General features: G+C 37.1%; 46 protein-coding genes, 2 tRNA genes and 4 pseudogenes. 27 read left to right on the top strand and 25 right to left on the bottom strand.

Going from position 1 to position 53,867, the window contains the following annotated elements; translation table 11 throughout:
• Positions 1–65: 65 nt before the first annotated feature.
• The 3 genes from CEV08_RS04000 to CEV08_RS03990 all read right to left on the bottom strand — a co-directional run bounded on the left by CEV08_RS04000 (position 66) and on the right by CEV08_RS03990 (position 2,145).
• Positions 66–839 (bottom strand): alpha/beta fold hydrolase, encoded by a 774-nt coding sequence (locus tag CEV08_RS04000; RefSeq protein WP_100130473.1) that lies wholly within the window; start codon positions 837–839, stop codon positions 66–68.
• The gene (locus CEV08_RS03995; RefSeq protein WP_100130472.1) at positions 829–1,347 is read right to left on the bottom strand and encodes a DUF192 domain-containing protein; all 519 of its coding nucleotides are present in this window, start codon (positions 1,345–1,347) and stop codon (positions 829–831) included. Before CEV08_RS03995 ends, CEV08_RS04000 begins: the two co-directional genes overlap by 11 nt.
• Before the next feature lie 222 nt (positions 1,348–1,569).
• Positions 1,570–2,145 carry a cold-shock protein gene (locus tag CEV08_RS03990; protein WP_100130471.1) on the bottom strand — a complete coding sequence of 192 codons (576 nt, stop codon included), beginning with the start codon at positions 2,143–2,145 and terminating at the stop codon, positions 1,570–1,572.
• Between the two features lie 275 nt (positions 2,146–2,420).
• Here CEV08_RS03990 and CEV08_RS03985 point away from each other — a divergent pair, with 275 nt between their 5' ends.
• From CEV08_RS03985 to CEV08_RS03965, 5 genes are all read left to right on the top strand, one after another.
• Positions 2,421–3,554 carry an ABC transporter substrate-binding protein gene (locus CEV08_RS03985; RefSeq protein WP_100130470.1) on the top strand — a complete coding sequence of 378 codons (1,134 nt, stop codon included), beginning with the start codon at positions 2,421–2,423 and terminating at the stop codon, positions 3,552–3,554.
• A gap of 116 nt (positions 3,555–3,670) precedes the next feature.
• A complete protein-coding gene (locus CEV08_RS03980; RefSeq protein WP_100130469.1) occupies positions 3,671–4,747 on the top strand; it encodes a branched-chain amino acid ABC transporter permease in 1,077 nt (358 codons plus the stop codon).
• Positions 4,747–5,805: a branched-chain amino acid ABC transporter permease gene (locus CEV08_RS03975; protein WP_100130468.1), complete on the top strand. Its 1,059-nt coding sequence runs from the start codon at positions 4,747–4,749 to the stop codon at positions 5,803–5,805. The genes CEV08_RS03980 and CEV08_RS03975 overlap by 1 nt, the downstream gene beginning before the upstream one ends.
• Positions 5,802–6,584: an ABC transporter ATP-binding protein gene (locus CEV08_RS03970; RefSeq protein WP_100130467.1), complete on the top strand. Its 783-nt coding sequence runs from the start codon at positions 5,802–5,804 to the stop codon at positions 6,582–6,584. The genes CEV08_RS03975 and CEV08_RS03970 overlap by 4 nt, the downstream gene beginning before the upstream one ends.
• Positions 6,571–7,281 carry an ABC transporter ATP-binding protein gene (locus CEV08_RS03965; protein WP_100130466.1) on the top strand — a complete coding sequence of 237 codons (711 nt, stop codon included), beginning with the start codon at positions 6,571–6,573 and terminating at the stop codon, positions 7,279–7,281. Before CEV08_RS03970 ends, CEV08_RS03965 begins: the two co-directional genes overlap by 14 nt.
• A gap of 94 nt (positions 7,282–7,375) precedes the next feature.
• On the opposite strand, the gene gatA is transcribed toward CEV08_RS03965, so the two are convergent.
• On the bottom strand, positions 7,376–8,860 hold the full coding sequence (gatA, locus tag CEV08_RS03960) for an Asp-tRNA(Asn)/Glu-tRNA(Gln) amidotransferase subunit GatA (protein WP_100130465.1): 1,485 nt from the start codon (positions 8,858–8,860) through the stop codon (positions 7,376–7,378).
• Between the two features lie 31 nt (positions 8,861–8,891).
• Complete coding sequence (gatC, locus tag CEV08_RS03955) at positions 8,892–9,179, bottom strand: Asp-tRNA(Asn)/Glu-tRNA(Gln) amidotransferase subunit GatC (RefSeq protein ID WP_100130464.1); 288 nt, start codon at positions 9,177–9,179, stop codon at positions 8,892–8,894.
• Positions 9,180–9,326: 147 nt separating this feature from the next.
• On the opposite strand from gatC, the gene ruvX reads away from it, so the two are divergent.
• Entirely contained in the window at positions 9,327–9,806 is a 480-nt protein-coding gene (ruvX, locus tag CEV08_RS03950; RefSeq protein WP_100130463.1) for a Holliday junction resolvase RuvX, read from the top strand.
• On the opposite strand, the gene CEV08_RS03945 is transcribed toward ruvX, so the two are convergent.
• Positions 9,791–11,410, bottom strand: a complete 1,620-nt coding sequence (locus CEV08_RS03945; protein ID WP_100130462.1) for an acyl-CoA dehydrogenase family protein — start codon at positions 11,408–11,410, stop codon at positions 9,791–9,793. The genes ruvX and CEV08_RS03945 overlap by 16 nt on opposite strands.
• Positions 11,411–11,535: 125 nt before the next feature.
• Here CEV08_RS03945 and CEV08_RS03940 point away from each other — a divergent pair, with 125 nt between their 5' ends.
• From CEV08_RS03940 to dprA, 4 genes are read left to right on the top strand one after another with little or no spacing between them, the layout of a single operon-like run.
• Positions 11,536–12,501, top strand: coding sequence for an aspartate carbamoyltransferase catalytic subunit (locus CEV08_RS03940; RefSeq protein WP_100130461.1), 966 nt, complete (start codon positions 11,536–11,538; stop codon positions 12,499–12,501).
• Positions 12,498–13,799 (top strand): dihydroorotase, encoded by a 1,302-nt coding sequence (locus CEV08_RS03935; protein WP_100130460.1) that lies wholly within the window; start codon positions 12,498–12,500, stop codon positions 13,797–13,799. Before CEV08_RS03940 ends, CEV08_RS03935 begins: the two co-directional genes overlap by 4 nt.
• Before the next feature lie 11 nt (positions 13,800–13,810).
• Positions 13,811–14,443 (top strand): glycerol-3-phosphate 1-O-acyltransferase PlsY, encoded by a 633-nt coding sequence (plsY, locus tag CEV08_RS03930; protein WP_100130459.1) that lies wholly within the window; start codon positions 13,811–13,813, stop codon positions 14,441–14,443.
• On the top strand, positions 14,418–15,632 hold the full coding sequence (gene dprA / locus CEV08_RS03925; RefSeq protein ID WP_180753546.1) for a DNA-processing protein DprA: 1,215 nt from the start codon (positions 14,418–14,420) through the stop codon (positions 15,630–15,632). Before plsY ends, dprA begins: the two co-directional genes overlap by 26 nt.
• On the opposite strand, the gene CEV08_RS09870 is transcribed toward dprA, so the two are convergent.
• Positions 15,562–15,768, bottom strand: a complete 207-nt coding sequence (locus CEV08_RS09870) for a hypothetical protein (RefSeq protein ID WP_100130457.1) — start codon at positions 15,766–15,768, stop codon at positions 15,562–15,564. The genes dprA and CEV08_RS09870 overlap by 71 nt on opposite strands.
• A 265-nt stretch (positions 15,769–16,033) precedes the next feature.
• On the opposite strand from CEV08_RS09870, the gene topA reads away from it, so the two are divergent.
• From topA to CEV08_RS03885, 7 genes are all read left to right on the top strand, one after another.
• Positions 16,034–18,607 (top strand): type I DNA topoisomerase, encoded by a 2,574-nt coding sequence (gene topA / locus CEV08_RS03915; RefSeq protein ID WP_100130456.1) that lies wholly within the window; start codon positions 16,034–16,036, stop codon positions 18,605–18,607.
• Positions 18,608–18,610: 3 nt separating this feature from the next.
• Complete coding sequence (gene rnr / locus CEV08_RS03910) at positions 18,611–20,881, top strand: ribonuclease R (RefSeq protein ID WP_100130455.1); 2,271 nt, start codon at positions 18,611–18,613, stop codon at positions 20,879–20,881.
• Positions 20,882–21,241: 360 nt separating this feature from the next.
• Positions 21,242–22,414 (top strand): MFS transporter, encoded by a 1,173-nt coding sequence (locus CEV08_RS03905; protein ID WP_100130454.1) that lies wholly within the window; start codon positions 21,242–21,244, stop codon positions 22,412–22,414.
• 102 nt (positions 22,415–22,516) lie between these two features.
• Positions 22,517–22,684: a 50S ribosomal protein L33 gene (rpmG, locus tag CEV08_RS03900; RefSeq protein ID WP_004864083.1), complete on the top strand. Its 168-nt coding sequence runs from the start codon at positions 22,517–22,519 to the stop codon at positions 22,682–22,684.
• Positions 22,685–23,025: 341 nt separating this feature from the next.
• Entirely contained in the window at positions 23,026–23,586 is a 561-nt protein-coding gene (locus CEV08_RS03895) for a thermonuclease family protein (RefSeq protein WP_100130453.1), read from the top strand.
• A gap of 28 nt (positions 23,587–23,614) precedes the next feature.
• Positions 23,615–24,244: a uracil-DNA glycosylase family protein gene (locus CEV08_RS03890; RefSeq protein ID WP_100130452.1), complete on the top strand. Its 630-nt coding sequence runs from the start codon at positions 23,615–23,617 to the stop codon at positions 24,242–24,244.
• 21 nt (positions 24,245–24,265) lie between these two features.
• Positions 24,266–24,757 (top strand): Lrp/AsnC family transcriptional regulator, encoded by a 492-nt coding sequence (locus CEV08_RS03885; RefSeq protein WP_100130451.1) that lies wholly within the window; start codon positions 24,266–24,268, stop codon positions 24,755–24,757.
• Between the two features lie 28 nt (positions 24,758–24,785).
• Here CEV08_RS03885 and cobT read toward each other — a convergent pair whose 3' ends face one another.
• The 3 genes from cobT to glpD form a co-directional block, all read right to left on the bottom strand.
• Positions 24,786–25,793 carry a nicotinate-nucleotide--dimethylbenzimidazole phosphoribosyltransferase gene (gene cobT / locus CEV08_RS03880; protein WP_100130450.1) on the bottom strand — a complete coding sequence of 336 codons (1,008 nt, stop codon included), beginning with the start codon at positions 25,791–25,793 and terminating at the stop codon, positions 24,786–24,788.
• A gap of 377 nt (positions 25,794–26,170) precedes the next feature.
• The gene (gene dusA / locus CEV08_RS03875; protein ID WP_100130449.1) at positions 26,171–27,154 is read right to left on the bottom strand and encodes a tRNA dihydrouridine(20/20a) synthase DusA; all 984 of its coding nucleotides are present in this window, start codon (positions 27,152–27,154) and stop codon (positions 26,171–26,173) included.
• A gap of 699 nt (positions 27,155–27,853) precedes the next feature.
• The gene (gene glpD, locus CEV08_RS03870) at positions 27,854–29,386 is read right to left on the bottom strand and encodes a glycerol-3-phosphate dehydrogenase (RefSeq protein ID WP_100130448.1); all 1,533 of its coding nucleotides are present in this window, start codon (positions 29,384–29,386) and stop codon (positions 27,854–27,856) included.
• Positions 29,387–29,702: 316 nt separating this feature from the next.
• Here glpD and CEV08_RS03865 point away from each other — a divergent pair, with 316 nt between their 5' ends.
• The 4 genes from CEV08_RS03865 (at position 29,703) to CEV08_RS03850 (ending at position 32,970) form a co-directional block, all read left to right on the top strand.
• Positions 29,703–30,575, top strand: coding sequence for a DsbA family protein (locus CEV08_RS03865; protein ID WP_100130447.1), 873 nt, complete (start codon positions 29,703–29,705; stop codon positions 30,573–30,575).
• Between the two features lie 253 nt (positions 30,576–30,828).
• Complete coding sequence (gene accB, locus CEV08_RS03860; RefSeq protein ID WP_100130446.1) at positions 30,829–31,329, top strand: acetyl-CoA carboxylase biotin carboxyl carrier protein; 501 nt, start codon at positions 30,829–30,831, stop codon at positions 31,327–31,329.
• Between the two features lie 14 nt (positions 31,330–31,343).
• Positions 31,344–32,681 (top strand): acetyl-CoA carboxylase biotin carboxylase subunit, encoded by a 1,338-nt coding sequence (accC, locus tag CEV08_RS03855; protein WP_100130445.1) that lies wholly within the window; start codon positions 31,344–31,346, stop codon positions 32,679–32,681.
• A gap of 213 nt (positions 32,682–32,894) precedes the next feature.
• A tRNA-Thr gene (locus CEV08_RS03850) sits at positions 32,895–32,970 on the top strand.
• An 87-nt stretch (positions 32,971–33,057) separates the two neighbouring features.
• Here CEV08_RS03850 and CEV08_RS09865 read toward each other — a convergent pair.
• The 3 genes and pseudogenes from CEV08_RS09865 to CEV08_RS03835 form a co-directional block, all read right to left on the bottom strand.
• Positions 33,058–33,261: a helix-turn-helix transcriptional regulator gene (locus tag CEV08_RS09865; protein WP_100130444.1), complete on the bottom strand. Its 204-nt coding sequence runs from the start codon at positions 33,259–33,261 to the stop codon at positions 33,058–33,060.
• A pseudogene (locus CEV08_RS10260) lies at positions 33,258–33,982 on the bottom strand (ERF family protein). Before CEV08_RS10260 ends, CEV08_RS09865 begins: the two are co-directional and overlap by 4 nt.
• Positions 33,983–34,133: 151 nt before the next feature.
• Positions 34,134–34,210, bottom strand: a tRNA-Arg gene (locus CEV08_RS03835).
• Between the two features lie 269 nt (positions 34,211–34,479).
• Between CEV08_RS03835 and CEV08_RS03830 the strand changes: the two genes are divergently transcribed.
• A complete protein-coding gene (locus CEV08_RS03830) occupies positions 34,480–35,253 on the top strand; it encodes an NAD kinase (RefSeq protein WP_100130443.1) in 774 nt (257 codons plus the stop codon).
• Between the two features lie 148 nt (positions 35,254–35,401).
• Positions 35,402–36,808, top strand: a complete 1,407-nt coding sequence (locus CEV08_RS03825; RefSeq protein ID WP_100130442.1) for a DEAD/DEAH box helicase — start codon at positions 35,402–35,404, stop codon at positions 36,806–36,808.
• 62 nt (positions 36,809–36,870) lie between these two features.
• Here CEV08_RS03825 and gltX (CEV08_RS03820) read toward each other — a convergent pair whose 3' ends face one another.
• From gltX (CEV08_RS03820) to CEV08_RS03790, 7 genes are all read right to left on the bottom strand, one after another.
• A complete protein-coding gene (gltX, locus tag CEV08_RS03820; RefSeq protein WP_100130441.1) occupies positions 36,871–38,244 on the bottom strand; it encodes a glutamate--tRNA ligase in 1,374 nt (457 codons plus the stop codon).
• An 11-nt stretch (positions 38,245–38,255) separates the two neighbouring features.
• Positions 38,256–39,917 carry an NAD+ synthase gene (locus CEV08_RS03815; RefSeq protein ID WP_100130440.1) on the bottom strand — a complete coding sequence of 554 codons (1,662 nt, stop codon included), beginning with the start codon at positions 39,915–39,917 and terminating at the stop codon, positions 38,256–38,258.
• 128 nt (positions 39,918–40,045) lie between these two features.
• A complete protein-coding gene (locus CEV08_RS03810) occupies positions 40,046–41,437 on the bottom strand; it encodes a class II 3-deoxy-7-phosphoheptulonate synthase (protein ID WP_100130439.1) in 1,392 nt (463 codons plus the stop codon).
• A 71-nt stretch (positions 41,438–41,508) separates the two neighbouring features.
• Complete coding sequence (gor, locus tag CEV08_RS03805; protein ID WP_100130438.1) at positions 41,509–42,900, bottom strand: glutathione-disulfide reductase; 1,392 nt, start codon at positions 42,898–42,900, stop codon at positions 41,509–41,511.
• A 204-nt stretch (positions 42,901–43,104) separates the two neighbouring features.
• Entirely contained in the window at positions 43,105–43,662 is a 558-nt protein-coding gene (locus CEV08_RS03800) for a DUF2059 domain-containing protein (RefSeq protein ID WP_100130437.1), read from the bottom strand.
• Positions 43,663–43,759: 97 nt separating this feature from the next.
• Positions 43,760–44,464 (bottom strand): ribose-5-phosphate isomerase RpiA, encoded by a 705-nt coding sequence (rpiA, locus tag CEV08_RS03795; protein WP_100130436.1) that lies wholly within the window; start codon positions 44,462–44,464, stop codon positions 43,760–43,762.
• 333 nt (positions 44,465–44,797) lie between these two features.
• Positions 44,798–47,074 (bottom strand): ComEC/Rec2 family competence protein, encoded by a 2,277-nt coding sequence (locus CEV08_RS03790; protein WP_100130474.1) that lies wholly within the window; start codon positions 47,072–47,074, stop codon positions 44,798–44,800.
• Between the two features lie 112 nt (positions 47,075–47,186).
• Here CEV08_RS03790 and gltX (CEV08_RS03785) point away from each other — a divergent pair, with 112 nt between their 5' ends.
• Together gltX (CEV08_RS03785) and gltA are read left to right on the top strand one after the other, a co-directional pair.
• Complete coding sequence (gltX, locus tag CEV08_RS03785) at positions 47,187–48,617, top strand: glutamate--tRNA ligase (protein WP_100130435.1); 1,431 nt, start codon at positions 47,187–47,189, stop codon at positions 48,615–48,617.
• Between the two features lie 267 nt (positions 48,618–48,884).
• A complete protein-coding gene (gene gltA / locus CEV08_RS03780; RefSeq protein WP_100130434.1) occupies positions 48,885–50,180 on the top strand; it encodes a citrate synthase in 1,296 nt (431 codons plus the stop codon).
• A gap of 604 nt (positions 50,181–50,784) precedes the next feature.
• On the opposite strand, the gene CEV08_RS03775 is transcribed toward gltA, so the two are convergent.
• Together CEV08_RS03775 and CEV08_RS09500 are read right to left on the bottom strand one after the other, a co-directional pair.
• The gene (locus CEV08_RS03775; protein ID WP_100130433.1) at positions 50,785–51,009 is read right to left on the bottom strand and encodes a hypothetical protein; all 225 of its coding nucleotides are present in this window, start codon (positions 51,007–51,009) and stop codon (positions 50,785–50,787) included.
• Positions 50,994–51,134 carry a hypothetical protein gene (locus CEV08_RS09500; RefSeq protein ID WP_180753545.1) on the bottom strand — a complete coding sequence of 47 codons (141 nt, stop codon included), beginning with the start codon at positions 51,132–51,134 and terminating at the stop codon, positions 50,994–50,996. Before CEV08_RS09500 ends, CEV08_RS03775 begins: the two co-directional genes overlap by 16 nt.
• A 588-nt stretch (positions 51,135–51,722) precedes the next feature.
• Here CEV08_RS09500 and CEV08_RS03770 point away from each other — a divergent pair.
• Positions 51,723–52,646 (top strand): YopJ/AvrA family T3SS effector serine/threonine acetyltransferase, encoded by a 924-nt coding sequence (locus CEV08_RS03770; RefSeq protein WP_100130432.1) that lies wholly within the window; start codon positions 51,723–51,725, stop codon positions 52,644–52,646.
• A 9-nt stretch (positions 52,647–52,655) separates the two neighbouring features.
• Here the strand turns inward: CEV08_RS03770 and CEV08_RS03765 are convergent, their stop codons facing one another.
• The 3 genes and pseudogenes from CEV08_RS03765 to CEV08_RS03755 form a co-directional block, all read right to left on the bottom strand.
• Positions 52,656–52,979, bottom strand: coding sequence for a HigA family addiction module antitoxin (locus tag CEV08_RS03765; RefSeq protein WP_100130431.1), 324 nt, complete (start codon positions 52,977–52,979; stop codon positions 52,656–52,658).
• Between the two features lie 33 nt (positions 52,980–53,012).
• Positions 53,013–53,144 (bottom strand): annotated as a pseudogene (locus tag CEV08_RS09860) (CopG family antitoxin); the annotation flags it as partial.
• Between the two features lie 191 nt (positions 53,145–53,335).
• Positions 53,336–53,656, bottom strand: a pseudogene (locus CEV08_RS03755) (ParB N-terminal domain-containing protein); the annotation flags it as partial.
• Between CEV08_RS03755 and CEV08_RS09855 the strand changes: the two are divergent.
• Positions 53,646–53,867: pseudogene (locus CEV08_RS09855) on the top strand (helix-turn-helix domain-containing protein); the annotation flags it as partial. The pseudogenes CEV08_RS03755 and CEV08_RS09855 sit on opposite strands and share 11 nt — an antisense overlap.

Here is a 53,867-nt window from a genome sequence, read left to right as displayed (position 1 = left end):
GTTTTTCAATTTATACGCAAAAATTTTTGGAGCTTTTTGTGAAGGATAAAACCTATAAAAAATTTTTATTTTATAGGATAATGGGAAAGAAAATCGATAACACCTTTTTTATAAACTTTATCGCCTACAGCAAGCATATGATCTCGACCAGGAATTGATAAAGCTTTACCACAAGGCAACAAAGCCGCTAATGGCTCTGCAGCACCACCAATCTCATCTAATGAACCAACGGCAACAAGTGCAGGTTGTTCAATTTTAGAAATTTCAGACGCCGTTAATTCCTGTTTTGAGGTGATAATACAAGCAGCCAGAGCACGTCTATCACTTTTCGTTTGATCAGCAAATTTACGGAACATTAAACCACGCATATTGGTAATGGTAGAGGGATCTTCCGCTAAAAGAGCCTCAGCAACAGGCTCCCAATTTCCTGCTCCCGTTACCATACCAATACCTAAACCACCAAAAATAACGCTGTTCACATATGTCGGATGTAAAAGAGCCATAAAAGCACTAATACGAGCTCCCATAGAATATCCCATAACATGGGCTTTAGATAACTCTAAATGTTGTAATAGTCTTACTGCATCGCCCGCCATAGCTTGAGGTGTATAAAAGCTAGGATCATAACTTTTAACTGAATCTCCATGCCCCCGATTATCAAGAGCAATAACACGATATCCTGCTTCAATGAGAACGCGAAACCAACCCGTTGCATACCAATTTACGCGTGCAGAAGAGGCAAAACCATGAATCAACAAAATAGGCGTGCCTTCTCCTTCTTCTCGATAAGCAAATCGCAAACCATCATATTCAAAAAAACGAACGTCTTCAGCTGTCATTTTTAGTGCACTTTCCACAAATTACAGGATGAATAACACGTTGCCCTTTTTGTATCTGTTTCTCATAAACTTCACCAGCGTTAATCTCAAGTGCAAAAGCTGCAGGAACGCCTGATGAAATGGTCTTTGTTGAAAAGGGAGAAGTATTCTCAACAATCGATACAATAATCCCTTCAGAGTTTAAAAAAATCATATCTAAAGGCAAAGGTGTATTGGCCATCCACATAAAAAATTTTTGTTCATTTTCCGATTGATTGCTTTGGGGCTGCTTAAAAAGCATTGCACGATCGCGTGGAAAATCTGTCCGATACATTAAACCAGCCGCGGCTTGAGAGGGTGTAAAAGCAATCTCTACCTTATAAGAAACCGTCCCCCCCTTTGTCTGTATTTCTAAAGGAATGGGATGAACAGGGATCTCTATGGGCTTCTTTGCTCCAACAACAGACACTTTTAACATAAAAAGCATCGCTAATGAAAAAATACCCCCTTTTTTTAAAGGCTTTAACATCTTAAGTCTCTACCACATAAGCGTTTTATTTTTTTAATAAAAATATCAGAGTTTAAAAATAAAAAAACAAGAAAATTATTTCTTTTTTTCAATGGAATACGCAATTTTTCTCATTTAGTTTCTAGATTTACGAGAGCCATAACAAAGACGCCCTATAACCATTTATATAATAACACCCTTTAAAAACACTGATTTCACGCGTAAAATTCAATGAGCAGTGATTTAATGTGTCGCAAAAGGAAACCCTATATCTGGATAAATTTCTGCTGTCATCAAACCTTTTTCGCCTTTACCAAAACGGACAAGAACAACTTGTCCCGAACGAAGCTCTGCTAAACCAAAACGGCGCAACGTTTCCATATGAATAAAAATATCTTCTGTCCCCTGCCCACGGCTAAGAAAACCGAAACCTTTGTCACGATTGAACCATTTAACAATTGCACGTTCTAGACCACTTTCTGGAGTAACAACAACATGAGTACGGGCTGGCACTTCTGATGGATGAACCGCTGAAGAACAATCGATGGATTTCACCTGAACGCACTTTAATCCTCGTTCCGTTTTTTCCACAGCACAAATAACTTTAGCGCCCTCCAAAGCTGTTTGGAAACCATCCCTTCGCATGACTGTAACATGCAATAATATATCGGGGAAATGAGGCAAATCAGGTACAATAAACCCGTAGCCCTTACTACTATCAAACCACTTAATGACACCACTGATTTCGATAATCTCCCCGCAAACACCTATACTATCCTCAGATAGGGAACAATCTTTTAATGCATCCTTACTCGTCATAATAACGTGATCCCATAGCTTATAAATTGCACGATATTGATTCTATAGGTCTAAGTAAACATTGCTCTTATATCAACACGCAAGCCCCAAGATAAGATTTCCCCATATTGTCGTATCTCTTAATGTTAATATCAAATTGTATGTTTTACATACCTTACCAAAGATGCCCTAAAAAAGGTGATATAAAAAGTTTTTTATATAAATGTGTAACTTGCATGATGAAGAAGTTCAATATAAGGTGCAAAAATGACAATACAATTCAAGGAAAATGCGCAATGCGACTGAAGAAAGTCCTTACGACAATCACAGCTTTCATGGCACTTACAGCAAGTGTTTATGCGAGTGAGCCCATCAAAATTGGTGTTTATCTCCCATTAAGTGGCCAAAATGCCTTTGGAGGTCAACTTGAAATTCGAGGTATCGAATTAGCCCATAAACAAGTTCCAGAAATTTTGAGACGTAAAGTGGAACTTGTTATTATTGATAATAAATCTGATAAAGTAGAAGCGGCTAATGCTGTGATGCGTTTAACAGCAAGTGAAAAGGTAAATGGAATCATTGGTAGCTATGGTTCTTCGCTCTCACTAGCGGGTGGTGAAATATCTGAAAAAGCAAAAACTCCAACCATTGCAACTTCTTCAACGAATCCCCTTGTTACACAGGGTAAAAAATATTATTTTCGCGCTTGCTTTATTGATTCCTATCAAGGGGTAGGTGTCGCAACTTATGTAAGCCAAACTTTACATGCAAAAAAAGCTGCTGTTCTCAAAGATATTTCAAGCGATTATGCTATTGGTCTTGCAAGTTACTTTACGCGTGCTTTCAAGAAATTAGGGGGTAAAGTTATCTCAAATTTAAACTATAATTCCGGAGATCAGGACTTTTCTGCTGTTCTCACGCAAATTATCGCGCAAAAACCTGATATCTTATTTATCCCATCTTATTTTTCTGAAGGTGCCATCATTATGAAACAAGCACGTGAATTAGGAGCAAAGTTTCAAATTATAGGGGGGGATGCTATGGATAATCCAGAAACCATTACAATTGCAGGAAATGCTGCAGAAGGTTTTTTACATACGACACTTCCCTATAGTGAAGACATGCCCAATATGTCAGAAGCTGCACAAGAATTCACAAAAGAATGGAAAAAAACCTATCCTGACAAAAAGCCAAATATCAATGCAGTTTTGGGATACACAAGTTATATGATGTTCATGAAGGCTATTGAAAATGCTGGTAGCGCTGATCGTGAAAAAATTACGATTGCACTGAGCAAATTAAAAGATTTTCCAACGCCTTTTGGCGATATGTCAATTGATGAAAATCATAACCCTAAGATTCCCATTGGTATCATTAAAATACAGAATGGAAAACGTGTTTATTTAGAAGAAGTTAAGCCAGCACTTTAATGTAATGATTGTACTTATTAAAATGTTAAGAGTTGGTTGAGAATCTTTTTCTCAACCAAGAATTTGAGATTTTTTTTATTATCCTGTGTAAATTAACAAATGTGGAAGGATGAGAGATGAGCACTGAAATGTTCATCCAGTACTTTTTTAATGCACTGGCATTGGGATCTCTTTATGGGCTTATTGCTATTGGTTATACCATGGTCTACGGTATATTGAGATTGATTAATTTTGCTCACGGTGATATCTTTATGCTGGGAGCCTATTTTGTTTTCTTCTCCACGATTAGCTTTATGCCTGCGTGGGCAGCACTTCTTCTTTTATTCCTTGCTGCCCTTATTTATTATTCAGTCTTTATAGGATTTAAAAGGCGCCCTCCAGTCTATTGGATCGCTATTTTTTTAATTCTTTCGTTAGGGTTTGTTTATTATTTTAAAATTTCCCCACAAGATTTCACACCGATTTGGGTTTTAGCTCTTTGTTTTTCCATTTTTATTACAAGTGCAGTGGGAATTATCGTCGATCAACTTGCTTATAAACCACTACGCCATGCGCCGCGTATTTCGGCACTTATCGGTGCAATTGGTGTTTCTTTTCTTATTGAAAATCTTTCTACTGTACTCTTTAGTGGTGTTCCTAAAGGTGTAAAACAGCCAGATTTTCTGGTAACACCATTTTTATGGCATCTAGGATCAGAAGCAGAGGGTATCATTAGAATTGCTCCCATGTCTCTGATTGTTCCCATTGTATCATTGATTCTTATTGTTTTATTGTTATGGATTATCCACAAAACAAAACCTGGTCTTGCTATGCGTGCAATCTCCCATGATATTGAAACGACGCGTTTAATGGGGGTTTCTGTTAATAAAGTCATTGCATTTACCTTTGGGATAGGTTCAGCACTTGCTGCTATAGCAGGCATTATGTGGTCTTTACGCTATCCTCAAATTCAGCCTTATATGGGCGTTCTCCCTGGTCTTAAAGCTTTTATTGCTGCCGTTATCGGAGGTATTGGTTCAATACCAGGAGCAATGTTGGGAGGATTGTTATTAGGGTTTATTGAAATTATGATTATCGCATTTTTTCCCGCGTTATCTGGATATCGAGATGCCTTCGCTTTTATTTTATTGATTCTGATTTTATTGGTATTGCCCACGGGATTAATGGGTAAAAAAAGTCAGGAGAAAATCTAATGCCAAAGTCAGCAACAACTTTTTTATCGTGTATCAGTATTTTCGTTCTTATAGGTTTTTTATTCTATGCAGATAACCATTTTAATGACTATACACTCCGTATCATCAATCTGATTGCTATTAATGCGATCTTGGCGATTTCGCTTAATTTAATTTACGGTTTTACAGGTATGTTTTCCCTTGGACATGCCGGCTTTATGGCTATTGGCGCTTATGTCTGCGCAATTTTACTTCTTTCCCCTGAGCAAAAGGAGATGATGTGGATTCTTGATCCTATCGCTGAACCATTGTCCCATCTACAATTTCCTTTTTTTATCGCTGTTGTTGTTAGTGGCTTATCTGCAGCAATTATCGGTTTATTGATTGCTTTGCCAATATTGCGTCTTGGTGGCGATTATCTTGGAATTGCAACATTGGGTTTTGCAGAAATTATTCGCATTGTTATTACGAATGCAACATCGCTCACAAATGGCTCTTTGGGAATCAAAGGAATACCTCAAAATGCAACGTTATGGTGGAACTATGGTTGGTTAACATTTACAGTTCTCTTTATTGTCCTCTTACTGCGAAGCAATACTGGTAACGTACTCCGTGCTATTCGTGATGATGAAATAGCTGCGAAAACCATGGGAGTGAACGCTTTTTTCTACCGTAGTTTTTCTTTTACTGTTGGCGCATTTTTTGCCGGTATAGGTGGAGCCTTAATGGCTGCTCTTATTTCAACCATTGATCCCAAAATGTTTAATTTTTTGCTCACTTTTAATATTTTGATGATTGTTGTTGCTGGTGGTCTGGGTTCAATTACAGGAAGTATTATTGGGAGCATTATTATTACAGTCATGCTTGAATGGCTTCGTATTATTGAAAGTCCATTTGACTTAGGTTTTATACATATTCCAGAAACACCAGGACTTCGCATGGTTGTTTTTTCTCTTTTATTACTGATAATTATTTTATTTTGGAGAAAAGGATTGATGGGACAACGTGAATTCTCATGGAATGGAATTTACAGCTTTTTGACACGCAAAAAGCTTTCTAATACCGAGGGAAAGCTATGAACGGCACTCTTCTTTCACTCAATGATATTGTAATGCGTTTTGGCGGATTAGTTGCTGTCAATAACGTTAATATGGCCATTAAACGAGGAAGCATTACTGGACTAATTGGTCCCAATGGTGCTGGGAAAACAACAGTTTTCAATATGATTTCTGGATTTTATGCCCCTACAAGCGGCACCATTCTTTTTGATAAACAAAAAATCTCTGGAGAACCTCCTTATATTATCTGTAGGCGTCATATTGCTCGGACATTTCAAAATATTCGTCTTTTCTCAGGGTTAACGGTTTTACAAAACGTTATGGTAGGCGCCCATGTTCGTCAAAAATATCCTTGGTTTTTTTCAGCTCTCTTTTTTTCAAAAGCAATGAAAGAAAAAAGAGAAGTTTATAAAAATTCCATGGAGCTTCTTGAACGGCTACAACTTGATCACCTTGCCAATCAATTGGCAACAGCTTTACCCTATGGTGTACAACGACGTTTAGAAATTGCGCGCGCGTTAGCCACAAAACCCAAATTACTTCTTCTTGATGAACCGGTCGCTGGCATGAATCCACAAGAAAGTGAAGATCTTAAAAAATTCATAGCAAAAGTGCAAAAAGACTTTGATCTTACAATTCTTCTTATTGAACACGATATGAAAGTAGTTATGGGGCTTTGCCAACATATTTTGGTCATGGAACATGGCTGTTGCATTGCTAATGGCACACCAGATGAAATTCGTAATAACCCAAAAGTTATTGAAGCTTATCTTGGCGGAGATGTTTATGAATATTCTTAAAATAAAAAATCTTCACGTTCACTATGGCGCCATTAAAGCTGTCCAAAACCTTTCTATGTCCATAAAAAAGGGAAGTATTGTCACTTTAATTGGAGCCAATGGTGCAGGAAAAAGCAGTATTGTACGCTCTATTACAGGACTTAATCGCTCTGTTTACGGAGAGATTACCTATAATGGCGAATCAATTATTAAAAAATCACCAGAAGAGATTTTGCGTTTAGGGATTGCTCTGAGTCCTGAAGGGCGACGCATTATGCCTCATCTCACTGTTTTAGAAAATCTCCATCTGGGTGCTTATATTCGCCATGATAAACAGGGGATTTCTCGTGATATTGAATGGATATTTGATCTTTTCCCGCGCCTGCGTGAAAGATCGAAACAGTTGGGAGGAACAATGTCAGGTGGAGAACAACAAATGGTTGCCGTAGGGCGCGCACTTATGAGCAATCCTGATATGGTCATATTAGATGAACCCTCGTTGGGGTTAGCCCCCCTTCTCGTTCGAGAGATTTTTTCAATTATCCGAAAAATTAATGATATGGGAAAAACTGTTCTTCTTATCGAACAAAATGCATTTGCTGCACTTTCCATAGCTGATTATGCTTATATTTTAGAGGTAGGCCATATTTTATTTCACGGAGAAGGTAAAGCGATGCTTTCTGATCCGCGTGTTAAAGAAGCCTATCTTGGTGGATAAAGGGGTGAATTGAGGCAATAGAGCTTATCCTCTTTCCTTTTAAAAAAGCATTTCTCATCAGTGATGAGAAATGCTTTTTTGTGAAATTTGATGATTATATCCACCATTTTTCTGCACAAAATATCCCTGCTTCTTGTTCAATAATGTGCGCCATTTGAAAAATGATTTCTTCAGCAAAAGGTTTCCCAATCAATTGCAATCCTAGGGGTAAACCATTTGATGACAGACCAGCAGGAACAGATATTCCTGGTAAGCCAGCCATATTAACGGGTACCGTCAAAATATCATTAAGATACATTGCAACAGCATCATTTTTTATTTTTTCATCAGCAATACTAAAGGCAGGTGTTGGTGTTGCAGGTGTAAGAATAGCATCAATGCCTGAATCAAAACATTGATTAAAATCACGTTTTACGAGTGTTCTTACTTTTTGAGCTTTTAGATAACAGGCATCATAATAGCCTGATGAAAGAACATAAGTTCCAACCAAAATACGCCGCTTGACTTCATCACCAAAACCAACTGAACGCGTATTTTCATACATTTCAATGATATCTTTTCCAGGCACGCGCAAACCAAAACGGACACCATCATAACGCGCTAAATTAGAAGAAGCTTCTGCAGGCGCTATAATATAATAAGAAGGAAGAGCGTATTTTGTATGGGGTAAGGAAATATCACGTATTTCAGCGCCTGCTTCTTTTAACCAATTTATTCCCTTTTGCCAAAGTTCAATGATTTCAGAAGACATTCCATCAAGATGATATTCTTTTGGAATACCAATTTTCATTCCTTTAATTGATTGACCAAGATAACTTTCATAATCAGGAACTGGTAAATTCATGGAAGTAGAATCTTTTTCATCAAAAGAGGCCATTGATCTGAGTAAGATAGCACAATCACGAACATCTCTAGCGATAGGTCCAGATTGATCAAGGGATGAAGCAAACGCAACAACCCCCCATCGTGAACAACGTCCATACGTTGGCTTTATTCCTACAGTGCCCGTAAAGGCTGCTGGTTGACGTATTGAGCCCCCTGTATCTGTTGCTGTTGCCCCAGCACAAAGCCCTGCTGCAACAGCGGCAGCAGAACCACCAGAAGAACCACCGGGGACGAGTTTTTCATTCGAGCCTTTTTTCTTCCACGGACTAATAACGGGGCCATAATATGATGTCTCATTAGAGGAACCCATAGCAAACTCGTCCATATTAAGTTTTCCTAACATTACGGCACCATCTTGCCATAAATTAGCCGTAACGGTTGATTCATAGTGCGGTTTAAAACCATCAAGAATATTTGAACAAGCTTGAGTATGAACACCATGAGTTGCAAAAAGATCTTTAATCCCCAAGGGAATTCCTTCCAAAAGCCCTCCCTCTCCTTTTGCTAAGCGAGTGTCTGATTCAGCAGCCATTTTTCTTGCTTGTTCTGCTGTTATTGTTACATAAGCATTCAAAGCCGGATTAGCCAATTCTATTGCTTTTAAATAAGCTTCCGTTAATTCCGTTGCTTTGAGCTTTTTCTTTATCAGAGCATCACGAGCTTGTGCAATTGTGAGGGTTGTTAAATCAGTCATATTGGCTCTCAAATTTCAAAAATATAAAAAGTTACTCAACAATTTTTGAGACAAGAAAAAAATTTTCTTCTGTAACAGGTGCATTAGCGACAATATCTGCTGCTTTATTGCCATCTGTAACATAATCTTCACGCATTCGTAGAGTCATCGGCATCACAGATGTTAATGGTTCAACCTCACTGACATCAACTTCATTCAATTGCTCTACAAAACCTAAAATAGCATTGAATTTTTTTGTCATAGGTTCCACTTCATTATCGTGGATAGCAATCCGCGCTAAACGTGCAACTCGCTTGACGGTTTCTTGATCAACAGACATATTTTTTTACGCCTTTCTATTTTTGTTTATTTATTGATCCTTATTCTGGCTATACAAGGCTCTGCTTACAAGCGCAAGAATATTAGATAACATGAATAAAGAATATAATTATAGATCTAAAACATTAAAAGACGTATTATAATCCCTATGGCTGTTATTAATATAAATGAAGTTATGACACATCTCTTGCCTGGACAAACAATAGCAGGCTTAGATTTAGGGACAAAAACAATTGGAGTTGCGATTTCTGATATGGGATTAACTGTTTCAAATCCGCGTCCTGTACTCCAGCGAAAGAAATTTACAGAAGATGCCCACACACTTATTAAAATGTTTGATTATGAAAATGTTGGCGTTATTATCATTGGCTTACCTCTTAATATGAATGGAAGCAGTGGCTCTCGTGTTCAAGCGACCAGAGCTTTTGTGAGCAATATGAAAAACTATACAAAAATTCCATTTGTTTTTTGGGATGAGCGCTTATCAACAATTGCTGCAGAACGTTCTCTTTTAGAAATGAATGTATCGCGCACTAAAAGAGCAGGCAGAATTGATTCGGCAGCTGCCGCTTTTATATTGCAAGGTGCTCTCAATAGAATTCAAAACTTTCATCATATGGAAGGATAGAGAACATTAAGCAAATGCCCTGCATTATAGCGTGCAATGAGCATCCCGTAGGAAGATCGCCATTGTCCCCCAAGACGGCTTTCCATATAGGCATTTGCAACATGTTCTATATCCGTAGAACGTAATGACGCAGCAGCGGCAGCATAGGCGACTTGTTCAACAAAAAACCTTCCTGCTCCCTCATTTTTTGATGCCATATCACCGGCAGACTTAATAATTTCAATGGCTCGTGGTCCCGCTGGTCCAATATCAAGAGCAATTTTTTCTAACAATTTCTGAAATAATCCCGGCGCTTTTTCAGCGATAAGAATAGCATCCTTTACCAATTGATTAGCAGAGCTATTTCTTACAATTCGTGCAGGTCCATTATGCAACATTTGTGATAATGGATTATTCTCCATAAAACTTTCAATACCAAGTTGTGCAATAATTTCGCCAATAATAGGTACAACCAATTGACTGACGTGATAAGCAATAATAGGTGTCATAATGCGCGCGAAAGCTGCTTCAGAACGGTCATTTGCTGCATTGTCAAACGCTCGCGCTAAACGCAAAACCAATGCTTGTGAAGCAGCAATATCTAATGCAATATCTGCAAAAATACGTTCTGTCAGGGGGGGTAAAGGTTGATTTGGCATTTTTTTCCGGAAAAAATCTATGCCAAATTGAAGAGCAGCGCGCAAAACACCTGCTGATATGACAGATTGATCAAAACGCATCATCGTCTCAATATCTTTAATAACTTTAAGACCTTCTCCAGCATTCCCCAAAAGCCAGCCATAACTTCCTTGAAAATCAACAACGCCCTCTGGTGTTAAAAGTTCTCCAGAGCGCTGAATTAAATGGCGAATCGATATTAATCCATTTAATGCACCATTTTCCTGTATACGTGGAATAAAAAAGCAACTTAAATGACCATTTAAATCTGTACTAACCAGATATCCATCCGCTGTAGGATTAATAACATTGGTTTTTACAACATTTAAACGATATAGATCTCGTTGCATATTTTCATCGAAAGAAATTTTTTTAACACCTGGAAAATTGAAAGCGTATTGTTCAATGTCTTCAAAAGCACACGTCAGAGAAGCAGATTTTTTATGATGAATAGGCCTTGATGAGGAATCATATTGGCGTGACAAAAGGACATTTTGCCATTTTTTGAAGAGTTCACTATCACTAATTAAGACAGCAATTGCTGCACTCGTTGTAATAACCTCATTCAAATGCCCTGTTTCTAAACCAGCAGATAAAGCCAAACGAATCGCACGCGCTTGATAACGTACCCCATTTTCTGAGCTTGTATTTTCCCAAAGCGAGGTAACCAACCCCGCACGTCTAGAATATCGTTGAAGGTCTTGATAGGAAGGATGTATTTCTAATTTTTCTGCCTGTTTCCCCCATTCATCGTTATAATGTAATAAGGGCTTATAATGATTCGCTGAACAAGAAAGCTTCCACGCTTCTCGACTCGCAGCAAAATCCCCTATTTCTTCAAAGCTTGCTAATAAAGACTTAGGTAAAGTAGAGGCCATACGAAACATAAGCGTATCGCTAAGAAATGTATTTTTTCGACGAGCATTTTGCGCAGAGACAGCACTCATAGGTATATTCCACTATTCAAATCATTCATATCATAGACTATTTGTCTTTTTAGAGTTAAGAAACATTTATCATATTCAAACAAATGCTTGTTTAACCTGTTTAGAGAGAGATAAAGAAGAATGCTATGATTCAAGATAAACTTTTTCCACTTTTCCCTCATAAACATCTTTTAGCTATTAAAGATCTGAGTGTACAAGACCTTAATACATTGCTTGATCGTGCAGAATCAAACGTTATCCTTTCTAACAAAATTGATAAAAAAAAATCTATTTTGCGCGGACGAACTCAAATTAATCTTTTTTTTGAAGCCTCTACACGCACACAATCTTCTTTTGAATTAGCAGGTAAAAGATTAGGAGCAGATGTGATGAGTGTCGCGATCGGCAACTCATCTGTAAAAAAAGGGGAAACATTCCTTGATACAGCCGCAACACTTAATGCGATGAAGCCAGATATACTGGTTTTTCGCCATAGCAGTGCGGGAGCAGCAGCTTTATTAGCGCAAAAAGTTGATTGTTGTGTCATTAATGCAGGTGATGGTGCCCATGAACATCCAACCCAAGCTTTATTAGATGCTCTCACCATTAAAAGAGCAAAAGGTCGTATTGAAGGATTAACTGTTGCCATTTGCGGAGATATCTTGCACTCACGTGTTGCACGTTCGAATATTCTTTGTCTTAATGCTTTGGGTGCTCGTGTTCGTGCTGTTGCTCCTTCAACACTCTTACCCACCGAAATCAATCATATGAGTGTTGAGGTTTTTAACACCATGAAAGAAGGCCTTAAAGATGCTGACGTTATCATGATGTTACGCTTACAGAATGAACGGATGACCGGTTCTTTTATTCCCTCCACGCGTGAATATTTTCATTATTTTGGCTTACATAAAGAAAATTTAGGCTATGCTAAAAACAATTGCATTATTTTACACCCTGGTCCTATAAACCGTGGCGTGGAGATTGCATCCGATATAGCCGATGGACCACAAAGTATGATTCATACCCAAGTAGAAATGGGAATTGCAGTGCGCATGGCGATTATGGAGGCTTTATTAGATAAACGCTTGAAGATCAATGGAGAAAAAAAATGATAAAACCAATTGTTTTTCAAAAAGCTCGTATTATTGATCCTTCACGCGCAATCGATGAAATTGGTACAGTTATTGTTGAAAATGGACAGATTATATCCGCTGGAAAAGAAGCTCTGAATCAGGGATTCCCTGAAGGCGCAGAAATTATTAATGCACAAAACAAAGCCATTCTTCCTGGACTTGTTGATGCACGTGTTTTTGTTGGAGAACCAGGAAGTGAAAATCGTGAGACAATTGCATCGGCAAGTCAGGCAGCCGCAGCAGGTGGTATTACTTCCTTTCTTATGATGCCAGACACCCATCCAGTTATTGATAATGTTGCCTTGGTTCAATTTATTAAGCGCACAGCAGGGGAAATGTCATCGGTCAATATTTATCCTGTTGCTGCAATCACACAAGGTTTTAACGGACAAGAAATAACCGAATTTGGTTTGCTCAAGGATGCAGGAGCCGTTGCTTTTAGTGAAGGAAAAAAAACACTTCAAAACTCTTCTGTTATGCGGCGTGCAATGACTTATGCACGCGATTTTGATATTCCATTGATACACGAGACGCAAGATAAAGATCTTACAGAACAAGGCGTAATGAATGAAGGTCTGCTCGCCAGTTGGCTTGGTCTTTCTGGCATCCCCCGCGAAGCAGAAATTATCCCCCTTGAAAGGGATCTGCGCTTAGCAGCATTAACGCAAACATGCTATCATGCTGCCCAGATATCGACGGCACTCTCTGCTGATGCCCTTCGCTTAAGCAAGCAACGCAGTAAAAAAATTTCAGCTGGTGTATCGATTAATCATTTATCTTTCAACGAAAATGACATTGGCCAATATCAAACTTCTTTCCGCTTCATGCCCCCATTGCGAACAGAAGAAGACCGTATAGCAATGATTGAAGCAATAAAAGATGGCACTATAGATGTCATTGTCTCTTCCCATGATCCTCAGGGGATTGACACAAAACATTTACCATTCAATGCTGCATCAGCGGGCGCTATTGGTATGGAGACCTTGTTGAGTGCTGCCTTACGTCTTTATCATGATGAAAGCCTATCTCTTCTGCGGATAACTGAACTTTTGTCAATGATGCCTGCAAAGCTCTTTGGACTCAATGCTGGAACACTGAAGAAAGGTGCTTATGCAGACCTTATTGTTGTTGATCTTGAAGAACCATGGGTTGTTTCGACAGAGAAGCTTTATTCACGTTCAAAAAATACCCCTTTTGAGAATGCACATTTTCAAGGACGTGTGCTTCAGACCTTTGTGAAAGGGAAATCTGTTTTTAAACTTAATCAACAAACTTAATGAGATTCTGAATGAATGAAGCAGAAATATTTTTCCAGTCCACTCCATGGTTTATTTCCCTCGTATCTTATCTCATTGGCTCGATCCCATTTGGTCTTCTCTTTACGAGATTAGCCAAACTTGGTGATGTAAGAACGATTGGTTCCGGCAATATTGGAGCAACAAATGTTTTACGAACAGGAAATAAGAAAATTGCTGCTCTAACACTTCTTTGTGATATGTTAAAAGGGGCTATCGTTGTTTTCGTTATAAAGTTCTTTAGTGATCCGTTAGACAACAGCATCCTCGTTTTTTTAGCAGGTTTTTTTGCTTTTTTAGGACATCTTTTTCCTGTATGGCTTAAATTTAAGGGTGGCAAAGGTGTTGCAACCTATCTAGGAGTTTGTATAGGGGGCTATTGGCCTGCAGCAATTATTTTTATTGTTGTATGGAGTGCGATTTTTCTTCTCATGCGTTATTCTTCATTATCTGCGCTTGTTGCTGTTACGATCACGCCGATATTTGTTTTTTATTTTTCAGATTCTTATTTCTGTTGTATGCTGATCGCGATGAGCCTATTTGTGTTCATAAAACATTCTGCAAATATCAGTAGATTACTCATTGGGGAAGAAAGTAAGATTGGTACGCAAAACAGAAATAAGTAAAGGAATCCCACTTACTGATCGTCAACGTCTAAGCTGGTTACGGTTATTGCGTAGTGAAAATATTGGCGCTGTTAGTTTTCGCAATCTCATTGATCATTATAAAACAGCAGAAAACGCTCTAGCAGCGCTGCCAGAGCTTAGTAGAAAAGGGGGTGGTTCTGCGTCTATAAAAATAGCAAGCTTAGAAGATGCAGAACAAGAAATACAAGAAGCTGAAAGATTAGGTATTCGGTTTATTGGTATGGGAGAACCAGATTATCCAGCTTTTCTTAAGGTTACAGAAGCACCTCCGCCGCTTATTGCTGTCAAAGGTAATGTTTCAATTTTTCAAAAAACTTCTATTGGAATTATAGGCTCTCGAAATGCTTCAGCTGCTGGAAAAAAGCTTACGACTCAATTTGCGCATTTTCTCGGAGAAGCAGACTTTGTAACAATTTCTGGGCTTGCTCGTGGAATTGATAGCGTTGCGCATCAAGCAAGTTTAAAAACAGGAACTGTTGCAGTCATGGCTGGCGGAATAAATCATATCTATCCTCCTGAAAATAAAAAGTTGTATGAAGATATTATTGCCAATGGTGGAGCCATCATCAGCGAAATGCCCATCTCTTGGAAACCACGTGCTATCGATTTTCCAAGAAGAAACCGTATTATTGCGGCTCTATCACTTGGTCTCTTGGTTGTGGAAGCAGCCCTGCGCTCAGGATCCTTAATTACCGCACGTCAAGCAGCTGAAATGGGACGATTAATTTTTGCCATTCCCGGTTCTCCACTTGATCCAAGATCCGTTGGTACAAACAAACTTATCAAGGACGGCGCTCTGCTTACCACACATCCTTCTGACATCATAGAAATGCTTACACCATTAATTTCACCGCTTCCAAATTCCCAACTCAATTTTTTTGAGGAATCATCCTCTTTACAGCTTGAAAAAGAGAATTTTAATTCAGTAGACGAAAAAAATAGCCATTCCTCTTTAACAACTGATGATGTAGCACGCACAGCAGTCCTCTCCGCTCTTTCAACAACGCCAATCGACTTAGATACACTCAGTACCCACTCCGGTGTTGCACTTCCAACTCTCTACCTCTTGTTGGTAGAACTAGAGCTTGCTGGAAAGCTTATTCGACACTCTGGTGGTTGTGTGTCATTGTCGGATCTTGATCTTCCCCAAGAACCTCAGCACTATTAATAATGCTTTGCCCTTCTTTGGCAACCATATCCAAAAGCAATGCTAAAAGCGGACTATGCGCCTGATGCGCCATCTGATTCATTTGCTTTGACATGTCTGTAATATATTGGATAACTTTCAAATGATTTATAAACATAATCCTCTATCCTTGAGCATTTCCCCTCCTACCTCTCAATAGACGTTATCTTAGTATTTCGCCGTATGTTTTTGTAATAACAGTGGAAAATAAATCGTGTAATTCTATATAGGGCGCGTTTTAATAATAACAATCATAAGTTGTACAATATTCATGTTTTTTATATGGCTAATATTTTTTTATATGTTTTTAAGTAATTGCTATTAGCTATTCGCGTAAAAGGCGTTTATAAAGCAGTTTTTTATTTCAATATTCGGGTAAAATTATGAATATCGTTATCGTTGAATCTCCAGCAAAAGCAAAAACAATTAATAAATATCTTGGGTCTCAATACAAAGTTGTCGCATCATTTGGACATGTTCGTGATTTGCCTGCAAAAGATGGCTCTGTTTTACCGGATCAAGATTTTTCGATGAAATGGAATATAGATTCTGCTGCTGCTAAACGTTTAAATGAAATAGCAAAAGCCGTTAAAAAAGCCGATAGTCTTATCTTAGCAACAGACCCTGATCGTGAAGGAGAAGCTATTTCATGGCATATTCTGGATGTTCTTCGTCAAAAAAAAGTTTTAAAAGATAAACCTATTAAAAGAGTTGTCTTCAATGCCATCACTAAAAAATCAGTGCTTGATGCCATGAACAATCCACGTGATATTGATACATCACTTGTTGATGCTTATCTTGCACGTCGCGCTCTTGATTATCTCGTTGGTTTTACACTTTCTCCTGTTTTATGGCGGAAACTCCCTGGTGCGCGTTCTGCTGGGCGCGTTCAGTCGGTTGCTTTGCGTATTATTTGTGACCGTGAATTGGAAATAGAACATTTTATCAAAGAAGATTATTGGTCCATTACAACACAGCTAAAAACCATCCGAAATGATTGTTTTCAAGCAAGGTTGACAATGTTTAATCAAAGGAAAATTGGCAAACTTGATATTCAATCTCAAAAACAAGCAGATCAAATTCACCTTATGTTGGAGAAGGCCCAATATCATACACTCAGTGTTGAAGCAAAACCGACAAAGAGAAATCCTTTTCCTCCGTTTACAACCTCTACACTACAACAAGCGGCTTCTTCAAAATTAGGCTTTTCAGCTTCTCGCACTATGCAAATTGCCCAAAAGCTTTATGAAGGGATTGAAATTAACGGTGAAATGGCAGGACTTATTACTTATATGCGTACCGATGGTGTACAAATAGCACCAGAAGCCATTGATGCGGCAAGAAAAGTCATTCATGAATCTTTTGGTCAAGACTATATTCCTGAAAAGCCGCGCCTTTATTCAACAAAGGCAAAAAATGCACAGGAAGCGCATGAAGCAATCCGCCCAACAGATTTTCAACGAACTCCCAACCAAGTCCGTAATTTTCTCGACAATGATCAAGCAAAGCTCTATGAACTGATATGGAAGCGCGCTATTGCCAGCCAAATGCGTTCTGCTGAAATTGAACGTACAACCGTTGAAATTGAAGCCCAGCAGGGAGACAACCGTGCAAGCCTTCGTGCAACAGGGTCTGTTGTTCGTTTTGACGGGTTTATTTCTGTCTATACGGATCAACGAAACGAAGAAAATAATGAAGAAAATGAAACAACCCGTTTACCACAAATAAACACGGATGAAACACTTACACAAGAAAAAGTTGAATCTGTACAACATACCACAGAGCCCCCTCCCCGTTATTCTGAGGCCTCATTAATTAAAAAGCTTGAAGAATTAGGAATTGGTCGTCCTTCAACTTATGCCTCCACATTAGCGACATTGTGTGATCGTGGATATATTATCATTGATAAGCGAAAACTTATTCCTGATGCTAAGGGGCGTATTGTTACAGCTTTTCTTGAAAATTTCTTTAATCGCTATGTAGAATATGGTTTTACAGCAGATCTTGAAGAAAAACTGGATCTTATCTCTGATGGCAAACTTTCTTGGAAAGATGTATTACGCGATTTTTGGGATGGATTTAATGCCTCTATTAGCAATATCCAAGAACTCCGTATCACCAATGTCCTTGATGTTTTAAATGTAACATTAGCACCTCTTGCTTTTCCTGAACGTGAAGATGGAAGTGATGTGCGTTCCTGCCCTCTTTGTAAGAATGGTCAATTATCATTAAAACTGGGCCGTTATGGCGCTTTTGTTGGCTGTTCCAATTATCCTGAATGCAAATACACACGCCAACTTGGTACAGATACAAAAGAAGATAATGAAGCTGCGCACAATGACGAACCTGTTATACTTGGGATTGATCCTGAGACAGGAAAAGATATTTCTCTTCGCAATGGCCGTTTTGGTCTCTACATTCAACGAGGTGAAAGCAAAGAAGTTAAGCGCGCAGGACTACCAAAAGAATGGCAGGCAGAAAACATAACCCTTGAAAAGGCCTTGGCTTTACTATCCCTTCCCCGTGAAATTGGCCTTCATCCTGAAACTGGTAAAATGATTACAGCGACAATTGGGCGATATGGTCCCTACCTTAGTCATAATGGAAAATCTGCACGCCTTCTTCATGCAGATGAAGTTTTTGAGATTGGTATCAACCGCGCTGTTACAGTATTGGCAGAACAACAAGAAAATAAAACCAAGCAAAGCAGAACAACACCTGCAGCATTGGCAATATTAGGGGAGCATCCAGAAGGAGGAACTATCACCGTACGCAATGGACGTTACGGTCCTTATGTCAATTGGGGTAAAATTAATGCAACATTGCCAAAAGAGAAAGATCCCATTAATGTAACCCTTCCAGAGGCATTAGAACTTATATCGGCTAAAGCATCGAGCAAAAAGACAACTTCAAAAAGAGCTTCTTCCAAGACAAAAGCAAAGACAAAAGAGACATAAATTTTGGCTAAAGGTGAAAAAAACGTAAAATACCTCTCCTCATTCAGGGGAGAAAAATTGCCCAATAAGGAGGAAATTCTTTCCTTTATTAATGAGAATCCTGATCGATCAAGTAAACGAGAAATAGCCAAAGCTTTTAACTTAAAAGGTAATTCTCGTATCTGGCTTAGAGATATATTACGTGCGTTAAAGAATCAAAATCTTATATCTAAACAGCGCAAAAGAGAAATAAACAAAGGAAAATTACCCCCTGTTGCTTTAGTAAAAATTAGTGAACGTGATAAAGATGGCGGTTTTATTGCACAACCTCTTGAATGGAAAGATACGCCAAAGCCCAATATTGAAATACACTCTTTTCATTACATAAAGGGAGGGAGTGTTGGTGTTGGAGATCATGTTCTTGTAAAAGTTTTTCGAAATAAAAATTCTCAAAATCCTCCATATAGGGGGCAAATTATTCGTAAAATTGAACTATCCCCAAAGAGCACATTTGGTATTGTACGAAAGTTGAAAAATAATCAATGGCGCCTTGATCCTATAGATCGCAAAACCAATGAACTCATAGTTGAAATGTCTCCAGACATGAAGATTGAAACGGGTGATCTTGTTGAAGTTGAAATAAAAAAAAATACTGGTTATGGACTAAAAAGTGCACAAGTAAAAAATGTCTTAGGACATATTAAGAGTGAAAAAACACTCTCCATGATTGCTCTTCTCTCAAAAGGAATTCCTCATATTTTTCCTGAAAGCGTTCTTGAGCAAGTTAAACATATCAAAGCTGCCAAGATGGATAATCGCGAAGATTGGCGACAATTACCATTTATTACGATCGATCCCCCAGATGCCAAAGACCATGATGATGCAGTTTACGCAAGCAAGGATAAGGATCCTACAAATAATGGTGGCTGGATTATTGTTGTAGCCATTGCAGATGTTTCTTACTATATTAAAACAGGAAGTGCTTTAGATAAAGAAGCATTGAAACGCGGAAATTCTGTTTATTTTCCTGATACTGTTGTACCAATGCTGCCTGAACGTCTTTCTCATGATTTATGCTCTCTGCGTGAAGGAAAAGAAAGGCCAGCTTTAGCCGTTCGTATGATTTTTGATGCCAACGGTAATAAACAAAAACATAGTTTTCATCGTATTATGATGCGTGTAAGAGCCAAACTCTCCTATCAAGAAGTGCAATTGGCAAGAAAAGGACATATCCATAAAAAAAGCGCGGCTCTGCTTGAAAATATCTTGCACCCCTTATGGGAAGCTTATGCATGCCTTAAGGCCGCGCGGGATCGTCGACAACCATTAGAATTAGAAATAGCAGAAAAAAAGATTATTCTTGATCAAAATGGATCTATCCAAGATGTTGTGAGTGAAGAACATCTAGAAGCCCATCGTTTGATTGAAGAGTTTATGATACAAGCCAATATTGCAGCTTCTGAAACATTAAAAAAACATCATCAGCCCTTCATCTACCGTATTCATGACAAACCTTCTCTTGCCAAACAAGAAATATTGCGGACTTTTCTTAAAAGTTTAGGGATATCACTCTCTAAAAGTGCTGAATTAACATCAGCACGTCTTAATAGAATTTTAGAAAAGGTCGCTCATACCGAACAACAAGAACTGGTCAATCAAGTCATTTTGCGTTCACAATCACAGGCAGAATACAACCCTAAAAACAGTGGCCATTTTGGTTTGAATTTGCAGAACTATACGCATTTTACATCACCAATTCGCCGTTATGCTGATCTCATTATTCATCGAGCACTCATTAAAGCTCTGAAATTAGGAAATGATCAATTAACTGATACACAAGAACAAGATCTTGCAGAAATTGCTACAAAAATTTCTTTATACGAGCGCCGTGCCATGATCGCTGAAAGAGAAACAATTGATCGGCTTGTTTCTCACTATCTAACGAATAAAATTGGCCATATTTTTACAGGTCGCATTTCCGGAGTTACAAAAGCCGGTCTTTTTATCTCACTTGATAAACTCAATACAGATGGTTTTGTGCACATTTCTACACTTAAAAATGATTATTATCATTTTGATGAAGCACAACATGTTCTCGTAGGACAGCGTAGCCATAAAGGCTATCAGCTCAGTGATAGTGTAGAAGTAAAACTTATAACGGTACAACCTTTTGCTGGTGCTTTAAGCTTTGAGCTCTTAACAGAGCCTCGTCCGATCCAATTTTCATCGACATCCTACCATAAAAACAAATTTAAAAAACAAAAGCATAGTTTTTATGGAAGAAGAAAATATTAATTCAACATAAAAAAAACATTTTTACAATTTTGACTGTATTATTTTTTATTTTAATACTCTAAAGCGTTTTATTGAAAATACCGCATCTTATCTTTCTTCTATTCAATAGAATAGAAAGAATAATAACTTCAAGCTCATAAATGCCCTATAATGTATGGGATTTATATTATTTTATGTGACAATCTTCTTCCTTTATTATATAAGGACGTGTGTTTTATATCTATAATAACTGTATAAAAATCTTGCAGGTTTTTTATACTCAATGAAATGAGAAAACTTTCGAAAGTTGGTTTGGTCTTTCCTTCATTTTAGCTCACCCTTTTATTATTCGAATAAACAAAAGTATTTTAAGCTATTCTCATGAAAAAAAAAGCTTTTGATTCTCAAAATAATTCTTTGCGTGCAATTATTGCCGCTATTGCAACCATTGGCATCGTTGGAACAGCATTGGCAATGGGAACACAACTTATCTCTCTTCTTATGGCAGAGAAAGGGCTTTCCAACAGTACGATTGGCTATAGTGGAACTGTTGGTGGAATTGCCACAATTGTTGCAGCTATTTTTACGCCTCGAATTGCTTTAAGCTTAGGCATTTCTCAAACAATATTGCTTGTGATGATGATAGGATCTTTAAGTTTTTTAGGATTCTATTTTTTTGATTCCCTATGGATTTGGTTCATTTTAAAGTTTATTTTACATTTCACCATGACAGTTATGTTTATCCTGTCAGAGTTTTGGATCAACAGTTATGCTCCCCCCAAAAAACGCGGTTTGATTCTTTCTATTTATGCAATTGTCTTAGGATTAGGGTTTGTGATAGGTCCAACACTGCTAGCAAAAGTGGGAACACAAGGATTTATTCCTTTTGGCGTTGGCTATAGCCTTATTATACTTGCTACTATACCAATTTTTGCAGCTTGGAAATTGAGTCCAGAATTTCAAAAAAAACAATATACGCCATTTTTTCGTTATCTTTTTCACGTTCCAAGCGCAATGATGGCGGTATTTGTTTACGGTGCCATTCAAATGGGCGTATTAACTCTTATAATACCTTTTAGTTTATCCATTGGTTATAATGAGAATGAAGCAGCACACTTTATGACAACCCTTGCACTCGGGAATGTTTTTCTCTTAATTCCTATCAGCTTGATAAGCGACTATGCCAAAGATCGGCGCTATCCGCTGATAGGTTGTGCTCTCTTAGGCTTTGTAGGCACTTTTATAATACCATGGATTCTTCAATATCCATGGATTTTTATGTTCGATCTATTACTTCTAGGTGGTGTAACAGCGAGCCTTTATACAATTAGTCTTGCACATCTGGGAGCACGTCTAAAAGGTCAAGAACTTGCTGCTGCTAATTCTGCTTTTATTTTTTGCTATGGCATTGGTATGCTCATCGGACCAACTCTTATTGGAAAATCCATGGATATCTTTAAACCCTTCGGGTTTTCAATAGCTATGGCTGTTTTTTTTGGTTTATATGTTATTTTGGTCTTTATCCAACTTATGAGAAAATTAATCAGCTCTTGACTTTTTTGAGAACATCCGTAGTGTTGCCGGAAAATCTGATGATGTCGGAAATAAATTTTGACAACGATGATATTTTTTCAGTATAAATAGGGTTTTTACATTATGGCTAAAGCAGCAACCATTAAGATCAAGCTTTTATCAACAGCAGATACTGGTTTTTTCTATGTAACAAAGAAAAACAGCCGTACAATGACAGATAAAATGAGCAAACGTAAATATGATCCAGTTGTAAAAAAGCACGTTGAATTTAAAGAAACAAAAATTAAATAAATATGCCAATCATTCTTAATAGATTTTATACTCTAAAAGAGATGTGGCGTTATTGCTCTTCAAAGTTATTTTCTAGGGCAGTGTTTTTTTGTATCTTAAAAAGTTTACTTTAAGATCTGTACAACTTTAAATTTCGATGTCCTATACAGATTTGGCTAAGTTGATTTATTGTTTAAGTTGCTTATATATTATACTGCATAAGTATTTTATTATGCTTATATCTAGCAAAAATTTTATCATTAAAGTGAGACGTTTTTTCGTTATGTGAATAAAGTTTTTGAAAGATTTGAAGCAATACTCAATAAAATGTGTTATAATGATAGTAGCTGTTTCTGTAGTTCATGAAAAATTTTTTTTCTCATTTTAATCTAAAAAGCTCAAAAATTTTTATCGGTTTTAGTATTTTTATCGCTGTCATCATTGTGATCATTATGGCAACTTATTTTAAAAAGAATCAACCGTTTCTTGAAAAAGAAAAATTTTTTTCTCAAACTTTTGTTGAAGGAAAAGCATCAGTCATTGATGGCGATTCCATCATAATTTCTTCCATTAAGGTTCGACTGGTTGGAATTGATGCTCCTGAACTCCATCAATTTTGTGGAAAAAAAAATGCACGATACCCTTGTGGGCTTAAGGCAAAAAAATATTTAGAACAACTACTCGAAAATCAAACTGTCACATGTTACTGGCATAAAACAGATAGATATCATCGTATCCTTGCAACATGTCAAACAAAACAAGTTAGCAATATCAACGCAATGCTTGTACAAAATGGGTGGGCTGTAAGCTATTATGACTATCCAAAAGAAGAGCAAGAAGCCAGAAGGAAAAAAAAGGGAATATGGGCATCAAGTTTTCAACGCCCAAAAGAATGGCGCAAAGCAAATCCTCGCACAGAATAAGAAAAGTATTTTCAAATTTTATTGACCAATGAAACCATGTAACCCCATTCTCAAACTTGAAAAAAAAATCTATTCTTGTCGGGTTTGTATCCAACAACCACATTATTTTCCTCCTCTCCCTCATGAACCAAATCCCGTCGTTTATTTATCTGATACGGCTTCGATTGCAATTGCAGGACAAGCGCCAGGATTGCGTGTTCATGAAACATCTATCCCTTTTAATGATCGCTCTGGTGAAAGATTACGTGATTGGCTTAATGTCACGAAAGAAGAATTTTATAATAGATCTCTCTTTGCACTTGTTCCTATGGGATTTTGTTTTCCAGGTTATGACAAAAATAAAGCTGATTTGCCACCAAGACGTGAATGTCGAGAAATATGGCATGAGAAGATATTTCAAGCGATGCCTCAAATAAAGCTTGTTCTTGCTATTGGCAGTTATGCGCAAAAGTGGCATATCACAGAATTAAAACATAAAACTGTTTCAGCAACTGTTCGTGATTGGAGAAATATCCTTTCCATCTCCCAACCTCGAGGCTATAATGTCATGCCTTTGCCTCATCCATCATGGCGAAATACTGCTTGGTTACAGAAAAATCCATGGTTTAATGATGAGCTTATTGTATATCTGCATCGTTTAGTGCGTAAATATTTATAAATTAAAATATTGAGAGAAAATATGGATCGTCTTGACCGAAAAATTTTACATCTTTTGCAAGAAAATGCGACACTCTCTGTCGCTGATATTGCTAAAAAAGTAGGACTTTCGACCACTCCTTGCTGGCGTAGAATTCAAAAACTTGAAGAAGACGGTGTTATTCAGCGTCGCGTTGCCGTTCTTTCTCCAGAAAAAGTAAATGCGCACGTAACTGTTTTTGTTTCTATTCGTACAAACACCCATAGTCATGAATGGTTTAAGCGTTTTTCAAAAGTCGTGCAAGAATTCTGTGAAGTCATTGAATTTTATCGAATGAGTGGAGATATTGACTATTTATTGCGTGTCGTTGTTCCTGATATTGAAGCTTATGATCTTTTTTATAAAAAATTAATTTCTAAAATTGACATTCGTGATGTTTCATCTTCCTTCGCAATGGAACAGATTAAATATACAACGGAACTTCCACTCAATTATATTAAATTACATGAAAAGGTAAATGAGCAAAGTTCTTAAAAGTTTTTATATCCATCTCATTATCCTTTTAGGTATTTAAACTTTCTTGTTCCAAAACTGTCATTTGTGCATGTGTTAAAACAGCAGCTTTAACGATACCAGCCGCCATGGCGGCTCCTGCCCCTTCACCAAGGCCCATTCCCAAATCTAGAAGTGGTTCTTTATCAATTTTTTTTAAAAGTTTACGATGCGCTTTCTCAGAAGAAACATGCCCAACAAGCGTATGTTCAAGAGCTCTTGGATGCATTTTATAAAGGATAGCAGCAGCTGCTGTTGCCACAAAACCATCTAAAATAACGGGTATTTTTTCCATTCTTGCTGCTAAAATAGCACCAACCATAGCAGCAATTTCACGTCCTCCTAAGCGACGCATTATCTCAAAAGGGTCATTAAAATGCTCTTGATGCAAAGCAATGGCTGTTTTAACCGCTGCTATTTTACGCTGATAAAAATCACCTTCCGATCCCATACCATTTTCTATCCACTCTTCAACTTCTCCACCAAATAATGCGAAACATAAAGCTGAAGCTATTGTTGTATTTCCAATCCCCATTTCACCGATACATAAAAGATCTGTTCCACCAGCAATGGATTCCATACCAAATGCCATTGTAGCAGCCGCACTCCGTTCGTCCATTGCGGCATCCTTCGTAATATTCATTGTTGGATATTCCAATGCTAAATCAAAAATTTTTAATCCAAGATCATAAGCGATACAAATTTGGTTGATAGCAGCACCACCAGATGCAAAGTTTTCTACCATCTTTTGCGTCATAGATTGTGGAAATGGTGTAACATTCTCTTCTACAATGCCATGGTTTCCAGAAAAAATAGCAACCAAAGGTCGTGTTGCGATAGGTTTTTCTATACCTCTCCACCCCGCATACCAAACAGCAATATCTCCCAGTTTTCCTAATGCTCCTCGCCCTTTTGTTAAGTTTTCTTGCCGTTTTTTAGCCAAAATTATAGAAAACTCATCAGCAACAGGTAAATTTGTAAGCAAAGCACGAAAATCATCAAATGGACTAACAGTCATGAGGATACCTTTTAAAATCTACAATGTTTAATGAAAATCACGTCATACAGATAGGGTATGAATAATTTATTGCTTTGTTTTAAAAACGTTAAATATTATAAAAGCGATGATTTTTATATTCTATTTTTTACAACAAACATATAATATTCAAAATATTATCAATATGTTATGATTACCTTTACAAGATACCCTTAACCTATTTTTCTATTGAATAGGCGTAATGAGTATGACGTTTAATATATATAAATTCTAACATTCTTATTCATAATAAAGTTATAAATTTTTAAAAATTATAAAATTGAAATAAGAAAAATCATCGCGAAAAAATCAAATTGCATAAATGACACAACTTTTAACATATATTAATTGTCGAATTGTTATTCAATAAGAGCGGAAAAAGCTTCTTTTAAAATATATATATCTGCATTTGGTTTTATCGCGTCATTTGAGAGTATTTGCCGCCATCGACGTGCTCCACTCTGCCCATGAAATAAACCAATCATATGACGCGTCACATGAGAAAGTCGCCCCCCCGATGCAATATGTTGAGACGCATAATCACACATAATCTCAATAAGATCCCTCTCACTCAAATTATTTTGCGATTCACCATAGAGTTCAAAATCAATATGTTTTAACAAAGTTGGATCATGATAAACTTGGCGACCAACCATGACAGCATCACAGAAAGTCAAGTGCTCTTTGATCTCATCAATCGATTTAATTCCACCATTTATCCCAATGAATTTATGAGGATATTTTTGTTTTAATTTATAAACCCTTTCATAATTAAGGGGCGGAACATTGCGATTTTCTTTCGGGCTCAGTCCTTTTAGCCACGCTTTACGCGCATGAACCCAAAGAGCATCACACCCTGCATTCCAAACTTTATCTGCTAAAAGATCTAAAGCTAATTCTTCATCTTGTTCGTCAACCCCAAGCCGACATTTGACCGTTACAGGTATAGTAACCACTCGTTTCATTGCTTCCACAGCATTTGCCACAATGTCTGGATGCAACATCAAACAAGCCCCAAATACACCTGCTTGAACACGATTTGATGGACAACCAACATTGAGATTTATTTCGTTATAGCCAAAATCTTCAGCAATCCGTGCAGCCTCTGCCAACTTTTCTGAATCTGCCCCCCCTAATTGTAATGCAACTGGACATTCTTTATGGCTAAAAGCCAACAATTGTTCGCGAACACCATGAATGACAGCATCTGCTACCATCATTTCCGTATAAAGAAGCGCTTTTTTCGTTAAAAGACGATAAAAAAACCGGCAATGCCGGTCTGTCCAGTCCAACATTGGTGCTACTGCAAATTTTACAGGCGATGGAAGATTGTAAAATATCATGAAGGCACTGCTCTTATATCCCTATAGTTCTCACTTTATACAGAGAAAAATACTTAACTTAATTTATAAAAAGGTTTATTTTTATACTAATTATGAATATAATAATAAGAACTTTGTTCAATTGATAGAAAGATTTACTATAATCAATCATGAAAAAATGCAACATTGCACTTTTCATAGAGTAATGCTCGGATATATGAACATTAAAAAAGAAGATTCCCACTGTAATATAAAAAACTCATTTGCAAGTTCTTCTTACAGCCCGTTAAGCCTTTATCCATCATGATTTGGTACGGTATTTATATAATAAATGATAAACCAATATACAGTTTTTCGTAATAAGTTTAATTTTCTTGAACCTTTTTCAGTTTATTGTAAAGCAAACGCGACAGAAAGAGTGCTTTTATTGCGTCTCGAATAAAAAACAAAGATTTTTTTGTTTCATACGAATCCAATTATAAATTATTTTTTATGCGTTTTTCTTGCTGATATTTATTAAATTTTTCTTCATAGGATATGATAAATTTTACTCTAAATATTCTATCCAATTTTTCCATTTTATTCTTTATGGCTGTTGCAAAAAAAACTAAATTGAGAATATAGACAATTATTCTCTTCTCAACGTGTATGGCTTGTAGCAATATCTTCTGAAGAAAAACATTTTACAACATTGCAGACAAAATTTGTAAAGCTAAACGGCTATAAACGTTTTTCAATTTCTTTTTGGCTTTGCATATAGCAAGAAAGAGTATCAACCTCTTGCTTATTAAAGAAAAGGCCAAGTTTTGAACGACGCCATAACACATCTTCACATGTTTTAGCCCATTCTTTTTCCATCAACCATTTTACTTCTACTTCATAAAGCCCATGTCCAAAATTTTTTCCTTTATCCGCCTTCCCATCTGCAAATATCACCAATGCTTCTGTACCATAGGAGCGTGCAAGCCTACGATGTGTAAAAGCATCTAAATCCGGCGTTAAAAGAGCAATCCTCTTTTCAATTGTATCTAATTGGTTATAAAGAAAATCACCTCCTGGAAGGACTGCATTTGCCGTCCATGATGCACCCTTTTTACCAAGGGCTTTTTCAATGAATTTCATCGCATCTTCAGCCAACTTACGATACGTTGTAATCTTTCCACCATAAAGATTAAGAATCTTTGCTGTGCTTCCTGTTCCCATTTCTCTCAAAACATAATCGCGCGTAATCTCTTGTGCTTTTGAAGATCCATCATCATAGAGCGGACGAACACCAGAGTAAGACCAAACAATAGTTTCAGGCGACACTGGTTGTATGAAATATTCACTAGCCGCTGCACAAATATAATCAATCTCTGTATCAGTAATATGAACATTAGCCGGATCTCCCTGATAGTTACAATCTGTCGTTCCAAGCAAAGTAAAATCTCCTTGATACGGAATAGCAAATATAATACGTCCATCACCATTTTGAAAAATATAAGCACGATCATGAGTATAAAGTTTAGGAACCAAAATATGAGAGCCTCTAACAAGCCGCACTGGTGGATGTTCTTTACACTCTAATACGCTTGCTAAAACATGATCAATCCACGGCCCTGTCATATTCGCGACATAAGAGGCTGTAACGCTGTATTCTTTACCACTTAACTTGTCTTGTAGAACAATACGCCATTTTGGATCATCTTTTTTTAAAGAGAGAACTTTTGTTCGTACTTTTATATCAGCTCCCCACTTTTCTGCATCACGCGCATTGGCAATGACTAAACGAGCATCATCTACTCTTGCATCAGAATATTCAAAACCTCTCTGATACTCTTTCTTCAGTGTAGAGCAAAACTTTTTTGAGAAATTAATCGTTTTACTGCGCCATAATTTCTGATTCCATTGCCCTAAATAATCATAAATAAAAAGCCCAAAACGCAACATCCAAGCAGGACGCAATCCTTTATGATAAGGAAGAAGAAAACGCAAAGGGCGCACAATATGTGGAGCCATACGTAAAATGATCTCACGTTCTTTTAGTGCTTCACGAACAAGTCTGAACTCATAGTGCTCAAGATAACGAAGACCACCATGAATAAGCTTTGTTGATGCACTCGATGTTCCCGATGCAAGATCATTCATTTCAGCTAATCCTACTTTAAAACCGCGACCAGCTGCATCTCTTGCCAACCCACACCCGTTTATTCCTCCCCCAATGATAAACAGCTCATAATGCGTTGCGGTTTTCATAATTTTACTTTTCATTATTTAATTTTTTTCACGGCACTCAATAAAGAAACAGTAAAAGTTCTCTTCATTGTATTGTCAATGTGCTTTATTCCAAAATAAATACGCGTAAAAAGCTTTTTGATACCTTTATACATTAAAACAACATTTCACAAATAAAGAGAGGATTTTTTTGTCCTTTAGAAATTACAAATGTCCATCATATGAAATCGTTTTAGAAAAAAATTGATGTTTTTTATTCATGAATACACACGATAGCCAAATGCTTTATTGCACATAGATAACCCTTTTCATATAGTTCACTCAATGACACAATAGAAAATGTGAAGGTATACAGATGACTCATCAACCTCAGAATTCGAAAAAAGCACTTATTTCAAAAATTTTAATCCCAATTATATTGAGTCTTTTAATCTTTTCACCTTCTTTATCAAAAGCAACATCACACCCCAAAACAGCAAATCATTTAAACTTAGAAAAGCTTAAAACACAACTTTTAGAAGATTCTAGCTTTTTATCTAAGCTTAAAGAAAAAATAACACCGCATACTGATTCTCATCATATTCAACAAATGATCAGAGAGTATCTTCTTACACATCCAGAAATTATGATTGAAATGCAGCTTATCCTTCAAGAAAAGTTGGAAAAACAGAATGAATATGAAAACCAAAGACAAGCCTCCGTCATTCATTTATTAGAAAAAGAAATTTTTCACTCCCCTCATGACGCTATTTTGGGGAATCCAAATGGCAAAAAAGTACTTGTTGATTTTTTTGATTACAATTGTAGCTTTTGTAAAAGTTCCTATTCATATATAGAAAACCTGATCAAAGAATACCCAGATCTACGGGTTATTGTTAAGGATTTACCCGTTTTAGGATCTGATTCTATGGCAGCCCATACCGTTGCGTACGCATTTCGAAAACAATTTCCAGAAAAATATCCTCAGTTTCACAAAACACTTTTAATGTATCAAGGGCGTGCAAATGAAGCCAAAGCTATCAAAATAGCTGTTTCATTAGGAGCAGATGAAAAAAAGCTCCGTAATGCAATAAAAGATCCTAATCTAAAAAATGCTTTTAAAGAAAATATTCAAATTGCCTCTACACTTCGTATTACGGGCACACCTTCTTACATCATTGGTAATAAAGTATTCATCGGTGCAGCCGGACAAGATATTCTAAAACAAGCAATAGATAATACACCGTGAATAGTTGTTCTATATCTGGTTCGTTTTAGGAAGAATACTGTAAACAGAGTGATTTTATGCTTTCTCTTTTTTGACAACAGGCTTATAAGTGCAATTTTGCGTAAAAAAGATACGGGTTTAAAATTGCAAAGTGTAATGACTTAAAGGAAATAAATATCTTTAAAGTCTCAAAAGATATCATCCCTAATCTAGAGATGTTCAGTCATAAAATGAGATAATGACGATCTTTATTGATCAAGGAGTTAGAAATAAAATGGCAACAAAAAAAATAGATTCGGCAAAATATACCGCAATTGATACAAAAATTATTCGTGATATTGCTGAGATTTTGAATGATACAAATTTGACGAATATTGAAGTTGAACAAGGAGAGCTTCGTATTTGTGTCTCGCGCCAAAATACCTCAACTTCTTCCGAACAAGCAATTTATTCACCTGTTGCTACTCCTAGTTTTTCTGTCGCATCTTCTCCAGTCCCAACAACCGAATCTCCTATCCCCCCTCTCCAAGAAGATAAATCAAAAAATACAATAACCTCTCCAATGGTTGGAACAGCTTATCTTTCTCCTTCACCAGGTGCGCAACCATTTGTAGAAGTGGGGCAAAATGTTTCTGAAGGAGAGACATTACTGATCATTGAAGCCATGAAAACAATGAATCAGATTTCATCACCGCGTTCCGGAAAAATAACGACTGTTCTTGTCAAAGATGGCCAACCTGTTGAGTTTGGTGAACCACTTATTATTATTGAATAAAGCGAGGGGCAATTATGATTCGAAAAATCCTCATTGCTAATCGAGGAGAAATTGCTCTTCGTATTTTACGTGCATGTAAAGAACTTGGCATAAAAACCGTAGCTGTTCATTCTACTGCTGATGCAGACGCAATGCATGTTCGTCTTGCTGATGAGAGTGTTTGTATTGGCCCTCCTCCCGCTCGCGATTCCTATTTAAGTATTCAGCAAATTATTGCTGCTTGTGAAATTACAGGAGCTGACGCAGTTCATCCAGGTTATGGCTTTCTTTCTGAAAATGCAAAATTTGCCGATGTTCTAGAGGCCCACAATATTACATTCATCGGTCCAACGGCTGCTCATATTCGAATCATGGGCGATAAAATTGAAGCCAAAAAAACTGCTAAAAAACTTGGTATTCCTGTCGTTCCTGGTTCAGATGGAGCTGTTAGTGAAGAATCAGATGCTTTACGTACTGCTCGTGAAATTGGTTATCCCGTTATTATTAAAGCTTCTGCCGGTGGTGGTGGGCGTGGGATGAAAGTCGTTCATTCTGAACAAGAATTCTCTGTGGCTCTCAAAACAACGCGTTCAGAAGCTAAAGCAGCTTTCGGTGATGACGCAGTTTATATAGAGAAATATTTAGAAAAACCCCGTCATATTGAAATTCAAGTCATAGGTGATGGTGCGGGAAATGCTATTCATTTAGGAGAACGCGATTGTTCAATTCAGCGACGGCATCAAAAAGTATGGGAAGAAGCGACGTCACCTGCACTTAATGAAACTGAACGAAAAAAAATCGGCAGTATTGTTGCCAATGCCTGTGCTAAACTTGGATACCGTGGAGCTGGTACCATTGAATTTCTCTATGAAAATGGTGAATTTTATTTTATTGAAATGAATACGCGTTTACAAGTGGAACATCCTGTAACTGAAGCAATTACAGGTATAGATTTAGTCCATGAACAAATTCATATTGCATCAGGCTGCAAGCTTTCAGTGACACAAGATGATGTTTGTTTTTCCGGTCACGCCATTGAATGCCGTATTAATGCAGAAGATCCTCTTACCTTTACACCATCACCAGGAACCATTACACATTTTCATACCCCTGGAGGGTTAGGAATTCGTGTTGATTCAGGCGCTTATTCAGGTTATAGGATTCCTCCTTATTATGATAGTATGATTGGAAAGCTGATTGTTCATGGGCGTACCCGTTTGGAATGCATGATGCGTTTACGGCGTGCTTTAGATGAATTTGTCGTTGATGGAATCAAAACCACCTTGCCTCTCTTTTGTGATCTCATTAATAATCAAGACATTGCAGACGGTAATTATAATATCCACTGGCTAGAGAAATATCTTTCTAAGTAATCAGCTTCTTCAGATCTTTAATGCAAGAACAAAAATAATGAGATTGTCATCAGATTCTATAAGCATCAATATAAGGATAATTTCAACGTTGCCGTAAAAAAGAAATAAACTGATTATTTTTTATTTGTTTTACAGTTTTCTTTTAATATGTATAAAAATTGATAATTTTCTGTTTTCCTTTTTGTGAGTTTGTGCTAACTCCTACATGGTTGTGCCCTTATAGCTCAGTTGGTAGAGCACCTGATTTGTAATCAGGGGGTCGGGAGTTCGAGTCTCTCTGGGGGCACCATTTTTTTTATTTAAGCTATTAAAATGCATATATTTTTCCTTTAAACAGTAATTTTCAGACCACCTATTGTAGGTTATACAGTTTTACTTAATTTGTTGTTATTGGCTCCGTATTTTTCTTTGGAGTAAAGGCTAGAATCTCTTTCTTTCTCCACCTTACAGCTCTCCCTAGCTTATAGGATTGAGAAAACTCCTCTTGAAGAATCCTATTGCAAATCGTTGTTGTGAATAAATTAAAAAGCTTTGTACATTCACGGGTTGTTACATATCTATTGCCATCATAAAATATCATCTTGCTATCTGCTTTTGTTGTGGAAGTGATTGTTCTTTTGGAGCCTTTTGTTTGTTTTGTTTATCTTTCAAAAGATGCAAAATGTTTTTTGTTTGTTCTCTGACATATCGGCGAGATTTTCGACTTTAACATAATCAAATATCTTTGCTTCTTCTGATTTCATTGATTTGCTGAGAACATGCCTTTTTAATAGGCGCGTTTCCATCTGTATCATCATCTTCACTCACAATATTAAGAAGCATATCTAAGAGATATCTACGTGCGTAAGTGATTGTAGAGCCTACCGCTTATGTTGTTTGTGCTCCTTGTCGTGTTAAAAGGAAATGTTCTTTGGTATTGATATTTCATTGCCTGATATATGCTTTAAAGACATTTTTACAGTTATATCATTTGAATTCTGCTCTTTGATACGAGAGAACAAGGCAAAGCGATATTTTGAGAGACTATCCTTTATGGCATCAAGATACTTATCAAACATAGCATATTGGCTATTTGTATGGGTGTTTGTAGCGTTTTTATGTATTTTTTGATATTCCATTTGCATAGTAGAAAGATCACGGACAAAATTCTTGCGCTCTTGTCGTTCTATCTCCTTTTCTCGTAATTCGAGAAGGCTCTTGAGACGGTCCAGATCGACATCATTTTCTAACGCTCTTTCTAAAATATGGAGATAATCTTGCTTTTTTATCTCTATATTCAAAATGAATAACCAAAAAATTATAGATGAAGCCGTAAATTTTACTTCTCTTAAAATCCTTTTCTTATTCGCTACAAAACTTAATACACAACTCACATAACGATTTTCATAAAAAAGGAAATTTTCTTCTTTTTAGGTGATATTATTATTTATGATGATATCAACTTGAGAAGTTTGGTGCACCCGACAGAATTCGAATCTGTGACCTCTGCCTTCGGAGGGCAGCGCTCTATCCAGCTGAGCTACGGGTGCTTAAAACTGATTATTAATATCAGTGGTGGTCTTTTAACTAATCATACTCTCAGCTGCAATGCTAAATTATCATTCTATTAAAAAAATCACTTATTTGTAAATTATCTAACGACGCGCAATCTTCTTTCTTTTTACAATGATACTTTATCTTGATAATAGCTTCTTTGTCTTCAATACTCTTTTTATTATAAAAGGAGCTTTTATTACAACTTCAAAATTCTCAAAAAATAAGTTACAAGATAAATTATAAATATCAGGATAATTTAAAAATGACTACATTACCAAGTCGCTTTCATTTTATTTCCGCAGAAACTGAGGAAGCTATCGAGGCTGCCCATAAATTAATTTCCGTTTATGGTCATTCTTCTCTGGAAGAAACTGATATTGTTGTTGCAATCGGTGGGGATGGAACAATGTTACAAACCGTACGAGACATTATGAACACTGGAAAACCTATTTATGGCATGAATCAAGGTTCTGTAGGATTTCTTATGAATGAATTTCATGAAGAAAAATTGCCCAATCGTATTGCTGTCGCCCATAAAAAAGAAATTCATCCCTTGCGCATGATTGCAAAAGCTGAATGTCAAGAATCTATCGAAGCGCTTGCAATTAATGAAGTATCCCTCTTTCGGCAATCTTATCAAGCAGCAAAAATTCGCATCACCATTGATCATAACGTACGCATGGAACAATTAATTTGTGATGGTGTCCTCGTTGCGACACCAGCAGGATCAACCGCTTATAATTTATCAGCACAGGGACCTATTTTACCCCTTATGGCCCCCCTTATGGCCCTCACGCCCGTTAGCCCTTTTCGCCCAAGACGTTGGCACGGCGCATTGCTTCCCAATACAGTAACGGTGCGTTTTGATATGCTCGAACCTAACAAACGCCCTGTCAATGCTGCTGCTGATAATGTTGAAGTTAAATCCGTCCACTCAGTGACTATTTCAATGGCAACAGAAGTAACAGCTTCAATCCTTTTTGACTCAAGTCATTCATGGGATGAGCGCATTTTATCAGAACAATTTCGCTATTAATGATTGTATTATGCGCGTTATATATATATATGATTGTTATAGTTGGCTTTTTTTGAAAGCATTTTAACACTCTTTAAGAGTGGAGAATATTGGTTGTACTTATCATTGAGATAGCAAAGTTAAAAGCACAGAGCAATTGATAAAAAAAATGACACCATCTTTGAATAGTTTTGATGATTTAGGTCTTTCCGAAAAGGTTATTAATGCAGTAAAGTCAGCGGGATATACAGTTCCAACCCCTATTCAAAGTGAAACAATTCCTCATGTTCTTCAAAGAAAAGACGTTCTAGGAATTGCTCAAACAGGAACGGGTAAAACCGCCTCTTTTGTATTGCCTATGCTCACTCTCCTTGAACAAGGTCGTGCAAGAGCACGAATGCCCCGTACACTCATCTTAGAACCAACACGGGAAATCGCAGCTCAAATTGAAGAAAATTTCGATAAATACGGAATAAATCATCGTTTAAATGTTGCTCTTTTAATTGGTGGGGTTTCTTTTGAACACCAAGATCGTAAACTTGAACGAGGAGCTGATGTTCTTATAGCAACACCAGGGCGTCTGCTTGATCATTTCGAGCGTGGTAAATTACTCTTAATGGGTGTTGAAATCCTTGTTATTGATGAAGCTGATCGCATGTTGGATATGGGTTTTATTCCTGATATAGAACGGATCTGTAAACTAACCCCTTTCACGCGTCAAACTTTGTTCTTTTCTGCGACAATGGCGCCAGAAATTACAAAGCTCACGAAACAATTTTTACATTCTCCTGTATCTGTTGAAGTTACAAAAGCATCCTCAACAGCAACCACAGTTACACAACGGCTTGTCAAATCTGGAAATAAATCATGGGATAAAAGAGCGGTTTTACGAGAGCTTATCCAAAATGAAGGTTCTAAGCTTCAAAATGCTATTATTTTCTGTAATAGAAAAAGAGATATCTCTGAACTTTTTAGATCGCTCATCAAACATAACTTTAGTGTAGGAGCACTTCATGGAGATATGGATCAATATTCACGCATGAATACCCTAGCCGATTTTAAAAATAATAAACTGACACTTCTGGTTGCTTCTGATGTTGCAGCCCGTGGGCTCGATATTCCAGCCGTAAGTCATGTGTTTAATTATGATGTTCCTATACATGCTGAAGACTATATCCATCGAATTGGTCGTACAGGACGAGCAAATCGTCGTGGAAAAGCTTTTACAATCGTCACCAAAGCTGATCAAAAATACATCAACGCCATTGAGGAAATGAGTCATGAGAAAATTGAATGGCTCAATGGAGATCTCTCGACTTTAACAACCGATGATCAAATAGAAGATAGTGTTGTGACAAAGAAAAAATCTTCACTATCATCAAAGAAAACGGCTTCAAAAGCACCTACTGCTCACCCTAAAAAAACTATAAAAGAGAATAAAATAGATTATATCAAAAACGTGAATGGGAAAGAAAATCCTTCCAAGCAACAGCGCCTTCGAAAAAATAAGAGTTTCGCGCCTCTTGGATTTGGTGATGATATTCCTGCATTCATGCTCATAAAAACGCGTAGATAGAATCGACCTTTACTCTCTGTAAGCGTAAAATAAATAAAAAACGTGCTGTTAAAAAGTTGCTTTTATTTTTTAGAGAGTCTTTCTATGACTTTTTCTCGCCCTAAAAGCTGCAAAAGCTTTCCCATTTCAGGTCCATGATCCATGCCCGTAAGTGCTTGACGTAATGGCATAAATAAAGCTTTCCCTTTCCGCCCCGTTTTTTCTTTTAATGCTGTCGTCCAGACTTGCCAACTTTCATCCTTCAAGACACCTTCAGGTAAGAAATTAAGTGACTGCTGCACGAATGTACGGTCTTCTACTGCCACTGTATCAAAACTCTTTTCATCGTGAATGATTTTCCACCATAAGACAGCTTCGTTGACTTTATCAATATTACTTCTTATCGTATCCCAGAAATACGCCGCTTTTTCTCCCTCAATAGAAAGATTTTTAAGACGCATTTTAACGTCTTCATAATTTAGTTCATGAACAAGATGACTATTCAAAGTACAAAGATCAGCAATATCAAATTTTGCAACCGATTTTGATGTATCTTGTAAATTAAAATGCTCTAAAAGCGCTGCTTGATGGGGGTAGGGATGCACATTTTGTGATGTTCCAATCAAAACAGCAAGACACTGAACAGCCATCGATTCAAATCCTTCTTCTCGTAGAGAACGAATAGAAAGATCATTATTACGTTTTGAAAATCCTTTTCCTAAAACTGTTGCCAATAAATTAGTATGACCAAAAACAGGTAATTCTGCACCAAGAGCTTTAAAAAGAGCAATCTGAACACCTGTATTTGTAATATGATCATCACCACGAATAATATGTGTAATGGCCATATCTACATCATCCACAACAGATGGTAATGTATAAAGATAGGTTCCATCTTCACGAATAAGAACAGGATCTGAAAGAGAAGCCAAATCAATCGTCTGCTTTCCCTTTACGGCATCATTCCAGCAAATCTCTGTTCGTTTTGTTTGCAAAGGATCATTTTCAAAATTAGGAAGAAGAAAACGCCAATGGGGTTTACGACCTTGTGATTCAAAGTTTTTTTTGTCTTCTTCTGTCAGCTTCAATGCTGCACGGTCATAAATGGGAGGCAGTTTTCGTGAAAGCTGGATTTTACGACGCCGCTCTAATTCTTCCGCTGTCTCATAACAAGGATAAAGAAGACCACGTTGTTTGAGAATTTCTGCCACTTCGTCATATCGACTAAATCGCTTAGATTGGTAATAAATTGCATCTGGTTGAATACCAAGCCATTCAAGGTCAACAGCAATAGCTTCGATATATTCTTGTTTAGAACGTTCAACGTCTGTATCGTCATAGCGCAAAATAAATTCTCCTTTATGCGCTTGCGCATAAAGCCAATTGAAAAGAGCACTACGGATATTACCAATATGAATATAACCTGTCGGAGAAGGGGCAAAACGAACTTTAACCATTAAAAAAATACTCAACTTTTATCACGAAAATGATTGACAATGGGGTAACGACGATCGCGTCCAAAATTCTTATAACTAATTTTTACACCAGGTGCAGATTGTCGCCTTTTATATTCAGCACCATAAAGAAGCTGTTCAATTTTCTCAACAATTCCCCGCGAATATCCGCGTTGAACAATATCACCAATACTCATGTCATTTTCTACAAGAGATTGCAAAATATCATCTAGAATAGGATAAGGTGGAAGAGAATCTTCATCTTTTTGATTTTCCCGCAACTCTGCAGAAGGCGCTTTTTCTATAATATTGGATGGAATGACAATTCCTTCTGGTCCTTTTAAATTGTGCAAATAATTTTTATTGCGCCACTCAGCCAAGGCATAAACTTGCATTTTATAGATATCTTTAAGAGGATTAAACCCGCCATTCATATCACCATATAGTGTTGCATATCCCACAGCCATTTCTGACTTATTGCCTGTCGTTACCACCATTGAGCCGAATTTATTTGAAAGAGCCATTAAAAGTGTACCGCGTATACGACTTTGAAGATTTTCTTCTGTGACATCAGAGGGTAACCCTAAAAAAACAGGTGCCATTGTATTCAAAAACGCATCAACGGGTTGTGCAATCGATATGATTTCATAGTGACATCCTAAAAGATCAGCACATTCTTTGGCATCTTTCAATGATTCTTGCGAAGTATAATGATAGGGCATCATAATGGTGCGAACCCTCTCAGCACCAAGAGCATCCACCGCCATTGCCGCACACAGGGCTGAATCAATGCCTCCTGAAAGACCAAGGACAACATCCTTAAAGCCGTTTTTATTAACGTAATCTTTCAAACCTAAAACACAAGCTTGATAATCAGCCGCTAATCCATTGAAAAGACTTTCATTAGGGCCTAAAATACAGTGCCATCCCGTCATTGTTTGTTGCCAATGGCTCAAAGCAAGATGGCTGTCAAAGTGTTTCATTTGAAACACCTTTTCACCTTTTCCGTTTAAGGCAAAAGACCCCCCATCAAAAACCAGCTCATCTTGACCACCCACTTGATTAGCATAGATAATTGGCACTCCAGATTGTAGAGCTTGTGTATGAACAACGTCTATACGTTTTAAGGTTTTATTACAATAGTAGGGAGATCCGTTAAGAGCAAGAATAATTTCAGCGCCTTTATCCTTAAGCTCTGTACTAAGGGAGAAATCATTCCATAGATCCTCACAAATCACTATTCCCAATTTTATCCCGTGGTAAATAATGGGCTCAGGACGTGGTCCTGGAGAAAATAGACGCTTTTCATCAAACTCAGCATAATTAGGCAAATCAAACTTCAAGCTTTCGGCAATGATGCTCCCTTCATCAAGAAGCATGACACCGTTGTAAATATTGCCATTGCGTTTTAATGGAAGACCAATGACAATTCCTGGTCCGCCTATGGTTATTTTTGCTAACCTCTCAACAGCCTCTTCACATGTTTTTGTAAAAGCAGATTTTAGAACAAGATCTTCCGGTGGATAAGCGCTTATAAAAAGCTCAGTCAATAAAACAAGGTCAGCCCCCTCTTCTTTAGCCTTTTGATGTGCCATAGCGGCTAGAGAAAAATTTCCCTCAATATCACCGACAATAGGATTTAATTGAGCAACAGCTATTCGAAAGTTATTTTTCATAAGATTTTGTATCACTTTATCAGTTTGACAACGACAACTTTATTCTTCATCTTCAAAAAAAAATTACTTTGTAAAAACTCTTTTCTGCCATAATGATCTAAAATAAAAAATGTCAGACAAATTTTCGCCTACCCACCAACAGCCCCACCAGCAGCAAGTGCTAACGGATCAGCTGCACGGTCTTTTTTAAGGAGTTCAGCAACAAGAAAAGCCAACTCTAACGCTTGATCTGCATTTAAGCGTGGATCACATTGCGTATGATAACGATCAGATAAATCATCAACAGAAATAGCATGCGCCCCACCCGTACATTCAGTGACATCACGACCTGTCATCTCAATATGAATCCCTCCTGGATACGTTCCCTCTCCACGATGCACTGCAAAAAAATCCTCTACTTCTTTTAAAACATAATCAAAGGGACGGGTCTTATAACCATTGGCCGTAATCGTATTTCCATGCATTGGATCACATGACCATATAACCTCACGCTTTTCGCGTTCAACAGCACGGATGAGTTTAGGCAGATAACTTTCAACCTTATCATATCCAAAGCGTGTAATAAGAGTAAGCCGCCCCGGTTCGTTTTCAGGATTTAAAATATCAATTAATTTTAAAAGCTCATCAGGCTCAATGGAAGGACCACATTTTAACCCTATAGGATTTTTAATACCGCGACAATATTCAACATGAGCATGGTCAATTTGACGTGTGCGGTCACCAATCCATAACATATGGCCAGATGTTGCATACCAATTTCCTGAAGTTGAATCAATCCGCGTCAAAGCCTCTTCATAACCAAGCAAAAGCGCTTCATGACTGGTATAAAAAGATGTTTCACGCAATGAAGAATGCGTTTTGGATGTAATCCCTATGGAACGCATAAAATCAATTGCTTCAGAAATACGCCCTGCCAATAATTCATAACGTTCCCCCTGAGGACTATTAGAAATAAAACTCAACATCCATGTGTGAACATTTTCTAAATTAGCATAGCCACCTTGTGAAAACGCACGTAATAGATTAAGTGTTGCCGCAGATTGACGATAAGCCATAGACATCCGTTGCGGATCTGGAATACGAGAATCGGCTCCAAATTCAATGCCATTAATAATATCCCCCCGATAAACGGGAAATTCAATTCCTTCTTTGCTTTCTATATCAGAAGAGCGGGGCTTTGCAAATTGGCCCGCAATACGACCAATTTTAACAACAGGCTTAGAGTTACCAAAGGTTAAAACAATGGCCATTTGCAAAAATACACGAAAAAAATCACGGATATTATCAGCCTCATGTTCTGCAAAACTTTCAGCACAATCACCACCTTGCAATAAAAAAGCCTTGCCTTTCGCAACAGCGGCTAATTCATTTTTTAAATCACGTGCTTCACCGGCAAAGACCAAAGGAGGATAGCTTCTCAACTTTCGTTCAACATCTTCCAATATAGCCTTATCCGGATATGTCGGAACTTGTTTAATCGGCCTTTTTCTCCAAGAGTTAGGTGCCCATTCTTTTATCATTATACTCTCTCTAAAAATTAAGCTTACAGCTTGGCATGTCAAAAACTTTTTACCACACTATGGGGTATTGTTTAACTTTCTATTTTCTTCCCATTTTCATATATATAACTTGGTTTATACATCGTTACCAATTCTTCTGCCATTGTTGGATGCACTGCCATTGTTTCATCAAAGATATCCTTTGTCAGCTTTCCCTTGAGAGATATTCCAATAAGTTGTGCCATCTCACTAGCGTTTTCTCCTAAAATATGAGCACCTACAACAATACGGCTTTCACCATCAACAATGAGCTTCATAAACATTTTCTCTGAACTACCAGACAGAACATTACGCATAGGACGAAAGACTGTACGATAAATTTCAAGATGCTTATAACGCTGTATTGCCTCTTCTTCTGAAAGACCTACCGTCCCAATCTCGGGCTGTGAAAAAACTGCTGTTGTAATTAAATCATAATTAGGTTTTGTGGGAATATTCTCAAATGCTGTCTTAACGAAACACATCGCATCATATATCGCAACAGGTGTTAATTGAATATGCCCCGTGACATCCCCCACAGCCCAAATATGGGGGATATTTGTTGTCATTTTCTCATCAACAATAACAGCACCCAATTCATTAACTTCTATACCTGCCCTCTCAAGTCCTAAATCAGCGGTATTGGGCATACGCCCCGTGGCTAACATAACTTTATCAGTGCTAATTGTTTGCCCATTTGATAAAACAATATCATAATAGTTTTCTACAGCTTTCACTTTAGAAATTGTGACTCCATAGAGAAGAGAAATTCCTTTTTCAATCATTGCATCGCTGAGCAATTGGCGCAAATCATGATCAAAATTACGGAGAATTAAATCACCACGATGAAGGAGGGTTGTTTTGACACCTAGTCCATGAAAAATACCAGCAAACTCAACACCAATATACCCTCCACCAACAATAACTATTGATTTCGGGAGTTTATCAAGGTCAAAAATCTCATTAGAAGTCAGGCAAAGATCACCACCTTCTATGGTCTTATTTGGTGCAACTTTTGCCCCCGTTGCAATCAAAATTTTTTCCGCAGTCACCCGCTCACCCGTAGCTGAAAGCTCTAATGTATGATCGTCAATAAAAGTAGCACGACTTTCATAAATATGCACATTATTATTTTCTAACCCCTTACGATACAGCCCTTCTAATCTTGATATTTCTTTATTTTTAGCTTCAACCAACTTTTCCCAGCTAAAAATTGGCTCCGCATATTTCCACCCAAAACCCATGCTTTTCTTAAATTCTTTTGCATATTGTGAAGCATAAACATAAAGCTTTTTGGGAACGCAACCACGAATAACACAGGTTCCCCCTATACGATATTCTTCCGCTATAGCAACACGCTTACCAAGTCCTCCAGCAAGACGTGCTGCACGCACCCCACCAGACCCACTTCCAATAACAAATAAATCAAAATCAAAAGAACCCACAAACTATTCCTTCTCATATACTTACAACAATAAGCTAAGGTCATTTATTATCAAATGAAAGTTTTTTTTCTTTTAAAGGAGCATTTTTCTATAAAGCAATCGTCTAAAAAAACAGCCCCTTAATTAAAATATTAAAAACGGCGGGAAAACCGCCGCTCTTTAAAAAATCAGAAACTGCCGATTTCTGTTATGACTTCAATCAAATTATTTTTTATTTTCTGAAGCCTCTGATTTCGTAGGCGTCGCAGAATTATTCAAATTAAGTTTTTCAGTCACTTCTTTTTTCACATTTTCTACAAGTTCCTCCATAAAGGTAGAACGCCATACATCAAATGCAGAATAGGAATCACGTGCAATATTGGGAACCTCTGTCAAAAACTTTTTACCGGTATCAGAATTATAAAATGCTGTGATTGCATCAAGCTCTTTTTGAGTAAAATATTTTGCATACACATGAGCGATCTCTTTTTCTAGATCAGAGCGCTTTTTAATTAAAGCAAGTGCGTTCTTATCAACGATATTAGAAATATCTGTTGCCAAATTCGGATCATCACTGATCAGTTGATTTTTGAAATCATGGACTGCATTTGGTAAAAAATTATCAAATTGATCCGTTGCATGAATGGCCTTAATCGTCTTTCGGGCTGAATCTAAATGTTGATCACTCACACCTTGTGCGTGAACCATTCCAATATTCACAAAAAAAATGGCAATTGCACCAAGATATACGAAAAAACGCTGAAAAGAAAATATTACTCTCATTTAATGATTACCCCAATCGCTAATTATAATTTAAATTCGTTATTCTACCCAAAAATTTTTTTAATTGTGCTAACACATCACCCTGTAAATGTCTTTTCTAAAAATCAAATGGCTCTAAAACTTTTATTTGACCATCAACCATAGCGACAATTGCACGTGAAGCCAACCCCAAAAAAAGACCATGCTCAACAACGCCAGGAATGGCAAGAAGTGCATCCGACAATAATTTGGGCTGCAAAATGCATCCCCAAAATGCATCAAGAATAAAATGACCACCATCTGTTTTAAAAGGATTGTTTCCATTCATTCGCAATGCAATTCCTCCAGAAAGTTCTAAGTCATTAGCGGCTTTTTCGATGGCTTTGCATGTAGTCTGGACACCAAATGGATTTACTTCAATCGGTAGTGGAAAAGCACCAAGTCTTTTGACCACTTTTGTTTCATCAGCAATAACGAGCATTGCACGAGATGCCGATGCAACAATTTTTTCATACAACAATGCTCCCCCTCCTCCTTTAATGAGCATCATCTCAGGACCAATTTCATCTGCTCCGTCAATATCAAGATCCAGCTCAGGCATTTCTTCTAAAGTGCGAACAGGCACTCCAAACTTATGACAGAGTTGTTCAGAATATTGTGAAGTAGCAACACCAGTTACACGCAGACCATCTGCAACACGCTCACCAAGAAGACGAATAAATTCATTAACAGTTGAACCAGATCCGATACCAAGCCGCATATCATCTTCAATAAATTCAAGCGCTTTAACAGCGGCTCTTTTTTTTAACTGCTGAACATCCATGAATAACTTTACCTTTTATCCGCAAACAACATTTATCACCACTCTCACCACTTATACAATGATAATAAAAGGCAGCCCCTTGACTTAAATTCTATCAAGTTAACCATCATCTTTTTCTTGAAGAGATGTTACTCATTATAGAAATATATGATAAGAATAAAAGAGGATAATCAACAATTATCTTTTTTATTTTTTTGAAAAAATTTGTGAGTATTTCCCTCATTTATAATGAAATTGATAAATGAATCAATTTAAACAACGTAAAAATATATCAGAGAAGCCTTCTATTATTTTTTGTTTTGTCAATTGTCCAGCCATGAAAAAATGCGAAAATTATATATTTTTTTGTGAGTGCTCTCTGTGCATATTCCATGGTCTATGAAACCCTAGCGAAGACCAAATAATATCCCCATTTTTAGTCATCATAACGCTTCCTCTTGATAACAATTGCTGGGGAGTAAATGTTATATTTGCCTTCTTATGACATATTGGATTATGCACTACAAATGTCTGAATAAGGATATCTGCCTCTATGCAGTGATCTATTTCTCCACGTAAAACGATAACTTTTAATCCATTGTCCAATAAAGATGCACATACATAACGATCACAAATAAATTGTCCATGAAACGAAGGACCATATTTTGTTGGCTTAATCGTTTCATTCAAACGAAATGACTTTTTCCATATGGATGTGGTAAACTTAGAATGATGGTAACGATCAATATATAATTTTTTATCATGGACAACACCCACGAGACGCATATTATCTGCTATAATTAATTGTACAGATGAATGCATGATATAAATAGAAATACCAGTCAAGATAAAAAAACTAAAAAAAAGCCTGATGGGTGTTTTGCAAAAGGTCAAACCCACCAAGCCTATACTCAATAAAACCAACGCAGACAACGGCATAAAACCAGGATTCAAATCAGGAGAAATAGCCTTGATAGCGTATGCAATCTTTATCACAAGATCAACACCAAACCCCATAATTTGAAGAGGAAACCATTCGAATCCTCCCAACATTGCAAGAACTGCGATTAAGCCAAAAGGAATGACTAAAATTGAGATGACAGGCAAAGCAAAAGCATTACTGATAATGCTCAAAGATGCCATATTAGAAAAATGATAAGCAGCATAAATTCCACTTGCACTCCCTGCTACAAACGAAGATGCACATGTTGAAAATATTGATAAAAAAGCAAAATTTATCACTCCTTCTCCAACATAGGAGAATGTTCTTTTCCTTTTACGAAAAAATGATCTTCCACTCCACCAACCAAAAAAAGCAATCAAAGCAGCCGTTGCAGAAAAAGACATTTGAAAGCTAGGTCCTAATATCTCATGGGGTCTAATCGCCAGAGTTATCAGTCCAGCAATAGAAAAATTACGCATTGTTACGGCAGAGCGATTACACAATATAGCAACCAACATAACAGCAATCATCACAAAACTTCTTTGCGCTGATATTGCTAAGCCTGACAAAAGCAAATAAAAAGCCGTTATCATAAATGCAACGATAGCAGCAAATTTTTTACTTGAATAATAAGAAGAAAAAACTGGAAAAAACGCTAAAAAACTACGGATGCTCAAAAGAACCAGGCCACTCAACAAAGCCATATGTAAACCAGATATTGATAAAATGTGGGCTAATCCAGCCGTACGCAATGCTTCATTTGTCTCATCTGAAATACCAGCACGCTGTGCTGTTATAAGAGCCGCCGCAACACTTCCCTTCTCTCCTTCAAGAGCGAGACGGATTCTTTGCGTCATCTTCATGCGTAAATTTTCAATTTTCTGTAGAGTGATAGCGAATATTCCATCCGGCTGCGAAACGGATACTTTTTTGGGTTTTCCTAAATAAACACCTTGAGCCCCAATACCTTTAAAATAATTATGAAAACTAAAATCATAACCTCCTGGGCGTACCGGCCCAGAAAATGCACGAATCTTAACTTTCCCATACAGACCATCACCAATTGCTAATCCAGATGGCAAATATCTTGCCGATAAACGAACACGATAAAGACTATGGCGTAATGCAGGCTTTTGTGTACTTAAAACATCCAAAACTAAACGAAATCCCCCTTTGGAGTCTGATTCAATAGAAACAATTCTTCCCGTCAATGTTGTGATAATATTACTGCTTAACATCGGTGTTGCAATACGCCACGTTTCTATTTTTGCCGCCAAAGCCCCCAAGACGATACAAAACAAAAATCCCGTAGGAATCCATATTTTTCGATAAATATGTGCAATAGAGAATATTCCCAAAAAGATACTGACCAATGCCCCCAATTGTTCCCAACTTGGCTCCTGTTCTAAATGAAAATAAAAAATGATTCCTAGGGAAAAAAAGACTAAAATCAGTGAAAAAAGGATTCCAAAAGAAATTTCTTTATTGATACAATCCGCTAACCATTTTCTAACAAAAATGATTGCTTCTTTTAAAAGTATCAATAAAAAAAGTTTTTGTTGGTTATCACTGCCATTCTTTGCATCATCACAGCTAGAAAAAACACCCTGCCCTATTTGACATGCGCCTTTTCTTTCTGTAACAGATCTGACCAATACCCCCTCTTTAACGTTACTTTGATTAAACATCTGCACCCCCACTTTAACTTGCAATGCAGCTATTGCACACCCCATCACCTATGCTAACATACCTTTTCTATAAATTTACATAAGTAATATCTCAATTTAAAGGAAAATATTCGTGTCTGTTATTACTCGTTTTGCCCCCTCACCTACAGGATTTCTTCATATTGGTGGTGCTCGTACTGCTCTTTTTAATTGGCTTTATGCAAAACATACCGGTGGAAAAATGCTTCTACGCATTGAAGATACAGACAGAGAACGCTCAACAGAAGCAGCTGTAAAAGCCATTATAGATGGCTTGCACTGGATGGAGCTTAGTTATGATGGTTCGCCTATTTCGCAATTCGAACGTGCAGAACGTCACCGCCAAGTTGCCGAACAGTTGGTCCAGAATGGCAAAGCATATTATTGTTATGCCTCACCTGAAGAGTTAGCTGAAATGCGTGAAAAAGCCCGTGCACAAGGACGCCCCCCACGTTATGATGGACGTTGGCGTAACCGTGATCGTTCTGAAGCGCCTCAAGGTATAAAACCTGTTATTCGCATCAAAGCTCCTGAAGATGGAGAAACAATTGTACACGACCGTGTTCAAGGTGATGTTTGTTTTCCTAATAAAGATTTAGATGACTTTATTATTTTGCGTTCTGATGGTTCGCCTACCTATATGCATGCTGTTGTTGTTGATGATCATGATATGGGTATAACACATATCATCCGTGGAGATGATCATCTAACCAATGCAGCCCGACAAACGATCATCTTTAAAGCTATGGGATGGGATATTCCTGTTATGGCCCATATTCCTCTCATCCATGGTGAAAACGGTGCAAAATTATCAAAGCGACATGGTGCGCTCGGTGTTGATGCTTATCGAACCATGGGATACCTTCCTGCTGCTTTGCGTAATTACCTTGTTCGTTTAGGATGGAGCCATGGTGATGACGAACTCATGTCACTTAAAGATATGATTTCTTGGTTTGATATTGAAGATATTAACAAAGGTGCTGCTCGTTTTGATCTCAAAAAGCTCGATTCCATCAACGGACACTACATGCGCATGAGCAATGATCAAGAACTTTTTGATGCCGCTCTTGATATTTTACCAGAAACCGATGGGGGAGCACAAATCATTGAAAGACTTGATAAACAACGCCGTGTTCAATTTTTCAAAGCAATTCCACATTTGAAAGAACGCTCAAAAACACTGTGCGAACTAATTGACAATGCCTCCTTCATTTTTACGCAACGACCATTACAGCTTAATGAAGAAGCACAAATGCTCTTAGATAAAAATGGACGAACCATTTTAAACGATCTTTATATTGCCTTGAAAGCTTGCCCCTCTTGGGATACACAAGCTCTCGATGAAATGCTTCGTTCTTATATCCAAACACAGAATCTTAAATTTGGATCTATCGCCCAACCACTTCGCGCAGCTCTTACAGGATGTGCAACATCACCAGGTGTTTTGGATGTTCTCATTTTATTGGGACGCGATGAATCTCTTCATCGCATCAAAGACCAACTCATCACAACAATAGATTCATAATGTGTATAGAGTATATCTTTTCACATAAATATCTAGGAAGATATCTCAACGTGATCTAAAAGAGTTTTTTATCTTATATCATTGAAATACAGTTTTTATTGAGTAATAATGATCAATAAGGAAATATTTTTAGATTGCATGTCCTCACTTTAATAGAAGCAATTTGCTGTCAATATAAGTAAGAAAAGCTTCAGTTGTTATATATTTCGCACTCTGATGAAGCAGAGTGTTAATTTTTAGAAGAGAAGGATTTGAAAGGAATACCGAATGTTTGATAATAACGCACATATTATTGTGAATGATAAAAAAGTAGAACTTCCCTTACGTAAAGGCACCAGTGGGCCCGAAGTCATCGAAATTGCTTCTCTCTACAAAAAAACTGATATTTTTACTTATGATCCTGGTTTTACTTCAACAGCCTCTTGTGAATCAAAAATTACTTATATTGATGGTGATAAGGGCATATTGCTTTATCGTGGTTATCCTATCGACCAATTGGCCGAAAAAGGTGACTTTCTCGAAAGTTGTTATCTTCTCCTTTATGGGGAGCTCCCAACACAGCAAGAAAAAAACGACTTTGATCAATGTATTATGCAACATACCATGGTCCACGAACAGTTTGCACGCTTCTTCCAAGGCTTCCGCCGTGACTCCCATCCTATGGCCGTCATGGTTTCTTGCCTTGGTGCTATGTCTGCGTTCTATCACGACTCTATTGATATTACAGATCCTCACCAAAGAATGATTGCTTCTGTTCGTCTTATCTCAAAAGTTCCAACGCTTGCTGCTATGGCCTATAAATACAGTATCGGACAACCATTTGTTTATCCACGCAATGATCTTAGTTATGCTGCCAATTTCCTCCGTATGTGCTTTGCTGTTCCTTGTGAAGAATATAAAATAAACCCTGTACTTGCTCGAGCGATGGATCAAATCTTTATCCTTCATGCTGATCATGAACAAAATGCTTCTACATCTACGGTACGTCTTGCTGGATCCTCGGGTGCTAATCCGTTTGCCTGTATTGCTGCAGGTGTTGCATGTCTTTGGGGGCCAGCACATGGGGGTGCCAATGAAGCATGTCTAAAAATGCTACAAGAAATAGGTTCTATTAAAAGAATTCCTGAATTTATTGCACGTGCAAAAGATAAAAATGATCCTTTCCGCCTTATGGGCTTTGGTCACCGTGTCTATAAAAATTATGATCCACGTGCAAAAATCATGCAAAAAACCTGTCATGAGGTTTTAAAAGAGCTTAATATTCAAGATGATCCACTCCTTGATATTGCAATAGAACTTGAAAAAATTGCTCTAAGTGATGAATATTTTATTGAGAAAAAGCTTTATCCCAATGTTGATTTCTATTCTGGCATTACCTTAAAAGCTCTAGGTTTTCCAACAGAAATGTTTACTGTTCTCTTTGCATTAGCGCGCAGCGTCGGATGGGTCGCGCAGTGGAAAGAAATGATTGAAGATCCTGCACAAAAAATTGGTCGCCCTCGTCAACTTTACACAGGTTATGCCACACGTGACTATGTTCCTATAGATGAACGTGTAAATTAAAGAAATTATTCAATCAATAAAGCTTCAATAAATTGAGGCTTTATTGAAAATAATCAAAAAATTATTCTTTTAAAAGTTTTATAAAGTCTAACTTAAAAACTCTTATCGATAGAGATAATATCATTATCGTAAGACTTATGAAAAAGTTCTCAATTTGGACCCTATAAATAAAGTGAGAACGTTCCTTTGGAAATTAGCCAAACATTGAGAAAAAAATCGAAAATTTTACCTTGCATTCTCTTTAATGAAGCATATTCCTCATCATTTCTTTATGTTTAAAACCTTACATTTTACTCTCTATCTTCCCTCAATAAAAGACTCATCTTAAATGCTTTTTACGATGCCAAAAACTTTTTATTCATCTTGATAACCTATAAGTTTCTTCCTCATTCAGTTTTTTAAAACAATCAACCATATCCTTAATGCTTAAAATCCTTTGATATAATGCTTCTGGTTTATCACTAAGATCCAAAGATCCATAAGATTCTACTATTCGCCTGCTTTCCTCGTTAGATAAAGCTCCAACACCTACGATTCAATTCTTACTTTGCGCTTTAATTCCTGCAATCACTTGATTAAAGATACCACCTTCAAGCTGTTTTAATTAATTTTTTAAAATTTTTACATCAGTTCTTGGGAAAATCTGAGCAAAACTGCCTCCTATACCTGCTGCCCATTGTGGATTCTTCTCTATAATATCCAGAGCCTTATCAATTGCACCCATAGTATTTTTAATTTGAGAATAGGCTCTATCTTCAGCATCTCTCTTATTTATTTCCCAATCTTCTATTTCTTTTTTCTTCTGATTATACTCTAATTCCTGTAGCACCCCTTTATCTGTCTCATTGCTCGTTCACCTGTCTGTTGATTGCTATACCATTGAAAATCCTTACTTAACTTAGGCGTATCACCACCTGTGAGTAACGCACTAAGCATTTGAAGATTGTTTGCCATACTCTGCGCTTCTTCTTCGCTGTAGCCTTTAGACTTTAGATACTCGATGGTTCGGTTAACCAGCCCTCTTCATTTATCATCTTCATTAAGATGCTTCACACCATTTGCAAAGGCATCCCATCTAGAACCGCCTGATGCTACCATACCTGCAAAAAAATCTTTAAGCTTCTGATACGCATCTGATTGAAAAAACTGATAAATATTGGACTGTAAAAACTGCTTTAAATCTGACGGTTAAGAAGGGGGTGGAGGGATACATGCGCTAATGTCTGTGCTTGCGGTGGCATTTGTTTATTAACATGAGGTTTAAGTTCGTGTGAGACATCCTCCTATGCATTTAGCAGAGGTGAATGATTTCCTACACCAAAAGGCATCTCCACTCCAAGAGCCGTAGAGGGCACAAATGCTCCCTATGGCTTCAGTATATTCTGTAAAGAGAGGTTGGATGGGATATGAGCTTCATTTATATTATCCAGAATACTTCCACCTGTCACTAAATATAACATAGGATTCTTCGGGCTTTTCTTCATTTTTTAACCAAAATATAGAACTATCGCTCCGTGCTAGTTATTAGCATGGAGATTAATTATGCCAACGCTGAGAAATTTATTAAAAATAATCTGTTGTTCAAAACAAAAAGAAGAAGAAGTCGTTGTATCTGAAAAAAAAGAAAGGGCTTTATTTAGAAAAAGACACGATTTTATATTTAGAGATGACGAAACGTTAGAAAATATTATTGCACATCTAGAGAATGACATCACCAATGGCGATTGGACTAACACTCTTTATGGGAAAGTAGATCTCAAAATGATGCCTGCTCTAGTAGAACAAGCAAATAGAAAATATCCGCAGATGAAGCTTGAATTTTCTAAAACACCAGAGAAAATTCCTACATTAATAAAAAATACAATTGATGAGGGAATCAAGTCCTCTAGGATAATAATTAATCTCGGGAATGACAATATTCATTTTGCAGTCGTTGATCATAAAACTATCAATCATCAAACATCCTTGATATTATTTGAACCTGTAGCATTCAAGCATATGCCACCAGCGGTGTTGGCAATGAGAGCAAAAATAGCTCTTGAAGAAAGTCAATTGCCTAATTATCACTTTTCTATGGTGGAGATGGATATTCAACGAAGTGCTTCTGAATGTGGAATTTTTAGTTTAGCTCTAGCTAAAAAACTCTATTGCGAATCTAATAAGTTAAATAAATTACATAAAGCGAATATTGATGGTGCCTTATGTAAATCAGATGATCTTTTTTTATCTCCTGATCAGTTAGATAATTATCTTCCAGTCACTTTTTATAAACACGTACAAAGTATAAACCGCCTTAATAAGTATATAGAGTCAAATCCGCGAGCTAAAAAGGAAATTATTAATAAGAAGAATGAAAATATTTATGAGAGATTTGATAAAAATTCATTTTTAATAGATAATAAAAATATGTCTGTTTCATCACACAAAAAAAGAATTCGCGAATATCAATCTTTGATTAGGTTATGATATAATTCTTTAATGTTGTTGAGCAATATGATTGAAAATTAATATACATTCAAATTTATTGATTTTGGCAAATTCATCTGCTTTTTCTGCTTGTAAAGCATGAACATCATAAGCAGCTTGCACATTAAGCCAGAACTTAGCTGTAGCATCAAAAAAAGAAACCAGTCTGAGAGCCGTATCAAGAGTTATTGGACTATTTTCCGCAATAATACGTTCTATCCTCGCGCGTGGAACATTCAATGCTTTTGCAAAGGCATAAGCAGAAAGAGCATATTCTTTTAAATATTCCTCTCGTAAAATTTCTCCAAGATGTATAACTCTATAATTTTTTATCTCGGCCTCCTATAATCAATGATCTAGGATAGATTAATTATGATGGCTTTTTTGCAAATCTCGTTCGATGAGATGTCGAACATAGCGTGTATAAGGGATAGCTTGATTTCTAGCTTTTTCCTTTAAAGCCTTCATAAGAGCTTGAGGCAAGCAAATATTCATAGAAGCTTCTTTAGGGTATTTGTTTTAATTGAGAGGTTTTCACAAAAGTCGATCTCCTTTTGGTGCATGGCGCTAACAGGACGCACAAACAGTTCATTCTTTATCATTCTTGTAGCTTTTCATCGGGTTTTGCATAATTTGACAGCAGGTTTTGCATCAATTTATTTTTTTCGAAGGATTTTTAAGGGGAGATCAAAGTGCAGACTTGGCACTTTGCCATTTAAGTCACCATCATTTGGCAAAGGGTAAACTTTACCCTTTTGCCACTTTGTCCTTTGTATATCGATTACCGTGCTCACCGCCACGCTTAATTTCCCCACACTTTTTCTCCCACAATCCGCGATAAGTTTGCACAAAAAGCGCACGGTCAATCATGACAACTCATTGCGAAAGAGGTTTTCTACCACTTCTAAAAGCGCAGCATTGTCCTTATCAGCYTGCAYCACAACGGCATCAATATCACTATAGCCCAAAAGYTCCGCAGCACAAAGCCGGTGCACACCAGCATCCATCGTAATCGCCTATCACAAAATTTATGGCGTAGACTTTCATTGCTTCTCACTGGTGAAGGTGAAATGTTTAGCAATATGCTAAAAGCGAAAGCAGTAGGTTTTAAAGCGCCTACCATTCCTACTGGACTCATGAAAAAACTCGATCGTATAGCTTATACAACCTATCGCAACGCAAAAATAAAACTCCCCCCTGAAAATATAACGGAACGCGCGG

The sequence above is a fragment of the Bartonella tribocorum genome (assembly GCF_002778015.1).
Classification (GTDB): domain Bacteria; phylum Pseudomonadota; class Alphaproteobacteria; order Rhizobiales; family Rhizobiaceae; genus Bartonella; species Bartonella tribocorum_B.
The sequence above is the reverse complement of the archived record's forward strand: the minus strand, read 5'-3'. Positions and strand labels throughout refer to the sequence as shown.

Excerpts from the sequence above, each read along its gene's own strand:
- CEV08_RS03800 (WP_100130437.1), bottom strand. The coding sequence starts at position 43,662 with ATGAGAGTAATATTTTCTTTTCAGCGTTTTTTCGTATATCTTGGTGCA.
- CEV08_RS03935 (WP_100130460.1), top strand. The coding sequence starts at position 12,498 with ATGATAAAACCAATTGTTTTTCAAAAAGCTCGTATTATTGATCCTTCA.
- CEV08_RS03895 (WP_100130453.1), top strand. The coding sequence starts at position 23,026 with ATGAAAAATTTTTTTTCTCATTTTAATCTAAAAAGCTCAAAAATTTTT.
- cobT (WP_100130450.1), bottom strand. The coding sequence starts at position 25,793 with ATGACTGTTAGTCCATTTGATGATTTTCGTGCTTTGCTTACAAATTTA.
- CEV08_RS04000 (WP_100130473.1), bottom strand. The coding sequence starts at position 839 with ATGACAGCTGAAGACGTTCGTTTTTTTGAATATGATGGTTTGCGATTT.
- CEV08_RS03815 (WP_100130440.1), bottom strand. The coding sequence starts at position 39,917 with ATGAAAAATAACTTTCGAATAGCTGTTGCTCAATTAAATCCTATTGTC.
- CEV08_RS03770 (WP_100130432.1), top strand. The coding sequence starts at position 51,723 with ATGCCAACGCTGAGAAATTTATTAAAAATAATCTGTTGTTCAAAACAA.
- CEV08_RS03975 (WP_100130468.1), top strand. The coding sequence starts at position 4,747 with ATGCCAAAGTCAGCAACAACTTTTTTATCGTGTATCAGTATTTTCGTT.
- CEV08_RS03825 (WP_100130442.1), top strand. The coding sequence starts at position 35,402 with ATGACACCATCTTTGAATAGTTTTGATGATTTAGGTCTTTCCGAAAAG.
- dusA (WP_100130449.1), bottom strand. The coding sequence starts at position 27,154 with ATGATATTTTACAATCTTCCATCGCCTGTAAAATTTGCAGTAGCACCA.
- topA (WP_100130456.1), top strand. The coding sequence starts at position 16,034 with ATGAATATCGTTATCGTTGAATCTCCAGCAAAAGCAAAAACAATTAAT.
- CEV08_RS03980 (WP_100130469.1), top strand. The coding sequence starts at position 3,671 with ATGAGCACTGAAATGTTCATCCAGTACTTTTTTAATGCACTGGCATTG.
- rpiA (WP_100130436.1), bottom strand. The coding sequence starts at position 44,464 with ATGGATGTTCAGCAGTTAAAAAAAAGAGCCGCTGTTAAAGCGCTTGAA.
- CEV08_RS03945 (WP_100130462.1), bottom strand. The coding sequence starts at position 11,410 with ATGAGTGCTGTCTCTGCGCAAAATGCTCGTCGAAAAAATACATTTCTT.
- CEV08_RS09500 (WP_180753545.1), bottom strand. The coding sequence starts at position 51,134 with ATGGCAAACAATCTTCAAATGCTTAGTGCGTTACTCACAGGTGGTGAT.
- CEV08_RS03965 (WP_100130466.1), top strand. The coding sequence starts at position 6,571 with ATGAATATTCTTAAAATAAAAAATCTTCACGTTCACTATGGCGCCATT.
- CEV08_RS03830 (WP_100130443.1), top strand. The coding sequence starts at position 34,480 with ATGACTACATTACCAAGTCGCTTTCATTTTATTTCCGCAGAAACTGAG.
- ruvX (WP_100130463.1), top strand. The coding sequence starts at position 9,327 with ATGGCTGTTATTAATATAAATGAAGTTATGACACATCTCTTGCCTGGA.
- CEV08_RS03995 (WP_100130472.1), bottom strand. The coding sequence starts at position 1,347 with ATGTTAAAGCCTTTAAAAAAAGGGGGTATTTTTTCATTAGCGATGCTT.
- CEV08_RS03890 (WP_100130452.1), top strand. The coding sequence starts at position 23,615 with ATGAAACCATGTAACCCCATTCTCAAACTTGAAAAAAAAATCTATTCT.
- gatC (WP_100130464.1), bottom strand. The coding sequence starts at position 9,179 with ATGTCTGTTGATCAAGAAACCGTCAAGCGAGTTGCACGTTTAGCGCGG.
- CEV08_RS03990 (WP_100130471.1), bottom strand. The coding sequence starts at position 2,145 with ATGACGAGTAAGGATGCATTAAAAGATTGTTCCCTATCTGAGGATAGT.
- CEV08_RS09870 (WP_100130457.1), bottom strand. The coding sequence starts at position 15,768 with ATGTTTATAAATCATTTGAAAGTTATCCAATATATTACAGACATGTCA.
- CEV08_RS03810 (WP_100130439.1), bottom strand. The coding sequence starts at position 41,437 with ATGATAAAAGAATGGGCACCTAACTCTTGGAGAAAAAGGCCGATTAAA.
- CEV08_RS03790 (WP_100130474.1), bottom strand. The coding sequence starts at position 47,074 with ATGTTTAATCAAAGTAACGTTAAAGAGGGGGTATTGGTCAGATCTGTT.
- CEV08_RS03985 (WP_100130470.1), top strand. The coding sequence starts at position 2,421 with ATGCGACTGAAGAAAGTCCTTACGACAATCACAGCTTTCATGGCACTT.
- CEV08_RS03940 (WP_100130461.1), top strand. The coding sequence starts at position 11,536 with ATGATTCAAGATAAACTTTTTCCACTTTTCCCTCATAAACATCTTTTA.
- gatA (WP_100130465.1), bottom strand. The coding sequence starts at position 8,860 with ATGACTGATTTAACAACCCTCACAATTGCACAAGCTCGTGATGCTCTG.
- accB (WP_100130446.1), top strand. The coding sequence starts at position 30,829 with ATGGCAACAAAAAAAATAGATTCGGCAAAATATACCGCAATTGATACA.
- gltA (WP_100130434.1), top strand. The coding sequence starts at position 48,885 with ATGTTTGATAATAACGCACATATTATTGTGAATGATAAAAAAGTAGAA.
- plsY (WP_100130459.1), top strand. The coding sequence starts at position 13,811 with ATGAATGAAGCAGAAATATTTTTCCAGTCCACTCCATGGTTTATTTCC.
- CEV08_RS03865 (WP_100130447.1), top strand. The coding sequence starts at position 29,703 with ATGACTCATCAACCTCAGAATTCGAAAAAAGCACTTATTTCAAAAATT.
- CEV08_RS03885 (WP_100130451.1), top strand. The coding sequence starts at position 24,266 with ATGGATCGTCTTGACCGAAAAATTTTACATCTTTTGCAAGAAAATGCG.
- gltX (WP_100130441.1), bottom strand. The coding sequence starts at position 38,244 with ATGGTTAAAGTTCGTTTTGCCCCTTCTCCGACAGGTTATATTCATATT.
- CEV08_RS03905 (WP_100130454.1), top strand. The coding sequence starts at position 21,242 with ATGAAAAAAAAAGCTTTTGATTCTCAAAATAATTCTTTGCGTGCAATT.
- accC (WP_100130445.1), top strand. The coding sequence starts at position 31,344 with ATGATTCGAAAAATCCTCATTGCTAATCGAGGAGAAATTGCTCTTCGT.
- rpmG (WP_004864083.1), top strand. The coding sequence starts at position 22,517 with ATGGCTAAAGCAGCAACCATTAAGATCAAGCTTTTATCAACAGCAGAT.
- CEV08_RS03970 (WP_100130467.1), top strand. The coding sequence starts at position 5,802 with ATGAACGGCACTCTTCTTTCACTCAATGATATTGTAATGCGTTTTGGC.
- CEV08_RS09865 (WP_100130444.1), bottom strand. The coding sequence starts at position 33,261 with ATGATATTTTATGATGGCAATAGATATGTAACAACCCGTGAATGTACA.